A 57,671-nucleotide genomic window follows, 5' to 3' on the forward strand; every position below is an offset into this window, starting at 1 on the left:
CCCTGCCAAACGTATTGAAAATGATTACGAACTGGAAGATGCCTTTAAGGTTGATATCATCACTGGATCTAACATGGCGGGTAAGAGTACTTTTCTGCGTACCATAGGGATCAATACTGTGCTGGCCCTTTGCGGTGCGCCTGTGTGTGCTAAGAACATGAAAGTATCAGTAATAACTATGATCAGCTACATGCGTATTAAAGATTCATTGAACGAGAGCACATCTACCTTTAAAGCCGAGCTCGACCGTTTGCAGATGTTGCTTGCCGCAGTGGAGAACGAACCAAAGATATTTTTCCTGATAGATGAAATGCTGCGCGGTACCAATTCAGTTGATAAATATCTTGGTTCAAAAGCGGTAATAGAGCAGCTTATTCGCAAAAAAGCTGTGGGCATGGTGGCTACCCATGATCTGCAGATTGCCCAGCTGGAAACAAAATATCCGGATTACGTGCGCAACTTCTATTTTGATATACAGGTGGTTAACGGCGAAATGCTGTTTGACTATAAAATAAAGCACGGCGAATGTAAAACTTTTAACGCCTCGTTATTGCTTAAACAAATTGGTATTGATGTGGATGCTGTGTAGGGAGAAGAATCAAGAGCCAAGAATCAAGAATTAAGAAAACTTCACTTAATTAGTATATAACTCAATAAAAAAATGACCGGAAGATTTATCTACCGGCCCTTTTACTTTAGTCTTAATTCTTGGCTCTTGATTCTACTGCGCCTATCTTCCACCGGCTGGGGCACCACCGCCGCCCATGCCTTGGTCGCCTTGTTTAAGGTCATCATTGTTAACGCCTTTTTTAGGAGCGGTAAAGTTTAGTTTACCAAAGTTGTAGCTAAACGTTAAGCCATATGAGCGGAATGGTAACTGGAACTTGCTGGTTTGTACAAAGCCCGGGCTTCTTAAATCAGAGTTAAAGCTTTTGTATTCGGCAAACGGACTGATCACATTAACACCGATAGCCATTTTCTTTTGCATCAGTTGTTTTTTTACACCCACACCAAATATACTGAAAGTAGGGGTTGTTCCCTGGATAGTACGGCGCGATGAGTTACCAAACGCGAATGTTTCTGCCAGGAAGTTGCTTGGCAATGTTGCCGTAGCCCTCAGGAAACCTCCGTATTGGATACTGGTACCATTTTGACTTTGTGCCAGATGGAAAACTCCAGATGGATCTGGTTTGTAGGTATAGGCATTAATGTTACCAATAATGGTTAAAAACTTAAATGGATTAATGGTGCCAAAGAAACTGCCGCCCAATGAATTGTTGTTACCAATATTTTGGTAGGTGGTTAACGTACCGCCCTGCTCCGCGCCATCTACAATAACCGATATAGGTGAGGCTATACCTTCAATTAAGCCACTGGTGTGTTTATAATAAACCGATAAATTAAGTATCGATGTTTTGATGAATGAATTTAAGCCCAGTTCAACGGTTTGCGATACTTCCGGGTTTAAAGTTGGGTTACCAATTGTTTGGCCCTGTATGTTGTTTTGATTAACAAACGGGTTTAAGTATTGGATGCTTGGCCTGCTTATACGTTTGGTATAGGATAACTTTAATGTATTTGTAGCCGATAGCTTTTTTTGGATGGTTAAGCTTGGTACATAGGTATTATAGTTCTGATCGAACGGTGCAAGATCCTGCGCGGCATTAAATGGCTCGCCGTGGATGTCGGTATTTTCAAGGCGGAAACCTGCAAGTATGGAATAATCTTTAGGCAGGGTAATGGTGAATACAGAGTATCCTGCAAAAACATTTTGGTTGTAATTGTAAGTGTTTGACCTTATTGGGTCTACCACGAACGCGCCTGCTGTGTAAGTGAAATAATCAGATGCACTGTTTATTCTTCTTAATATGGTTTTACCACCGGCTTCCAGTTTAAATGTTTTGTTTATTGGCAAAATATAATCGGCCTGAAAAGTGTATTCATTGCTTCTGGCATCTATGTTATTTTGCAGGTTAGGGAATGCAGCGGTGTAGATATTGGTATAATCTGTAATACCCGAGTTGTGGCTCCATTGGGTCGACAAATCAAGCTCTTCACCTTCCTTTTTAAACTTGTGTGTATAATCAAGGTTCCAGTCAAACCCGTCAATTTTATTACGGTTTGTAGTAGTGTTTGAATATGGGGTGGCAGAAACCGTATTTGATTCGCCGTTGGTATTAAACTGTATCTGGTTAAATTTAAAGGTTGTGTTAATGCTGTTGTAACCGTTAAACTCGTAACCTGCACCTACCGAACCAACAACCGCATGCCTTTTTAAACGGCTTGTACCTTTTGAATCGGTAACAGAGTGGATACTATCTGAATTGATCTCCTGGTGAAACTCGGTTAGCGAGGTTTGCGGCCATGAAGCGTTACCACCAATGTTGGTAGTTAAATTAAACCTGTTTTTGTTGTAGTTAAGGTTAAGGTTACCGTTATTTTGTCTGGTACCAACACCACCGCTTATACCGCCGCTAAGGCCCGATACATTTTTTTGCTTAGTGATAATATTGATGATACCGGCAGAACCTTCCGCATCATATTTAGCCGATGGCGAAGTAATTACCTCGATGGTCTTGATCTGATCTGCAGGGATGGCTTTCAACACGTCAGAGAGATTGGCCGATGTGGCACCTGAAGGCTTACCGTTAATAAGCACACGCACATTTTGATCGCCGCGTACAGATACGTTACCGTTGATATCAACAGATACCAATGGCACTTTTGATAGCAGGTCGGTAGCATTACCACCGGCGGCTGTTAAATCCTTTTCGGCATTATAAACTATTTTATCAATTCTGTTTTCAATTAGCGGCGTTGCACCAACAACATTAACTTCTGCCAGGGCATGAGCGCCTGGGGCAAGCAATACAGTACCCATTTTATTATCGGGTTTTGATGCCGAAGTAACAATAGGGTCAATCGTTTTTGATGGGTAACCGATAAATGAGATCACTATTTTGTATGATCCCGGTTTAATGCCATCAATTTTAAAATTTCCTTTATCGTCTGTTACAACGCCGTTAATTGGCGATTTTCCGCCGCTGCGGTATAAACCAACAGTGGTGTAGTCCATTGGCTTCTTTGTAACAGAATCTATGACTGTGCCTGATATTCGGCCGGTAATAGATGGTCCGCTCGCGGTGCCGCCGAATTGGGCATGTGCCGAAACCGCGAAGCAGATAAGTGCTATAAATGTGTAAAAACGTTTCATTTTTGAGTATTTTCGTAATTGGAGGCGAAAGTACTTCAAATGTTACAGCCTAAATGCCGTTTTTTTTGTCAAAACATCAACTGTAATGTATATGTTACACTATGCTGACGGAAAGGAAAGTTAAAAGTCAAAATTAAAAAGTCAAAAAGGGGCTTGGGGATGTTAATAGTCTAAAACCTTGTCATTGAGGAACGAAGCAATCCCATAGGATGGTTAGCGTCTGCAAAAGATGGGTGTGACGAGATTGCCACGCTATCGCTACCCATGACAAGTTATGTGTAAAGGGCCTGTCACCCTGAGCTTGTCGAAGGGTCGCGCGTAGAGGCCTTTGCCCGCTATGCTTCGACAGGCTCAGCATGACAGCCCTTTTCTTATAATTCCCCTTGTCATTCCAACCCTCAGAGGCCACGGATTTTGAAACTCGTAATGACAAAAAGGATTAAATACCGAAGTAAAGAAATTTTGAATTTCGAATTTTTACTTTTGAATTATTCCCCCACCATCATTCCTTCAAACTTTTCCCAAAAGCCATCGTGCGGAACGGGGGCTATGATTTCAACGGGTTCGTTTTTAACGGGGTGGATGAATGTAAGCCGGCGTGCGTGCAGGCAAATGCTTTTACGCAGGCTACCTCTTGGATAGCCATATTTGTTATCGCCAACAATGGGGGTGCCCAGGGTTGATAGCTGTACCCTGATCTGGTGCGGGCGACCGGTGATCGGGTCGACCTCAATTAAATAATAACCGTTTAGCTCGCCAACAAGTTTATAGTTTAATTCCGACCGGGAACTGCCCACTACTTCTTTATCGTGCGCCTTGGTTACGTTTTTCTGCGGATTTTTTACCAACCAGTGTACCAGGTTGCCGGCTTCGGGCTGGGGGCGTTTGCGCACAACGGCGTAATAGGTTTTGTGCATTTCGCGGCCTTTAAACATTTTGTTTATCCGCTCCAATGCTTTGCTTGTTTTGGCAAACAGGATCACACCGCTCACGGGTCTGTCTAACCGGTGCACTACGCCTAAAAATGCGCCGTTTGGTTTGTTGTATTTTTGAGCAATGTATTTTTTTACCTTATCGTCCAGTGATTCATCGCCGGTATCATCAACCTGTACAATATCGCCGGCGCGCTTATTTATAGCAATAAGGTGGTTATCCTCATAAAGAACATCCTTATCGGTAATATCAAAACTGGTATAATTAAATTCGGGACGAGCCATTTTTATTTCGGAATTGGGAATTGAGATTTCGGATTTGTTTATTTAAAAATCTGGATAATCATCATCAAATTAATCATCTGAAATCTGCACATCTATAATCTGCACATCTATCTAATACTGTTCCTGCTCATTGGGAAAGCTTTTTGATTTTACATCACCGATGTAATTTTTTATAGCTCCATTCATTTGCTCAAATAAATTGGAGTATTGGCGTAAAAAACGGGGCTTAAACCCGTCGTTAATACCCAACATATCATGGATAACCAAAACCTGTCCGTCGCAATGCCTGCCGGCACCTATACCTATAGTAGGTATCTGCACGCTTTCGCTTACTTCTTTAGCCAGTTTGGCAGGTATTTTTTCAAGTACGATGCCAAAGCAGCCCAATTCCTGCAGTTTAAGGGCATCTTCACGCAATTTCTGTGCTTCTGCTTCCTGCTTGGCGCGTACAGTGTAAGTGCCAAATTTATAAATAGATTGCGGAGTTAAACCCAGATGGCCCATAACCGGTATACCTGCCGTAAGTATGCGGCTAACAGATTCGGCAATTTCTATACCGCCTTCCATTTTTACAGCATGGGCACCTGCTTCCTTCATGATACGGATAGCCGAATTTAATGCCTCTTTAGAATTGCCCTGGTATGAACCGAAAGGCAGATCGACCACTACAAGCGCGCGCTTTGCTGCACGAACAACCGACGATGCGTGATAGATCATTTGATCCAGCGTTATAGGCAACGTGGTTTCGTGCCCGGCCATTACGTTCGAGGCTGAATCGCCAACTAAAATAATGTCCATCCCGGCGTTATCCACAATAGCGGCCATAGAGTAATCATAGGCGGTAAGCATGGCTATTTTTTCGCCACGGTTTTTCATTTCCTGGAGGATATGCGTGGTGATCCTTTTAACTTCTTTATTTACAGACATAGTTATGTGTGTTTCAGACACTGCAAAGGTTATTATTAATTTCGGATTTGGAAATTTCGATTTCGGATTTATTTATTGATTTGAGATTTCGGAATTGGAATTTCGGATTTGGAAAGGAGATCAGGAATTAAAAGGGCTTTTTAAGTATAATTTTGGTCGAACAATGGAAGTCTAAATCTCCAATAAAAACCCAAATCCGAATTCCAAATTCCGAATTTCGAAATAATTTAAAATCTCAATTCTGAAATTCAAAATATAATCATACTTTTGCACCGTGAATAAAGGGGTATCAAACTTCCACCTTCCGGTGTTTTTTCACGGAGCTTCAAGCCAGAAAATCCGAACTAATAATCCTTTCAAATTTTTTGCAAAATGAATCATTTCACTAAATTACCTGCTGTACTACTCTTGGCCGACGGAACCGTTTTTTACGGTAAAGCTGCCGGAAAAATAGGTACTACCACCGGCGAGATCTGCTTTAACACAGGGATGACCGGCTACCAGGAAATTTTTACAGACCCATCATACTTTGGGCAAATAATGGTAGCAACCAACGCACACATTGGTAATTACGGCATTGCCGATATCGAAGTAGAATCGGGTAATATACAGATAGCCGGTTTGGTTTGTAAAAACTACAACATAGCCTACAGCCGCAAACAGGCCGATGAATCTATACAGGATTATTTCCAATCGCAAAATATTGTAGGTATCTCTGATGTAGATACCCGCCAAATTGTTCGCCATATTCGTGATAAGGGTGCAATGAACGCCATCATATCGTCAGAAATATTGGATATTGAAGAGCTGAAAGCAAAACTTGCCGAAGTGCCTTCAATGGATGGTTTGGAACTTTCATCGCAGGTATCAACCACCGAAACTTATACTTTTGGTAAAGAAGATGCCGCCTACCGAGTGGCCGTGCTTGACCTTGGTGTTAAGAAAAACATTCTGCGCAACTTTGAAGATCGCGACGTTTACGCTAAAGTATTCCCCGCAAAAACTTCTTATGCCGAAATGGAAAAGGATTTTGCGCCAAATGGTTACTTTATATCAAACGGCCCCGGCGATCCATCGGCTATGCCTTATGCTATTGATACGGTAAAGGAAATTTTAGCTGCCGATAAACCAATGTTCGGAATCTGTTTAGGTCACCAGTTGCTGGCTTTGGCTAATGATATCCCAACGAAAAAAATGTTTAACGGTCACCGCGGATTAAACCACCCGGTAAAAAATATTATTATTAACCATTGCGAGGTTACTTCACAAAACCACGGTTTTGGTGTAGTACCAGAGGCGGTGCGCGCATCAGATAAAGTGGAGATTACCCACGTAAACCTTAACGATCAATCAATAGAAGGCATCCGCGTAAAGGATAAAAAAGCATTCTCGGTACAATACCACCCGGAATCATCTCCTGGTCCGCATGATTCACGTTATTTGTTCGACGATTTTATAAAATTGATGCAATAGCGTTAGATGTGCAGATGATAGATTTCAGATGTGCAGATTTAAGAGAAGCCTTTTAAGTTTAAAACTTAAAAGGCTTTTTTGTGCGCTAATCATATATTTACAGATAATATCATACTACATATGGCTATCAATTTTTTATTGCAGGGAACCGTTCACTGGAGTTACGACTATGAAATGGCCGAGGTATCGCAAACCGATAAGATCATAAACGGGATGATATCAATGGGCCCGGTGCTGCATCATCATAAAGGCAACATTGCGTTAAGCGAGGCCGAACTGATAATTGAAGGGTTTACCGATGATGAAGAAGACCTTACCATCCCGCTATCTGCCATGAAGCAAATCTATCTTGGTTTTGACGATGTATTTCCAAAAATAGCGGTAAAAAGCCTGGGCATACTTTGGCAGCCGTTGCGCATAGAATATTATATCTTGGCCTTACAAACGCAATGTATTTATTTAATTATCGATTTTAACGGAATTTACACGCACGATAAGGATTGGTTTAATACCCTAACTCAATTGCTTGCATAATACCGTATTAGTTATAGTGCCATTATCCAATTGGCGCAATCTTGCGCATCAACAATGTTCCAGCTATGGAACCCTTTTCCCTGGGTAGTGATATATGCCGAACGTGTGTTGCCCAGGCTTTTTAAGGTAACAATCATCTTCTCAAGGTCGTAAGCGTTGAGGTTAAAGAACTGTAGTTCGGCACAATAGGTTTTCCTAACGTATTCCAGATCGGGCTCGCTGTATAGTCTTACAGGTACATCTTTCAAAAACCGGACATTGCCACCGTCTGGTGCCTGGGCTGAATATGTCGACCTCCGCAAATAAGCATCTGGACTGGATTCGGGCGAGCCGCCCATTGCTTCATCCAGTGATGCCTTGCCAGATTTTCCTTCGCGCGCAATCAAAGGACAATTGTACTCCATTTCTTTTTGTGCTGATGCGTATACCCGGGCCATATCGGCAGGTGGATCGATAGCTAAAACAGCTTTCAACTTTACCGGCTGCTTTTGGCTATTCAGGTATTCGGTGTAGCAAAGTGCCATAGCACCACCAACAGACAGGCCGCCGATAACCACATCTTTGTATGTAAGGTCATACTGCGCTGTTTTTATTTTAAGTAATTCGTTAAGCTCGCTTATACATTCGTCATCGGCAAACATGCGGGGCGCAATTTCAAGCGTTATGGTGATATATCCACTTGCCGTTATAAGCTTTGGCAATGCCGTTTTGCCGAAAATACTTTTAGGTTTTTCACCGGCTGAAGGCAGTAAAATAAGTAAACCCTTTACCGGGATGGTAGGTTTGGTTTCAAAATAATCATAGGTTTTGCCGGCAAACGTAAGCTTTAGCTTATTAATTTCCTGAGCGAAGGAACTGCAATGGGTCAATAAAAAGCATATCGTAGCGGCGCATATTTTTATTACTAATCCCTTCATAGTTTTAAGATGTAATCAAAAGTATTGTTTAAGTATGGTATACAGTAAAAGGAACTGCTAAATCTTTTCTTATTTTTATTTGGATTTATTATAAATAAGCTATTTCTTTGCTCTTGTTATAAATGTAACGTCACCTGCAATGAAAAAAACAAGTTCTTTCAACGGTTTTTATGTTAACTGTATCCGACCAACCGAAACAGCTGTATTTAGAATAATTGCAGATCAGCAAAACAAATCTATCTGAAAATATAAAGTCCTGCTCTGCGGCAAATGCTTCATGGCTTTGCTACAGGGCAGGCACCAATTCAAAATCCGTAAAAACTATGTGTAGCGCAAAAGTATTAAGCCAGGCAGGTACATCGGTAATAAGCCGTTGTTCGGAGTGCCGTTGTATCTTCATCTGGAATAATAACCTGGTGCTCAGCTTCTCGCCCGAGCAGTTTACGCAGTTTAAGGATTTTACCCAGGAACTTGATATTGTGGGCCAAAGTTTCCCGTTTCCGGATGGACAGGACCGTATAGTATTGCGCACCCCGGTTAACGATGTACAATTTGCCTTTACCACCGAAGAGTGGGAAGATTTTCAAGCCGCTATGGACGAAGCCGTTTATATGCAGCAGGTGTATGCGTTAATGGAAGGGGAGTGATTGTAGATGTGCAAATATGCAGATTTCAGATGTGCAGATTAAATCGCTTTGATTAACCGTATCATTCATGTTTCGAAATTATCAGATCAATTCATTTAATACCTAAAATCAACGGTTGTAAACTTCACCGGAAGTAGGCCGTATTCGTCGACATTTTCCTGCTGTTTACCGGAAGTTTGGCTGGCTTCGCCTAATAACTATAGCTAAAATTTCAATCTGTTTGCACATTTGACTCAACAAATCACAAACACTATGAAAACTTTACTCGCCATACAATTAATTCACTTAGCTGTTAAAGCTGCCGAACACCTCGGGGCATTGCTCCATTCAATTGGTCACCTGGTAAAATAGTTTTACCAAATCAATATGCGTTATCGCTTGTTAATTAGTACATCAATATTTAACATTATGAAAAAGGGAGATAACGTAACCTGGAAATGGGGCAAATATGAGGCCGAAGGCAAAATTGTTAACAAGCACGAGGAGCCCGTTTCTAAAACCATAAAAGGCGCTAAAGTAAAACGTGATGCCAGCAAAACCGAACCTGCCTATGAAATACAACAAAAGGACGGCGGCAAAGTGTTGAAATCTGAAAGCGAAATAAAAAAAGCCTCATCCTAATTCCCTCTCCTTTGGTGAGGGCCGGGTGAGGCCTAAAATAATTCATGGTTATTTCATTATTCTGATGCATTTTTACGCTATGGCAAAACAACCTATTATCACTGTTAAAAACCTGGTAAAAAATTATGGCGATTTTGCAGCCGTAAAAGGCATTAGTTTTGAAGTTTATGAGGGTGAGATCTTCGGTTTGCTTGGTCCCAACGGTGCCGGTAAAACCACCACCCTCGAAGTTATTGAAACCCTTCGCGAGAAAACCTCGGGGGAGATCACCGTTGATGGTTTTAATATCGAAACCGATAAAAACAGCATCAAGCAACGCATCGGCGTGCAGTTGCAGGCGGCCGGCTACTATCCCAATCTTAATTTATCGGAACTGATAGACCTGTTCTCTGGTTTATATGGCATTGATAAAACACCTATGGAGATGCTGGAAAAGGTTGCACTTACCGATAAGGCCAAGGCAAAATATAAAGATCTTTCGGGCGGCCAAAAACAACGATTTTCTATAGCTACTACACTCATCAATAACCCACGTATCATTTTTTTAGATGAGCCAACGACAGGACTCGACCCGCAGGCTCGCCGCAATCTTTGGGACCTGATCCGCGAGATCCGCGACCAGGGCACCACCGTTGTAATTACCACGCACTATATGGATGAAGCCGAAGTACTATGCGACCGCGTTGCTTTTGTAGACGGCGGCCATATCATAGGCATTGATACCCCCGATCATTTTATAGATCAGCTGGTAGCATCCGGTTTCGAGCGCAAGAAAGAAGTTAAGCTGGCCAACCTCGAAGATGTTTTTATAAACCTCACCGGTAAAGAATGGCGGGAAGGATAGCCAGTTTGCAGTTTTGAGTTTGCAGCCAGCAGTCGAAAAAGATAAATAAATGACGCTGCAGGCAAATGACCCAATGACCGATGACACGAAGCAAAAATGACCAATGAACTAATGAACAATTGAACTAATGAACCCAAAACCATATAGCAATACTAAAGCAACCCTGGCCATTGCCAAAGCAAGTTTCCGGTCGATATTACGCAGTCCGTCGGCGGTGGTATTTACGCTGGCGTTCCCGCTTATATTTATTGTTGTGTTTGCCAATATTGGCGGCGGCGGTGTTAAGGTAGATGTAGGTGTTGCCAAAACTTGCGATACAATTGGTCCGGTTTACCAGGCGCTTAAGCATGTAAACGTGGTTAACTTTATAAGAGATCAGTCTGAAGAGGACATGAAAAACAACCTGTCCAAAGGAACCATAGACGCTATTATTGACATAAAAAAGAACGCCGCCCGACCAGCCTATACCGTTAATGTTCAATACACCAAGGCATCGGGCGAAAAGGGGAATATCCTGCGATCTGTACTCAGCAATATTTATTATAATATAAACAATGGCGCGCAGGTTAATTCGCCGCCACAGGCCGAGATCAGGGAAACCACCGTATCTGGCCGTGAATATAAATACATCGATTTTATTTTGCCGGGGCAGCTGGGCTTCTCCATATTAAGCAGCGGGGTTTTTGGTACCGCGTTTGTGTTCCTTAGCTTGCGTTTAACCTTGGTTATCAAACGTTTTTTTGCAACGCCCGTAAAACGCTCCAGCATTGTTTTAGGCGAAGCCATAGCCCGCATAGCTTTCTCCTTATTAGGTGCGCTGTTTATTATATTGGTTGGGCATTACCTGTTTGGGTTTACGCTGGTTCACGGTGTAGTTACAGTGCTAAATATGCTGGTGCTCTCGGCCATGGGGCTGATAATTTTTATGGGGTTTGGTTTCATCATATCTGGCATCGCCAAAAATGAAAGCACCGTGCCGCCGCTATCCAACATTATTACCATGCCGCAATTTTTATTGTCGGGTACGTTTTTTTCGGTATCGGCATTTCCAAAATGGCTGCAGTATATCAGTAATGCGCTGCCGCTTACACATCTTAATAATGCTATGCGCAAGGTTGCCTTTGAAGGTGCCGGGTTGGGCGATGTTACTCACCAGTTACTGATATTGCTTATATGGTTTGTGATTGTTTACGCCGTGGCGGTTAAAACCTTTAAGTGGGAATAATGGCTAAAGAAGAATCAAGAAGTAAGAATCAAGAAATAAATATCAAGCTTTAATATTGAGTATGATTTTCTTAGCGTGTAAAAATATTTTTGCTATTTTAATGCTATCTTTTTTTAGCTATAATAACTTTCAGAATAAAGGGATAGATAGTTTTTCAAAGACCGCTTTTACAAAATTGGTATTAACGAAGAGTGCAGACACAATTGATTTAAAATTTGATTCGTTTTTCAACAAGTTTGAATCCGATCGAAGCTTCCAATTGTCCAGAATTCAATTTCCTTTGAAAGTGATATCTATCACAGAGGACGGACGGCATATCAAATTCATGAAAAAAAGTGAATGGACGTACACCAATTTTGTCAAAATAAAAAACATCGAGTTAAATAAATCTAGCAGAACCAAAAGCGAAATGGACGTAAAGTTATCTATAACAGATACCGGTGTTCAGGTAGTATATCATTTTCAAATTAAGAACGGTAAATGGTGGCTTTGTGGGATAACTGATATGTCTGATTAAGCGCTATATTATTAGCTTCAAATACGCCCATATTAACATCCTGTAAATTCAATTGCCCCAATTGTGTATTTAACATGCTGATTGTTTGAGCTAATGTAAAATTTGAGCCTTATTCCTTGCTTTCTTTGTAAGCTTCTCTGCTTCGTTCTTTAAAAATTCGTATTTTTATGGCATATTATCAAATGCTGATAATTGCCACAGTAAAATATAAATAACAGACTTATGAATGTGATTCATAATAAGGATATAGGAACAAAGCAAAAAGCGCTTGCCATTAATCTCGACCCTGTAATTTATGGTTCATTTGCCGAAATTGGCGCAGGGCAGGAGGTAGCTGCTAATTTCTTTAAAGCCGGTGCTTCATCTGGTACCATTGCCAAAACCATGTCGGCCTATGACATGATCTTTTCCGACGCTATTTACGGGGTACAGGAAACCAAACGCTATGTAAGCGAATCGCGGTTGATAGCTATGCTAAACCACGAATATGGTTTGCTGATAGAGCGCCTTGCTAAATTACGCGGCGATAAAACCAAATTCTTCGCATTTTCTGATACATTTTCGGCCCTTAATTACCACAAAACAAATGATGGGCACGGCTGGATGGGGGTACGTTTTCAGTTAACACCCAATGGCGCTTATAATGATATAGTACTGCATGTTAAACTGCTTGATAATGATAACATCTTGCAGCAGCAGGCGGCAGGTATTTTGGGGGTAAACCTTATATATGCGTGTTTCAATTATCATGAAATTCCCCCGGTATTTTTGCTTTCGCTGATGGATAACCTGTCGCGGGATCGGATCCAGATTGATATGATCCGTTTTGAAGGGCCCGATTTTAGCAAGATAGATAACCGGCTGATGAGTTTGCACCTGGTTAAATACGGTTTTTCTGATGCGGCGGTGTTTAGTCCGGGTGGGCAAAATTTGCAGCCATCAGAGGTATTGTATAAAAAACATATTGTTGTGGTACGCGGTCGGTTCCGCCCGGTTATTAACGTGCACATGGATATGCTGAACACCGGCGTTAAGCAGTTTTTGCAGGAACCCGATGTTGACAAAAAGAATGTAGTGGTAGTTACCGAGCTTACGCTGCAATCGTTAAAAGAGCGTGATGCCGGCGAAACCGCGGAAATTGATGAAAAAGATTTCCTGGATAGGGTAGATATTCTTTGCTCGCTTGGGCAAACGGTACTGATATCTAATTTTCACGAGTATTATAAACTGGTGGCCTATCTTTCAAAGATCACCAAGCTAAAAATGGGCGTGGTTTTGGGCTATCCCAATTTAGAGTATATATTTTCGGAAGAACATTACCAGGATTTGCCAGGGGGGATTTTAGAGTCGTTCGCTACCTTGTTCAGCCGCAAGGTAAAGCTGTTTATTTACCCAACCTTACGGGATGGGGTAATCTGGAATTGCTTGAAGTTTTTCCCGCCGCCGCACCTTATCGATCTGTTCCGTTACCTGATAGCCAATAATAAGATAGAGGACATCAGGCACTATAATGAAAATAACCTGCATGTAGAAACCGATAATGTACTTACGCTGATAAAGCAAGGCGCTGAAGGCTGGGAAGAATTTGTACCACCAGAAGTTGCTGCCATAATAAAAGACAGGTATTTATTTGGCTATCCACACCCGGTTGACCCAGCTATGGAGACAGCCGCAGGGAATTTCCCGGGAGCATTGTCAGATATTTAGTAACCAAAAACTACCTCAAAATAGCTCTTTAATTTCATGTTAAATAAATGCAAATTTGCGAATTATTTAACATGAAATTAACGTGACTAAATTTTACTCATTTTTATTGGTGCTGATGATCACCTCATCGTTAGCAAATGCACAAAACTCAAAGGTTGGTACCTGGGGAATAGCTACCGTTGTTTTACCTGGTGACAGCGCCCACAAATGGGGTGGTTATACCGAATTGCAAACACGTACAAACGGTGCTTTCAGTCAGTTTCAGTATTACGAGGTAAAGGCAGGGGCAAGCTATGATCTGGATAAAAACTTCACCGCCCTTGTTGGTACAGGCCGGTATACCACCTATGATTATACCGATCTTGATAAAGGCCCAACCACTACCGAAACCCGTTTGTGGGAGCAAATTACCAGTAACCAATTCCTTGATCGTTTAAAGCTTGAACATCGTTACCGTGTTGAGCAGCGTTGGGTAAACGGTTTGTACCGTAACCGTTTCCGCTATCGTTTAAACGTGTTTGTTCCGTTGAATAATAAAAAGATAGTGGCTAAAACATGGTTCATTTCGGTATTTGATGAGATATTCTTGAATAATAAAGTGCCAAATTTTGAGCGTAACCGTGTGTCGGCGGCGCTGGGTTACCAGTTCGATAAATCGTGGATAGTGCAGGCGGGCTGGCTTAACCAATACAATTATGCGCCTGGCGTAACTGCCGATAAAGATAATATTATGCTGATGTTAATGTACCGCATCCATCGTAAAAACGCTGTGCAGCGTGAGCATGTGCCTACGACAACGGATTAGGTTATATTTAATATCGAACATCGAATGCCCGATATCGAATATTGAAGTAAAAAAAAGTTTAGGCTTATCAAATAATTTGCGTTAGGGATAGGAGCGGATACCGGCCATAAGCGTAAGGCCTGCAGGCGTATGAGTGGATAGCCCGGCCGTAGGCAACGCCCAAGTGGAGTATAAGATGATTAATAATTCAACACTTATAATCAAAAGGAGTTTCTAAGAAACTGTTAAAATTTGGTATTAGAAAAGTTTTATAGGTTTACTGAAACTCATCCGCAAGTTATTGCTGTAAGGGTTAGGTAATTCGGTAATAGAATTAGGTAATCGTATGACGAGATTGCTTCGTACCTCGCAATGACACAGTTTTTATCTATTTTTAAACAGCTTTCAATAATCATAAATTGGTAGTTTCATATATCATTGCCTATCTAATTATCTTCTCTACAACTCTCTTTCACATTAATTTCCATTTCATTAACGATAATTTTATCATCATCCCTATTAATTTCCCATCAATTCAAACTTTCATCAACTTAACACTACAAAACACCATAGTTGTTGCATCAATTCAAACGCCCATCAACTCAACACTATAAAACACCTGTAATTGCTACATAAGTGATTCATCTCCACCCTACGTTTTGTCACCGTACCATTGAATTTCTATCTAAGAGTTGAATTCCCCATCTAACCCATCGAATCCTCCATCTTAACTGTCTTTACTCCATCAATTACCTATCAATTTTGTAAATAAATCACCATCTGCATATTAATTTAATGTTAAATGAGGCCGCTGTTTGATAATAATCATTACAAATTCAAAATTTCGATTGGGATTTCTTGATTTTGCTGTTAACTTAGCGCGGTTTACAAATTACATATATCTGACAATAAAAAAATGAGCTTAATAATTGACGTACACGCCCGCCAGATTTTAGATTCGCGCGGTAACCCTACTATCGAAGTAGAAGTATTAACTGAAAATGGCGCTTTTGGTCGCGCTGCAGTACCTTCTGGTGCATCTACCGGTGCGCACGAGGCTGTTGAACTTCGCGATGATGATAAATCAAAATATATGGGTAAAGGCGTGTTAAAGGCCGTTGCCAACGTAAATGACCTAATTGCTCCTGAGTTAAAAGGTGTTGATGTTTTTGAACAAAACGCTATCGATGCCATAATGATTGCACTTGACGGTACCGAAAACAAAGGTAAACTTGGTGCTAACGCCATTCTTGGTGTTTCTTTGGCAGTAGCTAAAGCAGCAGCCCAGGAAAGCCGCCAGCCTTTATACCGCTACATTGGTGGTGTAAATGCAAATACTTTACCTATCCCAATGATGAACATCATTAACGGTGGTTCACACTCAGACGCTCCTATCGCTTTCCAGGAATTTATGATCATGCCAGTTGGCGCGCCATCATTTTCTGAAGCATTGCGTTGGGGTACCGAAGTATTCCATAACCTGAAAAAAATTCTGCATGACAGGGGCTTATCTACCGCTGTAGGTGATGAAGGTGGTTTTGCACCAACTTTTGACAGCACCGAAGATGCTGTTGAAACTGTTTTAAAAGCTATTGAAAAAGCAGGTTACAAACCAGGCGAAGATATTTTCCTTGCGTTTGACTGTGCCGCATCTGAGTTTTACAAAGATGGCAAATATGATTACACCAAATTTGAAGGCGAAAAAGGTGCTATCCGCACCAGTGCCGAGCAGGTAGAATACCTTGCCGAATTAGCATCTAAATACCCTGTTATATCAATTGAAGATGGTATGCACGAAGATGACTGGGCTGGCTGGAAATTGCTGACCGAGAAATTGGGTGCTAAAGTACAACTGGTAGGTGATGATTTGTTTGTTACCAACACAACCCGTTTACAAAAAGGTATAAACGAAGATATTGCTAACTCTATTTTGGTTAAAGTAAACCAGATTGGTTCATTAACTGAAACCATTAACGCAGTATCATTAGCACAAACAAATGGTTACACATCTGTAATGAGTCACCGTAGCGGCGAAACTGAGGATGCAACCATTGCCGATTTAGCTGTAGCATTAAATTGCGGACAGATCAAAACAGGTTCGGCTTCACGTTCAGACAGGATTGCTAAATACAACCAATTATTACGTATTGAAGAAGAATTAGGTGCTAACGCTAAATTCATCGGTAAGAATTTCAAATTCTACAAAAAATAATAAAACCATAGCAAAGGGCCATCTGCGTAAAAACAGGTGGCCTTTTTTTTGATTTCGGAATTCGGATGTTCGATTTCGGATTTTTTGAATTTGGAATTTTACATTTAGAACTTAAAATTTAACTTAGGATTTAGAGTTTAGAACTTTAGAATTTAGAACTTTAGAGTTTAAAGTTTAGGATTTAGAATTTAAAGTTTTAGAATTTCATACTTAACTTGCTAAACCAATAATAAAATTTTAATGAACAGGAAAAGGATTTTGAGCGGTTTGGGCTTGTTGCTCATTTTAATTTTGGCTATTGCGGCAGACCAGGTTTCTAAAATATACGTGCGCCAGCACATTAACGCCTATGATAACATAGTCGTGATAAAAAATTTCATCACCCTTACCAAGGTTGAAAACACCGGCGCCTTCCTAAGCCTCGGCGATTCGATGCCCAACCCGTGGCGGTTTATCATACTTGCCCTTTTACCATCCCTCGCCCTTTTATGGGGACTATTGTACGTGCTGTTAAAGCCTAATTTAACCAAACTTAACCAGGTAGGTATTATATTGATCCTTGCCGGCGGCTTCGGTAATCTGTACGACAGGCTACGGTACGGCAGCGTAACCGATTTTATGCACATGGATTTCAAGATCTTCGAAACCGGTGTATTTAACGTAGCCGATGTGTTTATCATGATAGGCGTGGGCATACTGCTGCTAAACTCCTACATCCGCGAGCGCGACCGCAAAGCCCAGGAAAATGCTGAAAGCGAAGAAAGCGTTACTGCGGAATCGTAAGCCTCACCTAATCCTCTCCAAAGGAGAGGACTTTGAATTGCATATATAAAATCTGCACATCACTGTATATCTGCACATTCGCAGCTTATTTGTAGCTAAAATATTGTTAACAATAAAAAGCGTATCTTTGCACAAATTCAGGTTCCTCCTATAAAAGTTAACTGGCGCCGGGATTATATGTACCCGCACATCTGCACATCTGAAATTTGCATATCTGCACATTTAAAGAATCATGTCATTCGAAAATTTAAAATTAATTGAGCCTCTCCTCAAGGCCTTAAAAACAGAGGGATATACTACACCTACCCCAATACAGGCACAAGCTATACCTATTATATTACAACAACGGGATTTATTAGGTTGCGCCCAAACAGGTACAGGTAAAACCGCAGCCTTCGCGCTGCCTATTTTACAGTTATTATATAACGACAGGATGGCTCATAAAGAGCAAAAAACCATCAAAGCGTTAATACTAACCCCAACCCGCGAACTGGCCATACAAATTGCCGAAAGCTTTACCAATTATGGTAAGCATACCGGTTTAAGAAACCTGGTTATTTTTGGCGGTGTATCACAAAACCCGCAAGTTGACGCTTTAAGGCGCGGCGTTGATATTTTGATAGCTACTCCCGGTCGTTTGCTGGATTTGATGAACCAGCGTCATGTTCACCTGGATCATATTAAAATGCTGGTGTTAGATGAAGCCGACCGTATGCTGGATATGGGCTTTGTAAACGACGTTAAAAAGATAATAGCTAAAGTTCCTAAAAACAGGCAAACGCTGTTCTTTTCGGCTACCATGCCAAATGAGATCCAGTCGCTGGCCGATACCATATTAACCAAACCTGAAAAGATTGAGGTTACCCCGGTATCATCAACTGCCGATACTATACAGCAATCATTGTTTTATGTAGAGAAGAACGATAAAAAAGCATTGCTGATCCATATATTAAAGGATAAGAACATTAAAACCGCGCTGGTATTTACCCGTACAAAACATGGTGCCGATAAGGTGGTTAAAGACCTGGTTAAAGTTGGCATAACTGCCGAAGCCATCCACGGTAATAAGTCACAAAACGCGCGTCAGCGGGCATTAACAAACTTTAAGAACCGCACAACACGCGTGCTTATAGCTACAGATATTGCTGCCCGTGGTATTGATATTGATGAGCTTACACACGTTATTAACTACGAGATACCTAATATTCCCGAAACTTACGTACACCGTATTGGCCGTACAGGCCGTGCCGGGGCAAATGGTATAGCACTTACTTTTTGCGATGAGGAAGAGATCTTGTTTTTAAGGGATATTCATAAACTTATTGCAAAGGAAATTCCTGTTGAAGAAGGGCACCCTTACCCAATGAACCCTGTAGCAATGACTGCAACGTTATTGGCCGGCCAATCAAAAAAAGGATCGGGCAGCTTTAAACGCGACAGCGGCAGAGGCGGCAGTGGTCGCAAACCATCCGGTAACGGCGGTGGCAAACCAGGCGGCAATCGTACGGGTGGTAGTGGTAACCGGTCTGGAAGTACAGGTGGCAGCAGCGGCATGAGTGGCGCAAGCAGGTCATCTGGCAGAAGGTAATCAGATACAATAAATATTAAACAGGGTACGATTTATTGTACCCTGTTTTGTTTAATGAGTTTTTCTACTTTCAAGTAAATTTCCGTGTTAATAAGTTAATAAGCATATTTGCTGCTGTCAAAAAAAATAAATAGCTTTAAATGAAATTAACAGCGCCTATATCAATGAAACGCCTTATCGATCTTGTTAAGAACAAGTTTTTTTTGGTTACGATGGCTTTTTTAGTGTGGATGATTTTTTTTGACAAGAACGATCTGTTCTCACAATATGAATATCGTCAACAGGTAAAAAAACTGGAGCAGGAACGTGATTTTTATAAAGTAGAAACCGACCAGGTTAACAAAGAGCTAAGCGAACTTACCTCAAATCCCCAGCAATTAGAAAAATTTGCCCGCGAAAAATACCTCATGAAAAAAGATAACGAAGATGTTTATCTAATAGTACGGGAAAAAAAGGATAAATAGGGAGAAGAATTAAGAAGTTAGCATCAAGAAATAAGATATTTTGAAAGCGATGAGTTTAGCTCATCGCTTTTTTTGTGGGTGCTGTTTCGCTTTGAAAGAAATGATTCAGTTTAAAAAAAGTGTCATTTCGATGCGAGGTATGAGTGAGAAATCTTCGGCGATATGCAATTTAGGCGCGGTATTCCGCAGGAAATTTCTCCTTGCCCTCACGTACAATCAATTCCCGCGCTGGCTCGTCGAAGTGACATTCCTATTTAATATAATTCATTGGGAGGAGTTTCTCCAAATCACTGCAATCAAGCCGAAGTTTTTTGTATCCCAACCCTTATCTCCTGTTTTCTACCTAAAACCTTATCCCTCAACTTCAATGATGGTTTTTCAATAGCATATCGCAGTACCAAAGCGCCGGCTACGGTACTCGCCAGGCAACAAAGCATCATCAGGTTACTATTTACGTTTATCCCCACTTTACCAAGCAAGGTTTGGGTAACGTGTATCATTAGCTTGTGAATAAGATAGATGCCGTACGATAACGTAGCTATTTGCGATGTAATCCATGATTTTATGCTAAAAAATACATTTCCTGGGCACACTATTGCCGCTACAATAAATCCATAGCCAATAGCAATTAAGGGATAACCGAAAATGCAGGTGCTAAAGGTTTGTTGTGGGGTGCAAACAAAATACGCCCCAATTAAAATGGATATACCTACCAGCATCAGTACGTTGCTGTATTTGTTGATGCTATTTTTAATATGTGGATAAAAGGTATACAAACCCGCAATACCAACCCCAACAAGCAAGCCATCCAGGCGGTTATAAGTAGGGTAGTAAATAACCTTATTAAATAACGCGCCAAAGTTGTCTGAAGGCAAATTGGGTTCGATGAAGTAGTGCCAGTTGACGTATCGAATTAAAAAACCTCCCATAAATAAGGCTGCTAACAAGTAAACTGCTTTTTTGCCTACACTCAAATAGTTAAGCAGTAAAATGGTTAAGGGCAATATCAAATAAAACTGCTCCTCCACACAAAGGGACCATGAGTGGGTGAACGTTCCTGTTTGTCGCAAATCTAAATGAAGGTTCAAAGTAAAAGTGAGGTATTGCCATAAAGGCGCCATGCCGTCCCGCTCGCGTAAAAATGGAAACGTCACATACAACGCTATCATAACCAAATAAGGTGGAATAATGCGGAAGAAACGTTTTACAAAAAACTCTCGCATGGAAATTTTATGCCCTTTGGCAATGGTGCTAAACAACTGCCCGGCGATGAGGAATCCGCTTAAAACAAAAAACAGGTCGACACCCGTCCACCCGAAACTGCCAATTTTATTCACCCAATCCGGGTGGCCAAACATTACTTGATAATGAAACAGCAAAACATAAATAATTGCAAAAGCCCGCAGATGATCTAAACCTAAAAGCTTGTGTTTGTCAGAAATATTTAAGGTGGGAGATAGCATCAAAAGTTCAGGAGTTTGTTGTGTAATTTAGGTAAAAAGGGGTTGCTAATTACAAGAACCGTACGTTACAGCTAAATTTTTACAATTAGGGTTGAGGCATTAAAAAAGCCCGGCTTTTTTGTTTTTATCTTTACTCCTTGCTCTTTTGTCCTTTCCTCCATCAACCCTAAATCTCCCCCTCACGCTTCCTCAAAAACCATTCGGCTGATAGCAGGGCAAGTATCAGCACAAACAGCCATTTTATATCAATGATATCGCTGTAGTGTTTGTCCTCGTATACCACTGTTTTAATATTGTCGTTTTTGCGGATGAGGTTGGCAAGCTGGCCTATTTGGGATGGGGGCAGCATCTGGCCGCCGCTTTGTTTGGCTATAGTTTGCAGAAGTTGATGGTTGGCTGCACTTTGGCGAGTTTCCAGGTTAAGTGGTTTTACGGTTAGCTGTCCGGCGGCTTTAAACTGCTGGGTGCCGTTTTTAGTTGTGGCGGCATAATTATATTCGCCAACGGGCAAGGTGCCTGCATCCAACTGGTAGCTTTGCCCCGTACGACTAAACAGGAAGCTATAACTTTTTCCAGCGTTGCTTTTCAAATCTATCTTAACATCCGGCGTATTTATCAGTTCCAGTGCGTCGTTGTAAAGCTCGGCGTTAATGATTACGTTTTCCCCCTCGTCAAAAACATTACGGGCCGGGTAAACCCTAAACCGCTGGCGGTTGGCATTAGCGGTTAGGTATTGTACAGTTTGACTCAGTAGCTCGTCTGTGGCGTTGCGGTTGCCGTAGTTCTGGTACTCGGCAAGCTGCCAGCGCCATAGCCCCTCGCCAGTTAAAACAGCTATGCGCCTGCCCGCATCGTCGCCGAAGGCTAGCAATGGGTAGGTGGTGGCTACTGCGCCAATTTTTTGGCGTAATAAAATAGCCGAGTTTACCGATGTAGCATAACTGCCAAACGGCGCCAGCAAAGGCGGCAGCACACTTATTTTTTTGCGCGATGAATCGGACAAGGTAAATGCCGAAAAGCCGTTTTCGGGCAGGGCAAAAACTTCCTGCGTTTCATCGCTGCCCGCGCTTATTTTAACTACGTTTTGCGCGGCATTAAAAACCTGTACATTGCTTTGCGCGCCAACAATGTACCAAACCGGCGTTTTACTTTGGCTGATGAAGGTTTTTACCGGAGTAGCATCGCCGGCCGAGATCTGGTAGAGGATAATCAGGCTATAATCGGCCAGTTTAATGCCGTTTATATCGGTCAGTAGACTGGTTTTTACTTCAAAGTTTTTATTGGTTTCAATGGCTTGTTTGATCACCGTAATATCCGGGTGGGCGCTTTGGTATAGTACCAGCACTTTTTGGCGCGCATCCAGCACATCTACATAAATGGTTTCGGTATTGTTTTGGGTTGACAGCTCGTTTTTAACCGGTGCTATGCTGATGTTGTATTTCCTTAATCCTTTTTTATCGGCAGTAAGTTTTATGGGGACAAGCTTTTTAAAATCGGCTGATGTTACGGCAATGTTTTGGCTGTACACCTGTTTGCCATCTTCTGTAACTGAAAGGTGAATGGTTTCGCCCTGGCTTTGATAGGCGGCAACCAAAACCTCCACCTCAAAATCGTTACCAAGAAAGGCGGTTTTGTTGTAGTTTACATTGCCTATCAGCAAATCGCGTTTGGCAACGGTATCCCCCAGGGCAATGGTATAAATACTTGTCTTGATGTTTTGGGCTTCGTATTGTGGGTCGTTACCCTGGTTGTACAGACCGTCGGTTGCCAGGATCAGCGCGCCGATGTTTTGGTTGACAAACCTGTTGTTTAGCTGGCGCAGAGCATTGGCAATATCAGTTTGTTTACCATCGAATTTGCCGGATAGTCCATTGCTTAATTCCTTGCCGAAATTAAATTCCTGCACATCATATTTGTCGCCAAGTTGTTGTTTGAGATTGGCGAGGTCGCTTATTAGCTTTTCGGAATTAAAGCCTGCGGGTTTAAAAGTGTTTATAGATGAGGAGTTATCCTGCGCAATTAATACAAGCGGTTTCTGCGGATCGTATTTAACCGTTTTTACCAGGGGCGATACCAGTAGTATGGCTATAAAAAACACCACAATAGCGCGGATAGCTGCCAGCGCCAGCCTGAAGTTTTTGCCCAGGTTAACCGGTTGCCGGTAAAGCAGCCAGGCGTAAGCGACACCCAGTACCAAACAGGCAGGCACCCACCATCCCGAAACCGAACCCCATGTAAGTGAAAACATTATTAGTATACGCCGTATGTTTTAGCGCTGACTGCAAAATGCGAAAATATTGTGAAATGAAGGGAATAAGTTTTACGGCATTTGCATAACGAAGATGCGTTGCAAACGCGGTGATGTTTTAAGCAGTCGTTACAAACGAGCGCAATTGACTTATCTTGTTTCGAGTATTGTGCCGATTTTAATTCCCTGAGCTAAAAAGTAACGTCGTAATAGGTCGAACTTTTGCTTGCAATAAGCGGTTTTCCTGATTTTTTCTGAACTAAATTCTATTTTTTGACACTGGAAACAAAATTCAATGTATTCACTTACATGGCCTTTTTTGTCAATAAATAGTATGGCGTTCCTGGGGTTATAACATTTGCCGCCCGGGTCAGCTATTGCTAAACCACCCTTCATAGGCGTGTAGCCAATGTTGTATAATATATCAGTTAAGGAATCAATGCCATTATTTGATAAGGTTTTTATCTCTCTAACCTTAGTCTTATCTATAATATGATATTTTACCGGCAGGTAATTAAAATTGGCCTTTGGGTCATTGAAAGAGATTATCTTAATACTATTGGTTGTATTGAAAGGAAAGAAAGTACGCCTTTGTTTAGCTGTAAATAAATCTTGATGTAGGCATTGGTCAAACTTTTGTAGCTGCAATGCTTCCTGATAGGTGGGTGGTTTTTGCAGCGAATGTTTTTTTTGCCCAAAGACAATGCAAGGAATTAAAAGAAGCAGAAAGGCAAGTTTATTCACGTTTAAGGTTATTGGGATTGTTATAAATGTAGTGATTCTAAAAAATCAATCCAATTTAATACAAAATGCCCTTAAACCAAACAAGGCAAGTTTTTAGCTTGCCTTGTTAAAAAAGTTGTCATGCTAACCGTACTGAAGCATCTATTGTACGGTAAGCAAATTTTGCGATTAGATTCTTCGTACCTCAGAATGACAAAAGGAGCTTTTTTGAATTTTTACTTTTGAATTTTGTCTTAAACCTAAAGCATTCCGCCATCAACAGGGATAACCTGCCCGGTGATGTATGCGGCCATATCTGATGCCAGGAAAACACAGGCATTGGCCACATCTTCGGTAGCGCCGGCGCGTTTAAGCGGGATAGCTGCTGCCCATCCTTCAACCACTTTAGGGTCGAGCACATCGGTCATTTCGGTTTTGATAAAGCCTGGGGCAACAACGTTGGTACGGATGTTACGTGAACCAAGCTCTTTTGCTATTGATTTAGAGAAACCGATGATACCTGCCTTTGAAGCCGCATAGTTAGCCTGACCGGCATTACCCTGCACGCCAACAACCGAACTCATATTAATGAACACACCATTGCGGTTTTTCATCATGATCTTAGAGGCGGCTTTGGTAAGGTTGAAGATTGATTTAAGGTTTACTTCCAAAACATCGTCCCATGCTTCTTCAGTCATGCGCATCAGCAAACCATCTTTAGTGATGCCGGCGTTGTTAACTACAATATGTAAAGTACCAAAATCGGCAACAATGTCGTTTACCAGTTTTTCGGCCTCATCAAATTTAGATGCATCGGAGCGGTAGCCTTTAACCTGGGTGCCAAAACTTTGCAACTCCTGCTCTAAGGCTTCGCCTTTTTCAACAGATGATAAATAGGTAAATGCCACGTTGGCGCCGTGTTCGGCAAACTTTTCGGCTATTTTACGACCTATACCTTTTGATGCACCGGTAATAAGCGCTGTTTTTCCTTCTAATAATTTCATAATTTGAGTATATGATTTCGGGCGGTGAAGTTAGGGAATTAGTCCGAAAGTCCGAAAAGTCGGGAAAGTCCGGAAGTTGAAAAATGTTCATAGATGATGGCTCATAGATCATGGTATTAAATATTTGCAATAGGGATGGAAACGGATACCGGCCCGTGGCTAATGCCTGCGCAGTATTAGTGTACAGCCCGGGCCGAAGGCATTGCCCTTGTATAGATCAAGGATTTTAGGAACAAGATGAAAGAAAAAACTAACCCTGCAGCGTTATTTATTATACATTATTTCATTAGGCAATAAATTCCATCTCCCAATACCTTTTCATAAGCTAAAAACACCGATGTGCCGCAACGCCTCAATTACTTAACAATTCCTTTATAAATTAATTAACCAATTAACTAAATATCACTACCTTTGCGGCTCAAAAAAACACAGTAAATGAGCCAGTCTGTTCAAATAAAAAACGCTTTAATTTCTGTTTATTACAAAGATAATTTAGAGCCCATTATTCACGAGTTAAACCGCCTTGGTGTTAACATATATTCAACCGGTGGTACCGAAACTTTTATCCGCAATTTAGGCGTTAATGTAATTCCTGTGGAGGACCTTACATCATATCCTTCTATTTTAGGCGGACGTGTTAAAACCCTGCACCCTAAGGTGTTCGGCGGTATTTTAGCCCGCAGAAGTTATGACGGCGACCAAAAGCAGCTGGCTGAATACGACATTCCGGAGATTGACCTGGTAATTGTAGATCTGTACCCTTTTGAAGAAACTGTACAATCTGGCGCCGGTGCCGAAGATGTGATCGAGAAGATAGATATCGGTGGTATTTCCCTGATCCGCGCGGGAGCCAAAAATTTTAAAGATGTAGTTATCGTTGCGTCAAAAAATGACTACGGTGTGCTGGAAGATATTCTGAAAACACAGGATGGTGTTACCACAATTGACCAACGTAAGTCTTTTGCGCATAAGGCATTCAACATTACATCAAACTACGATACCCACATTTTCCAGTATTTTAATACAGAAGAGCCGCTGCCGGTATTTAAACAAAGTATCCAAACCAGCCAAACCTTGCGTTACGGCGAAAACCCGCATCAAAAAGGTACTTTTTATGGTAACCTTGATGCCATGTTCAATAAATTGAACGGTAAAGAGCTTTCCTACAATAACCTGGTTGATGTTGACGCTGCCGTTGCCCTTATTGATGAGTTTACCAATGAGCCTACCATTGCTATTTTAAAACACACCAATGCCTGCGGTATAGCATCACGCTCTTTCATTAAAGAGGCCTGGATAGATGCTTTGGCTTGCGACCCGGTTTCGGCCTTTGGTGGTGTAATTATTGCCAATGACGAGATTGACGCTGCTACTGCTACCGAGATAGACAAGATATTTTATGAAGTGCTGATTGCACCAGCTTATACAGACGAGGCGGTACAGATATTACAGGCTAAAAAGAACCGTATCATATTGGTTCGCCAGCCGGTAGAGCTGCCTGTTAAGCAGTTCAAAACTTTATTGAACGGTGTTATTGAGCAGGATAAAGATGCCGTTATTGAAGGTCCAACTCAAATGACCCCGGTTACCAACCGCAAACCAACCGAGCAGGAATTGAAAGACCTTCATTTTGCCAATAAAGTAGTTAAGCACACCAAATCAAATACTATCGTGTTCGCTAAAAACAACAGTTTGATATCAAGTGGTGTTGGTCAAACTTCAAGGGTCGATTCATTGAAGCAGGCTGTTATTAAAGCCAATAGCTTTGGGTTTGATTTGAAAGGTGCTGTTATGGCGTCTGACGCGTTTTTCCCGTTTGCTGATTGTGTTGAACTGGCTGCCGAAGCAGGTATTACAGCCGTGTTACAACCAGGCGGATCAATAAACGACAAGCTATCTATAGCCATGTGCGATGAAAAAAACATCGCTATGGTTACTACAGGCGTGCGTCACTTTAAGCATTAATTTGGGTGAAAAAAGTGAATGGTTGATTGAGTTGATTAGGTGAGTGGTTGAGAAAGGTGCAGAAAGTATTTAACTTAATCAACATAATCAACCCAATCCAACTAAATCAACTTCCCGAACAATAAATATTAATTTTTAACGCTTTTAATTGCAACTATGTAATTTTATTAAGCGTATTTTTATAAACTTTGCAGATTATTTCAAGGAAACATTAGATGGGTTTATTTAACTTTTTTACACAAGAAATTGCTATCGATTTGGGTACTGCCAATACCCTTATTATACATAATGATAAAGTGGTTGTCGATGAACCGTCTATCGTGGCGTTCGACAGGACTACCAATAAAGTTATCGCCATAGGCAGGCAGGCCATGCAAATGGAGGGTAAAACACACGATAACATCCGTACCGTTCGTCCGCTTAAAGATGGTGTAATTGCCGACTTTAACGCTGCCGAGCACATGATACGCGGTATGATAAAAATGATAAATCAGGGTAAAGGATGGTTCTTTCCGTCGTTACGTATGGTTATCTGTATCCCATCGGGTATTACCGAGGTAGAGAAACGTGCCGTACGTGATTCGGCCGAGATTGCCGGTGCCAAAGAGGTTTACCTTATTCATGAGCCAATGGCTGCTGCGGTAGGTATTGGTATTGATGTGGAAGAGCCTATGGGTAACATGATCATTGATATTGGCGGTGGTACTACCGAAATTGCGGTTATCGCGTTATCGGGTATCGTTTGCGATCAGTCTATCCGCGTAGCGGGAGATAACTTCGACTCGGATATTGTTCAGTATATCCGCCGTCAGCACAACATTATGATAGGTGATCGTACTGCCGAGAAAATTAAAATTGAAGTAGGCGCGGCATTGCCAGAGCTTGCAGATCCACCGGCTGATTTTGCCGTACAAGGTCGCGACTTGATGACAGGTGTGCCAAAGCAGATTATGGTATCATACACTGAGATTGCGCATTGTTTGGATAAATCTATCTCTAAAATAGAAGAAGCGATATTAAAAGCGTTGGAAATTACCCCGCCAGAGCTTTCGGCAGATATTTACCAGACTGGTATTTACTTAACCGGTGGCGGCGCCCTTTTGCGCGGACTGGATAAACGTGTGGCAGCCAAAACAAAGCTACCCGTTCACGTAGCCGAAGATCCACTACGTGCCGTAGTACGCGGAACCGGAACCGCCCTTAAAAATATAGGTAATTTTAAATTTTTAATGCAATAGCCTATAATTACTGAATTATTGAGTTATTGAATTAGTGATTTTAGGATCTTTTTAATTCAATAACTCGGTAATTCAATAATTCAATAATTATAAAACGATGCGTAACCTCTTGATTTTTATCACTAAGTATAACGCGTTTTTTCTGTTTCTTATTTTTGAGCTGAGCGCCCTGCTTATCTACATAAAATATAACTCTTTTCAAAAAGCTACTTTTATTAATTCGCAAAACAAGGTTACCGGCGGTTTATTTGCGCAAGTAAGCGAGTTTAAAGGATACCTGTCATTAAAAGATGTGAACGATAGCCTGGCGCTTGAAAACGCCAAGCTTAGGGGGCAGCTTAAATCTGCATTTTATGTAGATACGGTAGAAAAGCATAAAGTGGTTGATACCGTTTATAAACAACAGTACACCTACATAGTGGCCAAGGTTATCAATAACTCCTTTAACAAACGCAGTAACTATATCACCATAAACAGGGGCAGCCGCGATGGTATTGCCAAGGATATGGGCGTAATAAACAGCAACGGCGTAGTGGGGCAGGTTATTAACGTTACTGATCATTTGGCTATCATACAATCGGTATTACATAAAAACACACGCTTTAGTGCTATGCTGGCCAATGATAAGCAGATAGGCTCATTCATTTGGGGTGTAGATCTCGATCCGCATAAAGGTTTACTGATAGATATGCAGAACAATGCGCAGCCAAAACTTAACGAACAAGTGGTAACATCGGGCTATTCGCTTTTCCCTACGGGCATACCATTTGGTAAAATTACCAATCTGCATGCCAAGGGCGGCGGTTTGCTGCTTAATGTGGAGGTAGCGCTTGCAGTTGATTTTACCAAACTTCAATACGTTTACGTAGTAAATAACAAATTTGCACTTGAACAGGCGGGACTGGAGGCCGTGCAGGATAAAAATGAGTAGAACCATATTAGTTAATACCATCCGCTTTTTGGTTTTGGTTTTTATGCAGGTTTTTCTGCTCAAAAACATCACCTTTTATAACCTGGCTACGCCATACTTTTATATTCTGTTTATCCTGCTGTTGCCTTTCGAGGTGCCAAACGTATTGTTGTTTGCACTGTCGTTTATTTTAGGCCTCACTGTTGATGCTTTTTACGATACCCCGGGTTTGCATGCCGCTGCTTGCGTTTTACTGGCATTGGTGCGTGTGCTGTTCATCAGTATAACGGTGCAAAAAGATGGCTTTGATAACGAGCCCGAACCAACCCTGAGTATTATGGGTTTCAGGTGGTTTTTAACCTATGCCGTTATACTTACCTTCTTTCATCATTTTTTCCTGCTCAATTTAGAGGTTTTTAGTATCGACGAAATACAATACACACTAAGCCGTGTTGTTTTGAGTTCATTATTTACAGTATTTTTGATGCTGATTTCAGGCCTGCTATTTTTCAAAAGGAAAGAACGTAAATGAACAAATTTTTTGAGCGGCGCTACGTTGTAACCGGCATATTCATTGTTATAATTATTACCCTGCTTGCCCGGCTGTTTTACATACAAATTGTAGACGATCGCTACACGCTGTATGCCAACAGCAACGTAAGGCGCACGCAGATAGTTTATCCGGCCCGGGGCCCTATACTTGACCGTAAGGGGCGTGTATTGGTGCAAAACGAGCCGATATATGATGTAAACGTTAACCCTAAAGAGGTAAGGGCATTTGATACCGTTGCCTTTTGCAAAATGCTGGGTATAGATAAAGCGGGTTTTGATAAACGCCTTGCCAAAGCCATTAAATATTCGCCCAATAAAGAGTCGCCTTTTGAAAAGCAGCTGCCGGTAGAGATGTATGCAGCTTTACAGGAAAAATTATTTGAATTTCCGGGCTTTTATGTGCAGCCCCGTACGGTACGTGCTTACCCCGATTCAGTTGCGGCGCAGTTCCTGGGTTTTATTGGCGAGGCCACCCCACGTGATATTAAACGCTCAAACGGTTATTACCGCCTGGGTGATTACATTGGCGTAACCGGGGTAGAGAAATCCTACGAAGAAGTTTTAAGAGGACAACGCGGCGTAAAGGTGCAAATGGTTGATTCGCGCGGTATACCTAAAGGCTCATATGCCAACGGCGCGCTGGATACGGTTGCAAGATCGGGCGAGCGCCTTACTTCATCACTTGATATCGAAATACAAAAGCTCGGCGAAAAATTGATGAAAGACAAGCTGGGTAGCATTGTGGCTATTGAGCCCTCTACCGGCGAGATACTTTGCTATGTGAGCAGTCCCACCTATGATCCTAACCTAATGGTAGGGCGCGAGCGTGGTAACAACTCGGCCAAAATGTATAACGATCCCTACAAGCCATTTTTTACCAGACCTATTCAGGCCTATTATCCGCCGGGATCGTCATTTAAACCATTGAGTGCTTTGGTTGCTCTGCAGGAGGGTTTGATAACTCCGCAAACTACCTATAACTGTCCGGGCTATTACATGGCTGGTAACGTTAAAGTAAAATGTACACACGTACACGGTGTGGTAAATTTAAGTAACGCTATTGCCGGTTCATGTAATGGGTTCTTTGACATGGTTTTTGAAAAACTAATGAATGCGAGAGGCCCCAGGAACACCACACCCTCATTTGTTGACTGGCGTAATAAGGTAAATAAATTTGGCCTGGGCGCAAAGCTTGGGGTTGATATTCCAAACGAAGGTCGCGGTAATGTTCCTACCGCCTTGCACTATGATAATATATATCATCCCGGCAGGTGGCGCTCAAGCACCATTATATCATTAGCTATTGGGCAGGGCGAACTGGAAGCTACTCCTATGCAGCTGGCCAATATTGAGTGTACGATTGCGAACCATGGGTTCTTTTATAAACCGCATTTAATAAAAGGCATTGGCGATAAGGACATAATAAAAGACGAGTACACGCAAAAAAATTATGTAGGTATCGATCCGCAATATTTTGAGCCTGTTATTGATGGGATGCAAAATGTGGTTGAAGGTAATAACGGCTATGCTACCGCCCGGCGTTCGAGGATACCGGGTATAATAATGTGCGGTAAAACGGGTACGGCGCAAAATCCGCATGGTAAAAATCACTCGCTGTTTGTAGCCTACGCGCCAAGGGAAAACCCAAAGATAGCTATTGCTGTAGTGGTTGAAAACTCGGGCGATGGTGGTAACTATGCCGCGCCGATAGCTAGTTTTATTGTAGAAAAGTATCTGAAGGGGATGATCACCAAACGAGAATCGGGTATTACGGTTGACGAGTTTGCCAACATGAACCTGCTGCCCGATCTTGCTCTTTACCAGCACGATTTGCAAAGGGAGCGCAGAAGGGATAGCATCCGGGCCGTAAAAGCCGACTCCATTAAAAAATTTAAGGCCGATTCAATGAAAAAGGCCACTCAGCTTAAATCAGCAAAAAATAATAAACCAGGTAGCTGGGGTAATCTTTTTGCAGGAAGGGGTAAAGGTAAGTAGCATGAATAACAACCATAGCCAGCGCAGTTTCTTTTTTAATGTTGATTGGGTAACGGTGTTCCTGTATCTTATATTTTGTACCATAGGCTGGTTTAATATTCATGCCGCCGTGTTTGATGAAAAGCATCCCAGCTTTATTGATAGCAACACCCATTACGGCAAGCAGTTTATATACATAATTGCAGGAGTTGTAGTAGGTATGATTATTTTGCTATTGGAAAGCCGTTTTATTGCTACCCTGGCACCAGTGTTTTATGTAGTAACTACCTTACTGTTAATTGTAGTTTTAGTAATAGGTAAAAACGTAGGCGGAAACCAGGCCTGGATAAATATAGGGGGAGGATTCAGGCTCCAACCTTCGGAATTTGCCAAGTTTTCTACCTGTTTATTGCTGGCCCGGTATTTAAGTTCGGTTAATATCAAAGTAACCGAAGTTAAATCATTTTTTATAGCCGCTGCTATCATATTGTTTCCGATGATTTTGATAAAGCTGCAGCCAGACGATGGTTCAACGCTGGTATTTTGTTCACTTATATTTGTCTTGTACAGAGAAGGTTTATCCCCATACTTTTTGGTAACCATTGGTACAATGATAACGTTGTTCATCACATCGCAAATTTATAATGAGTACTATATTATGATTATAATAGTCATAATTGGTGCTATTATAGCATATGCAAATAAGCGCAACCGACAAGCTATATTTAAAACAATTGCGGTAGTTGCAGTTTGTGTTGGATTTGTTTTTATAGCCAAACCACTTTATAATCATGGTTTAAAACAACACCAAAGGGCACGTATTGATGTGGTGTTGGGTATTACAACAGATTCACATGGCGTAGGTTATAATCAAAATCAATCAAAAATAGCAATTGGTTCCGGGAGGCTGTGGGGCAAAGGATATTTAAAAGGTACACAAACCAAATACGCGTTTGTACCAGAGCAAAGCACTGATTTTATTTTTTGTACCATAGGCGAAGAATGGGGTTTTGCAGGATCGGTAGTAGTGCTGGGTTTATACCTGTTTTTATTGCTGCGAATTATATTTATTGCCGAAAGACAACGTGCACCTTTTTCACGCATATATGCGTACGGGGTGGCCTCCGTTCTCTTTTTCCATGTGGTAATAAATATTGCTATGGCAATAGGAGTAATGCCTGTTATAGGCATCCCGCTGCCATTCATCAGCTACGGCGGCTCGTCATTACTGAGTTTTACCATCCTGCTGTTCGTGCTCATCAAGCTCGATTCGAACCGGATGGGGATAGTTTAGGTGCGGGGATCGTGGTGCGAGGAGGCGGGGAGCGGAAAGTGAAGTATTGATTGAGATTTTTAAAACAAAACTTTGTAATTGAAATTTCCTTAAAAATCTCAAATCTCAAATCTCAAATCTCAAATCTCAAATCTCAAATCTCAAATCTCAAATCTCAAATCTCAAATCTCAAATCTCAAATCTCAAATCTCAAACCGGGTATCTTCTTCTGAGCAGGGTGAAGAATTTTTGGCTGGTTGCTGGTTTAGACTCCCAGTTGTTTTTTACAATGTAGTTGGTCTTTAAAAAGCGCTCGGCTTCTTCAAAGGTGTTAAAGCGATTTACTATTTCAATGGCCTCGCTGTAGGCAAGGCTGTAGCCATTAAACAGGTCTTTTATATACAGCAGCTTATCGTTAAGGTTAATGGCCGATTTAAGATCGGTAATAGGCAATGCAACAGGTTGCCCGCTTACTGCATTCTCCTTTTCGGACCGCTGTGCTGACATTTTTTGATTCAGCGTAAGTACTTTGCCGTCGTTGTTATCGGCAGGTTTGGTAACTACCGGGGTAAATAGCTCTGATGGAACAACCGGTTTTTCGGGTTCGGCTGTAAGTTCAATAACCTGCTGTGGTTCTTCTGCCTGTGCAAGTTCAATTAAGGGCTCAATTCCTACCGCTTTCTGTTCATCTGTAGTGGCTTCGTCCAAAACAAGTTCCTGTTGAATCATCTCGGGTTCTTCACGTTCAAATGAATAGCTGTCGCCGGTGCTTTCCTCTTCAAGATCAATCTGGGCAACGGGCTGCTCAATTACAGGCTCGGGGGTTGGTACTTCTGGTTTAGCAGGGGTCTCAAAATTATAAACCACCGGTTCGGGATCTTTAGCAATTTCAAGCCGGGCTTCAGGAATGGGGGTTTGTTGTACAACAGGCTCAAAAAAACGCTGTTCGTGCAATACTTCAGATTTGTAAACAGGGGGAGCAACTACCGGCTTAGGCTGTTCAACAACAGGTTCTGGCTCGGCGGGCGGCAGTTGTAATTGTACCTGCGGAGTATTGCGCTCATGCAGGCGGCGCAGTATTTCGGCATGGTCTTTTAAAAAGTGGGCGTTGGCAACAAAAAGTTCAAGTTCAAGTTCGTTTAGGTCGCTGCTTTCGGCTTTCAGGTAGTCATATTGATCATTAAGCTCTTTTAAAATACCACCAATCTTTTTAAATACATCCATTTGCTTCATGGCTTCAATGTTAGGAAAATGCTTACCAAAAATAGGATAAAATTCTGATATTTGCCCTCTTGTTAAGGTAAACGTTGCAGTTTGGGTATATAATAAGCAATAAGCATTTTTTGTTTTCGCCCTGCATCCACTTAATAAAAATTTACGAGGAGCCCCATAAAATCAAGGGTTTTGAATAAGTATTTGGAGTTTAAAATTTACAGCCTGAGTTTTAGAATTTACCTTTTAGAATTTAGAATTTTTGCTTGAGTTTTTAAAATTTCTGTTTAGGATTTAGTGTTTGGAATTTAGTATTTAAAAGTTGATGGTTTATAACGAGGATGTTTTCAGGCGTAAAAGTGAGTTTGGCGGGAGTATTGAACTTATCTGCGGATCGATGTTTTCCGGTAAAACCGAAGAGCTTATCCGCAGGCTTAACCGGGCCCGCATTGCTAAATTAAAGGTAGAGATCTTTAGTCCGAAAGCTGATACCCGTTTTGCCGAAGACGCGCTGATATCACACAATGCCAAATCAATCCCCTCAACCGCAGTAGATAGCGCCTCAGCTATATTACTGCTTAGTAACGATGCCCACGTTATAGGTATTGATGAGGCGCAGTTTTTTGACGATGAGCTGCCCGAAGTTTGCAACATGTTGGCCAATAAAGGCATCCGTGTAATTGTTGCCGGGCTGGATATGGATTTTAAAGGTCGTCCTTTTGGGCCGATGCCCGCTATAATGGCCATCGCCGAATCGGTTACCAAACTGCATGCTGTATGCGTTGTTTGTGGCAACCCCGCGCTGTACTCTTACAGGTTGGTGCCCGATAATGCCCGCATCCTTTTAGGCGAAAAGGAGAGCTACGAACCCCGCTGCCGCATCTGCTATAACAGCTAATTGCATTTTATTGTAATATTTTAGCATAAATACCTCATTGTAAAAACAAAAGGGGGGCTTTGGTATGTTTATACCCCGAACGATAGTGTTGCGAAAGTTAATTATAATTAAATTTTATAATTTTTAATTAAAACTTTTGGCTATATTCGTTCCTAACCTTACAGCTCCTATGGCCAAAAAAATTTTAGTTATCGAAGACGATAAAGACATCAGGGATACCATTGTTTATGTACTGGAAGAAGAACACTATGAGGTGATAGCCTCAGAAGATGCCAAGATCCTGAAACGCATCAGCGATTTTAACCCCGATCTGATATTGCTCGATAACTGGCTTACCGACTGGAAAAGTGATGCCAATGGCCAGCAATTGAGCAAAGGCCTTAAAAGCAACCCTGCAACCAGCCATATTCCTGTAGTAATTATATCGGCCGTTAGCAATATCAAAGAAATTGCCGAAGCCGGTGATGCCGACGGCTACATCCGCAAACCCTTCGACCTTACCGAACTGATTGATATTGTTAAAAAATTTGCCGGGGTGAGTGTTGTTTAACTGAGTGGTGGGTAAAATTATTTTCCTGTTTTGATCTAAAGTAATCACGGAGTTTACTCACCCGACCATCGTTGCGCTTGGTCATCCTCTACGGCTTTGCCGTAAAGAGAGGAGGCTGTATTCGATATTGTGTTTTGGTAACTAAGAAGGAAGTGCTGCCGGGGTGAGTCGAACCAGGAAGCAGAATTAGCTTCCCTCCATCAAAATCTACACTTTGCATCCACCCCAATTCTCATCGTACGATATTTATTTTACTGCTCCTGTACGTAAATAAAAAAAATCAAGTTACTTTTACGCAACCAATTTTATAAACGCAAATATATGATAATCAGAAATGTTTACTTTTTACTGATCGGTATGTTACTGGTTGGCGCTACCGCATGCAAAAAAACATCTCCTTCTACGGGCAATTCCGGGAACGTTCCCGGAGATAGTGTGGTAGCCGGGGGAAAGGACCTGCCATCGGGAGCAAAGGATGGAGTTACCTACATCAATTCGGGTAAATCGGTGATTCTGAATTTGTACGCGCCTTCTAAAACATCGGTAAGTGTTATCGGTGATTTTAACGGCTGGACAGCTACCGACAAGTATGCCATGAACCACACCCCTGATGGTAAGCGCTGGTGGATCCAGATAGATAACCTCGACCCTAATACCGAATATGCGTATCAGTACTATATCGATAACTCGCTTAAAGTGGCCGACCCATACACCGAAAAGGTGCTTGATCCTGATAATGATAAATATATCGGTACCGATACGTACCCTGATTTAAAGGCCTATCCAACAGGTAAAACAACCGGCAACGTGAGTGTGCTGCAGGCCAATCAGCCCGCTTATACCTGGAAAGTGCCAACCTTTACACGTCCCGACAAAAAGAACCTGGTGATATACGAGCTGCTTGTGCGCGATTTTGTAGATAAGCACAACTATCAAACGCTAAAGGATACGATAAAATACTTTGCCAACCTGGGGGTTACAGCCATTGAGCTGATGCCTATTAACGAGTTTGAAGGCAACCTTTCATGGGGATACAATCCTTCATTTTATTTTGCGCCGGATAAATATTACGGCACCAAGAACGCGTTAAAAGCCTTTATTGACGAATGCCATGCAAACGGCATAGCGGTTATACAGGATATGGTGCTTAATCATTCGTTTGGTCAATCGCCAATGGTGCAGATGTATTTTAATAGTGCGGCTGGTAGACCGGCAGCAAATAGTCCCTGGTTTAATGTAGACCCAACGCACCCCTATAACGTGGGCTACCAATTTAATCACGAAAAAGCCGAAACCAAGTACTTTGTGAAAAATGTGCTTAAATTTTGGATGCAGGAGTATAAGATAGATGGTTTCCGGTTTGATTTATCTAAAGGATTTACACAAACCAATTATGGCACGGGCAGCGATGATGCCACGGTAAGCGCCTGGGGTAAATACGATGCAGGCCGTATAGCCATTTGGAAGGATTATAACAATTACATCAAAAGCATCGATAACAATAACTTTTATGTGATACTGGAACACTTTGCCGAAAACAAGGAAGAAAAAGAACTATCAGACGAGGGCATGATGCTTTGGAATAACCTCAACTACAATGCCAACGAGGCTACAATGGGCTGGGTTGGCACTTCAAACTTCCAGGGTATATTTTATGATCAGCATACGTTTACGCAGCCAAACGGACTGGTAGGCTATTTTGAAAGCCATGATGAGGAACGCCTGATGTACAAGAACTTTGCATTCGGTAACGCAAGCGGTAGTTACTCTATTAAAGGCAACCTGCAAACAGGTTTAAAGCGCGAAGAAATGGCGGCAGCTTTCTTACTGTCGGTTCCCGGACCTAAAATGATATGGCAGTTTGGCGAGCTGGGTTACGACCAAACTATCGACTTAAATGGTCGTACAGGCAACAAACCTATCAAATGGGATTATAATACCGATGTAGACCGCAGGCATTTATACAGCGTTTATGCAAAAATGATAAAACTTCGTAAAAAGAACGCTGTATTTGCCACTACCAACTACGTGTATAATTTGGCGGGCGGTGTTAAAACTATACAATTGAAGGATGCCAGCGCCAATGTAGAGGTAATTGGCAACTTTGACGTAGTAAACCAAACAGAGGATATAAACTTTACATCAACAGGTACCTGGTACGATAATATTACCGGTACCAGCATAAATGTTACCAAAGTGCCTTTTACCATGACCCTTGCCCCAGGCGAATATCATGTGTACAGCAGTACCATGTTAACACCATAATAATTAGCTAAAACGCTTACAGTAAAGGCTCCCGGCATGTACGGGAGCCTTTTTTTGTATACCAGTTTTATAGTGGATTAACATAATAAAAACTTAATTGCCTTATTTATAGTTGATTGTTAATTATTTAACCGTACATTCGCATAATTAAATAAAAATATAATGCAAGGAACAGTAAAATTTTTCAATGAAAGCAAAGGTTTCGGATTTATTACACCTACAAATGGTGGTGCCGAAGTTTTTGTACACGCCTCAGGCCTTATCGACACTATCCGTGAAAATGATAGCGTTACCTACGATGTAGAACAAGGTAAAAAGGGGTTGAATGCGGTAAATGTAAAAGTAGGTTAATTCTATTATAACAATACAATCGTACAAGCATCTGTCCAAAAGGCAGATGCTTTTTTTGTGGAGGAAACTTTATTGTAACACCACAACCTTGTCATCCTGAGCGTAGAGAAGGATCTATTATTAGGCTGTGCATATCGGTTATGTATGTCGCAGAATAGATGCTTCACTCCGTTCAGCATGACAATCTTTGAAGACTCCCTATCAGAAGCTCCTAAAACAAAAAACGCGGATAGCTAAAGCCATCCGCGTTTTTTATATGATCTTAAAATCGCTTAGTTTAAATACGATTGTAACAGGTTTGATTTTGAGTTGTGGCGTAAACGCATTAACGCTTTGTCTTTGAGTTGACGTACACGCTCACGTGTCAGGTTAAATTTCTCGCCTATTTCTTCTAAAGAATGAGCGGCATAACCACCTAACCCAAAGAATAAGATAATAACCTCACGGTCGCGTTCGGCAAGGATACCTAATGAACGTTTAATTTCCTGCGATAAAGAATCGATCATCAGATCGGTATCTGTAGCCGCATCGGTGCTTTGCAGTACATCAAGCAAAGTGTTTTCTTCGCCCTGGATAAAAGGTGCATCCATAGAGATCTGCCTGCCGGCGTTGCTCAATGAATCGGATATTTTTTCAACAGATATTTCCAGGTCATCTGCCAGTTCTTCTGGTGTTGGCTGTCTTTCGTACTGTTGTTCTAATTTTGATGCTGCTTTATGAATTTTGCTTAATGAACCAATTTGGTTTAATGGCAAGCGTACAATACGTGATTGCTCGGCAACGGCCGATAATATAGACTGGCGAATCCACCATACTGCGTATGAAATGAATTTAAAGCCTTTTGTTTCGTCAAAACGTTTTGCGGCTTTAATTAAGCCTAAGTTACCTTCATTAATTAAATCGCCTAAAGTAAGGCCTTGGTTTTGGTATTGTTTTGCTACTGATACCACAAAACGAAGGTTGGTTTTAGTTAACCTTTCTAATGCGGCCTGGTCGCCCTCACGTATCTTTTGAGCCAGGATCACTTCTTCCTGCGCGGTTATTAAATCCACTTTACCTATTTCATGCAGATACTTCTCAAGCGATTGAGATTCACGATTGGTAATTGATTGGGATATTTTGAGTTGTCTCATTTTTTTGAACGGATTTTTTTGAGCTAATAAACTTCCGATAAGATTTGGCACGGATGGTTTAACATGCAGTATAAAAAATATGATAAATTAAACTTTGCTTCTTTAAGTTTTCTTACACCCGGCATATGTATTAAACGAGGGTTGGCAAATGATATTATTGCAGTAAGAAGCGTGGTGTTTATAAATATTAAAATATAGCAGTTACCAACTAAATGTTTAATCAATATATGATCTCTTAAATGGATGCACAAAGATACGCAAACAATTGCTATTATTATGTCAAATATAGAGCTATTTACACTTTAATATTCAAGCTGGCTGCGGCCCCTGTTTCTTACTCTTTTGTAGTGATAACTTCTGGGTTTTGCTCGTCTTTTTTACCATGATTTTTGTTCCATTTTATTTTGATTTTGCCCGTTTCTACATCTGTAGCTAATATATGCAATACAATGCCGCGCATCCGCTTTTTATCGCGTTCAGTTTGGTCAACTATGGCAGTATCGCCTTTGGGGTTACGCAATGGTATATCCAAAGCAATGTTTGTACCCCTTGATAGTGAATAAACCCCTACCACATCCATATTTAAAACGCTGGTGTTTATTTTCATGGGGGCTATTTTTATTTTATCTCCGTCGATATCAAACTTACCATCAAGGTTAGAGAACTTAATGTTTTTAAGATCGCGAAACGGGAATGCAAATTTACCCACACTTTGAATGGGTGAGAAATTAACCAATGCGCCGTTTTTAAGGTTAATGGTAGCAAGCCCTTTTAACGATTGCGGTACCAGGTTTCCCTCTTTATTTATCCCCCCGGTAATATGGGCCTGGGCCGATAAAAAGCCCTTTAAATTTTCTGATGTAAAATCCTTTAACCCAAAGTTATTAAACGAATAAAAGAAGTTACTGGTATTTACATTATCAATTTTAGTGTTCAGGGTAAAAGTATTGCGGCTGCCATTTTGCACAACTGTACCATTCATTTTTAATGATCCGCCGGCATGTTTCAGGCTTACATTTTTTACCTGTATGGCGTTATCGCCCAACAGCAAATCGGCGGTGGCATCTGTAGCCAGGAATTTTTTATAGTAAACCTTGTCAACCCGCAGGTGCATTTCGGCCTTGCCTTTTTCAAAGGCTGTATTAAGTTGGCTAGTAAGGTTACCGCTGCTTTTACCTTTTGATGGCGTTTCGTCGGCTCTGCTGTTCAAAAAGCCCAGGAACTCGGCCAAATGTATCTGCGGACTATGGATCTGCCAGGTGAGCAGGATTTTTTCTGGCGCGTTGTAATACAGGTTCAGGAAGTTGTTGACACGGCCTTCCATATATACAATGCTGTTGCCGTTTTGCATGCGTATATTGTTCAGCAGCAGATCGTTGCCCGTGAATTTTAATGATATAGAGTTGTTTTTAAAATAGAGGTTGCGGGGCACATAACTTATATCGGCATTGTTAATGTTTATGGCACCGGCAAGCAGCGGCTTGCTGATCTTGTAATTTACCAGATCGGCTTTGTAGGCCAGCTTTAAATCGGCAGTGCCTTTGGTAAATTTAAGGCTCTGCGGGCCAATTAACGGGTTAAGTTTGACAATATTAAAGCGTGATTTAAAAATACCTGTAGCTACAGGTGTATTTAAATTATTAATGAAAGCGGTATCAACAGTAAATGGAATTTCCTTATATGTGCCGTTAAAATGATACAGTTTTATAACCGAGTTTTCGTCGCCAAGGCCTTTGCCGTTTACATAATTGTTGGAAAATACGCCGTTAAAACTAACATTATCTATTTTGCCGCCGGGAGTGGTAAGGGTATTGTCTTTTACCTTACAAGTTACAAATAACGATGGATCTCCCCCCCCGCCAAAGCTGCCCGCAATATCGGCAGTAACAGCAATAGGCTCGTCGATATTAAACATACTGAGGGTTTTGGTGATGTTAGGCGCCAGCAGGCTTGCGGCGCTTTTCCAAAGAATTTTATCGTCGGCAACATTAAGCACAAAGGCCACGTCTTTTTTCGACAGGTCGAACTTACCGCCTATAGTAAACGGATCATCGCCAATATTCAGTGTATTGGGGGCCACAGTTATCACTTTTGCCTGTTCGTTATAAGTAATATCAAAAGGGCCTTCCAGCAGGCGGTCCTTTAAAAAACTGCCTCTTTTAGTATTAAAGGAAAAACTGTTAACCATGGTTTTCAGCTTCATATTCAGTTTCCAGCCCGATGATGGGTAGTCCATATCGCCCTTAATTTCCTTTACATCGAATTTAAAAAGCTTAAAGGCCCGGCGATCGTCAATTGTAAAATTAACGTTGCTAAGGTTAAAGCGGTTTATTTCTGTTGATGAACTGCTTGCATCTGTAGGCTTTTTTTCGGGTTTGGGATTGCTTTTAAAAACAGCGGTATTGCTGTAGCCGCTGGTATCGGTAAACAAATCAATACTGGCATTGCTGATAGCTATTTTATTGATCTGCACGGTACCTTTAAGTAAGGCCATAGCGTTTACAGATACATCAAAATTCTTGGCATCAAGTAATGTATGGTGATGTACAGGCCATTGTTTATCCTTTATCACCACGTTACGTAAACTAACAGATACCCCCGGGAAGCCCCCAAAAAACGTAGGATCAAGCGAGCCTATGGTAAGGGTACCGTTTAGGTTTTTATTAAGCGCCGTGGTTATCATTCCCAACACCTTTTGCTTGTTTGAAATAATGTATAACGATATAGCTATAAAGGCGATTATAATGATACCCACCAATATGCCGGTTATTTTTAATATAGTTTTTATCCACTTAGGCATGTGTACAGATTTAATAACATAAAAAGGTTTAATAACAGTAATTGTTTGAATAATAGTTTGATAAACCCCTTAGTTGTAAAGTGATACAAAACTGTTACGTTAATTAATTATTAGGTTAATAATAATAAGCTGCTGGTTAATTTTATTATAAGTAAAACTTATATAAAACAGCAGGATAGTCCTTTTGATATTCTTCCCCAAAGCGCCTTTTTATACTTAATACCTGCGTATTTCCCGTATACCAGCCAGCTTTTTCTGCGTAGTTATACGCTTCACTATCACGTATATGTACGCGGTAATAAGCGTACAAGCACTTGCTGTTTAGTACCCTGTAATGCCCAATTTTACTTCCGCAGATCGGGGATAGTCGTCGCCTTAAATTACCCTTTTAACGGGAATTGTTTGGAAGATGTTTAAACCGGGCTTCATAAACCTATACTTAAAACACAATACTCATGATTTATCAGGCTGTAAGCTTTTTAGCCGAACAACTTAACCACTATCTGAAAACAACAGATGGCAACAGTACGCTGGCTTCAAACTTTACCCAGCTCAGAAATGTGGCCCATCTTACAGATGATGAGATAAAAAACCTCAATAACATACTGGTTACCCTGGTAAATGTATCTGAGGAATTTACCATGAAAAACAATCCTAATTATGTGCGCCAGGGCGATAATATCAACTACCAAAATGCGCCCATGTATTTGAATCTGTATGTATTGTTTTCGTCATGTATCAACACATCATATGAAAAATCGCTCATCTACCTGTCGCAGATAGTGGAGTTTTTCCAGGGGAAAAACACATTTACCAAACAAAACAGTCCTACTACTAAAACCGGCATGGGCGATTTTCGCCTGCACCTGGATATCTATTCGCCAACGTTTGAGCAGGCTAACTACCTGTGGAGCACGCTGGGCGGCAAACAATTTCCATATGTATTATACCGTGTTCGGCTGGTTGAAATTCAGCGTGAAAACGTTACCGAAACCCGCGGAATTATTAAACAAGTAGAGTTAAGAGAAAAATTGAGTTAGGGATAAGTGCGGGTGATCAATATTAAAATAAACCCGAATGAAACTGTTACTGAGTTACGAAACCTTATTTGAGCTTAACATTAAGCACCATTACCATTTAGATGATGGCGACAAGCTTTTTGATACGCTTAATGCCACAGATCAGCTGGCTTTACAAAACCGCTACAACACCGGCGATTTTTTGAGCATCAGCCCAACTTTGGCAACCCGTGCCCTAATGGCGGGCTGCAATGTGGTTTGCAAGGTAACATCAACCGGAGTTATCACCGGTATTCAATATCTATCAAACGCGGGCGTATTACAGCCGCTTATAAATCCTGCCGATACAAAAGTTTTTAGTTTCGCGATTACAATTACCGATGGTCTTTTTTCAAATTACAGCACACTTCCTTTACAAGCTCCGGCAGGCATGGTATACTATTTTACCAATGACCCTTCATTTTCTGCACGTGTTTTTCCGTATTTAACCGCCACAGTGGCCACCTATCAACCGGGTGTTGATTATTACCCCGGCGATATGCTGGTTGATAACCAGGCAACGCCCGCTAAGCTTTTCATCGCGCAGCAAAAAAATAACCTTAACCCTGGCCTGGGCGCAACGCCCGCCGGTAACTGGATAACTGATACGCTGGTAGCCGGCAAACCACTGGCTTACGCAAGCACCGCCGATATGGTACGCCGCAGCGGCCGCGTATTTACTTATGAAGTTACCGTACCCGGTAAAACACCAAACCTTATCATTACCGACAGGCAAGGGAACACCATACCTGTAATAACCGTACTGGAAACCGGCGATCTTAATACCATAAAGGCCGATATAAGCGCACAGCCAGAAGGATTATACCATGCGCAGATCAGCACCGCCGATGCCAGTTATACAGATAGTTTTCCGTTTTATTTTACGCATGACGCAGCGGCATGGGCATTTGTTGATGTATGCGTAAAAACCGGCAAAGCTGCCCATGATCTTTTTAAGGCTGATGGCAGCTTAAAATCGCCGGTGTTTAGTTTGCGGTTCAAAAACAGGGCAACTTACTGGCGGTATGTGGGCAAATCATTTGGTGCGGCATCGGTAAGTGACAACGCGTTGCCGCTTACCCGGCAGGGTTTTATAGCCGTAAAGGTTAAGGACAAGAACAATAACCTAACTACCGATGAATTACCCAACGCATCGGCAGCGATGATAAAACCAGAAATGAACCAGATTTTTTCGGACATATTTATTTAGCAAGCAAAAAAAAAGCAATATGGCAACATACAAAACTCCAGGTGTTTATGTGGAAGAGATTCCGCTGCTACCTCCATCGGTGGCCGAAGTTGAAACGGCTATCCCGGCCTTTATAGGCTACACTCAAAAAATTTCCTATAATGGAGTAAATCTGCAAAATAATCCGGTGAGGATTAAATCGCTTAAAGAGTATGAGCAGATCTTTGGTTTTGCAGAAAATACAGTTTTTAACACCACAACTACCGTCGGCGCCATCAGGATCAATAAAACAGGCACCACATTTACGCTCAATAACCAGTTAGATGATCCTTACCCGGCCCTTAAATTCAGGATGTATTATTGCCTGCAATTGTATTTTGCTAATGGTGGTGGTCCGTGCTATATATCGTCTGCCGGGCAAACTGGTGCTGCCGTGGCAGTTACCCAGGGCGAACTGCTGGCCGCACTGGCTGCCGTTCAAAAGGAGGACGAGCCAACCATACTGTTATTTACCGATGCCGTAACACTTACCGATGTAGCCCAGTATTATGGCTTATTTACTACCGCCTTAATTCAAGCCGCGTTTTTACAGGATAGGGTAGTAATCATAGATCCATATGTGGCCGTTGCCGATAAAGGTAAAAAAGCCTTTGCCGATTTGGCGTTAGCCTTCCGTAACGGTGTAGGTTTAAACAACCTGAGCTACGGAGCGGCCTATTACCCTTGGTTGCAAACCACCATAGATTATTATCTGGACGAAAGCCAGCAAAAGGTAGTGGCCGGCACAGGTACAACTGTTGCCGATATCCCGGCCAATGCGGTGCTGCGTAACGATGCCGCCACTGGCTTATCAATTTATCACCTTAACAGCGATTTGTATAATACCATTAAGCAACAGCTTAGTCAGTATGCGGTTATTTTGCCGCCGGCTGCTGCAATGGCCGGGGTTTATGCCCAGGTTGATGTTACCCGTGGCGTTTGGAAAGCACCGGCCAATGTAAGCCTTAACCTGGTAGCCGCGCCAATGGTTAAAATAGATGATGGCGATCAGGACGATATGAACGTTACCAGCACAGGTAAATCTGTAAACGCTATCCGTGCGTTTTCTGGCAAGGGGATATTGGTTTGGGGGGCACGTACGCTGGCCGGTAATGATAACGAGTGGCGTTACATATCGGTAAGGCGCTTCTTTAACATGGTCGAAGAATCTGTTAAAAACTCAACCGAGCCTTTTGTATTTGAACCTAACGACGGGAACACATGGTCGAAAATAAGGGGGATGATAGCTAACTTTTTAACGCTGCAATGGCGTGCCGGTGCCCTGCAGGGCGCTAAACCCGAGGATGCCTTTTTTGTACACGTTGGACTTGGCGAAACCATGACCGCGCTGGATATCCTCGAAGGCAGGGTTATAGTAGAGGTTGGTATGGCGGTAGTACGTCCGGCCGAGTTCATTATACTGCGTTTCAGTCATAAAATGGTTCAATCTTAAAAATTTAAAGTCATGGCCTATAAAACACCCGGAGTTTATGTGCAGGAGATCGCACTGTTCCCGCCATCAGTAGCCGAAGTGGCAACCGCTATACCTGCCTTTATAGGCTATACAGCATTTGCCCTAACGCCCGATGGTAAATCATTGGCGCAAACGCCAACACGTATCCAATCGCTGCTGGAGTTTGAAACCCTGTATGGCGGCAATTACGTACAGCAAAGTTTTACAGTAACGGTAAAGTCGGTTACTAATGCGCTCTTAAGTATCCAGCCCGATAAATTCTTTTACCTGTACACCGCACTCAGGCAGTATTTTGATAACGGCGGCGGCCCCTGCTATATAGTGTCTGTGGGTTCCTTTGCCGATGTTATTACCTACCAGCCCATTGCCGATGGCATAGATAATTTATCGGCTTATGATGAGCCAACGCTTATAGTATTCCCGGATGCGGTTGGTCTGCTTGATGCTACTAACAAGCCCGATGTTATTAAATTCAGCCAGCTGCAAAACAAATCGCTGGCACTTTGCGCAAGTATGCAGGATAGGTTTTCGATATTCGATCTTATCCAGGGCGATCAAAAGCAGGATGTAAGCCTTAAACCTATCGATAACTTTCGTAATTCAACCGGTTTAAACAGCCTCAACTATGGTGCGGCCTATTACCCCTGGATCATAACCAGCTACCCCATCAGTGTCGATTTCAGACAACTTGCTTTCCAAACTGATGCTAATCCGGCGGTTGCTATTACTAATTACGATGCGTTTTCAAGCAACCCGGTTGAAAAAGCTTTTGTTACCGATCTGCAAAATAAAATAGCCGATACCAATTCCGTACTGGCCAAAGTATTTACCACCCAGGCTGATAAGGATTTGCTGCGCATTGCAGGCATCGATGCCATAAAGGCAAAATTAAACGTACTGGTAAATGCCTTGGGCAATAACGTAACGCCCGACACCCAGCTTACCAATTACCTGAGCCTGCTGGCCTTGGTTGTGGTATCGTTTAAAAAAGTAAAAGATGCACTGGCAGCAACGTCGCCGCTTAATGTAGATGTTGACCGTATAGCGCTGGATACCAAGCTTACCGATGCTATTGTAAAGCTGATATCCATAGAAAAAAATCCAAAAGTACAAGCTAACAATCCCGGCCGTACCCCAAAAACAACCTACACCGTACTTGATGGTACCAGTTGGCTGCAAACACTTACGTACGATACCGTTGTAGCCAAGGCCGATAATTACTCGCACAATGCTGTAGGTTCGCTGGCTATAGTGCAATCGCTGCAGGATGTTGTTAACACCATTCTGTCATCGTTCGGGGCATTGCTTAGCGGGGCCTTGTTTTATGAAAACCAGGCCGAGCAGGCGCTGTTTGCAGGTAATGCTTTTTTCAATGGAGTTAATGCCGGCATTATTCAAAAAATGCGCACCATACCACCATCGGGCTCAATTGCAGGGGTATATGCCGCTGTTGATAACAGTCGCGGCGTTTGGAAAGCACCAGCAAATGTTAGTCTGAATAATGTTATTGGCCCTGCCGTTAAAATCGACAGCAGCGACCAGGACGATATGAACGTTACCTCAACCGGAAAATCAATAAACGCCATACGTGCGTTTGCCGGTCGCGGTACGCTGGTTTGGGGTGCCCGCACACTGGCCGGTAATGATAACGAATGGCGTTACGTACCCGTACGCCGCTTTTTCATCATGGTTGAAGAATCGGTTAAAAAGGCAACCTATCCCTTCGTTTTCGAAACCAACGATGCCAATACATGGTCGAAACTGCGGGCTATGGTACAAAACTTTTTAACGCTGCAATGGCGGGCCAGTGCCTTACAGGGTGCCAAACCTGAGGACGCGTTTTTTGTAAACGTTGGTCTTGGTGAAACCATGACTGCCCTTGATGTGCTGGAAGGCCGCCTTATTGTAGAAATAGGCATGGCTGCTGTGCGCCCGGCAGAGTTTATCATTCTGCGTTTCTCACACAAAATGCTGGAAAATTAGAATTTAAGCCGAAGGCTGAAAGCAAAAAGCTTAAGGCTTCACAAACAAATGAATTAAAAACGATCTATAACAAAATCAACATGTTCAATGCTTTTTGCTTTAGGCTTTCTGCTTTCAGCTTTTAGGCTTTGGACTTAAAAACAAAACAAATGGCAAATTACCCTCTACCCAAATTCCATTTCCAGGTTGACTGGGGTGGCACACGTATCGGTTTTACCGAAGTAACCGGTTTACAGATCGAAACAGAAGTGATCGAATACCGTGAAGGCAGCAGCAAGGAGTACAACAAGGTGAAAATGCCCGGCATGCGCAAGTATGGCAACATCACCCTTAAACGCGGAACCTTTGCCAGCGATAATGATTTTTTTAACTGGATGAACACCGTAAAACTAAGCACTATTGAAAGGCGCGATTTAACCATCAACCTGCTTAACGAGGAGCACCAGCCGGTAGTAACCTGGTCTGTAAAAAACGCTTTTCCGGTAAAAATCCAATCGGCCGATCTGAAGTCCGACGCTAACGAGGCCGCAATTGAAACGCTGGAAGTTGCACACGAAGGTTTAACCATTAAAAACGGCTGATAATTATGCCATTCGACGCTAAATCGGGTTATCCCCCTCTGGGGTTCCACTTCAGTGTAACGTTCACCGGCATTGGCGACGAGCAGATCGACAGCCGCTTCCAGAATGTATCGGGCCTGTCCATGGAGATGGAAACCGAGGCAAGAAAGGAGGGTGGCGAAAACCGGTTTGAACATGCCCTGCCCGTACGTGCCAAATTTCCGGCCCTGGTGCTAAAGCGCGGATTGATCACTAAATCAAAACTGCTGGTTGACTGGTGTAACAACGTGTTCAATAATTTTATTATCGAACCCAAAGACCTCACCGTGAGCCTGCTTAATGAAGATCATGAACCGCTTTTAACCTGGAACGTGGTACAGGCCTGGCCAAAAAAATGGAGCCTGAGCGATTTAAACGCCGAACAAAACAGCATAGCTATTGAAAGTTTTGAACTGCAATACCAATACTACACCATTAAAACTTAACAATTATGCCGGTTGAGATAAGGGAACTAAACATTCGTGTAAGCGTGAACCAAAGTCCCGCCGAGCAGGATTCAAGAGGCGGTGGTGGTGGTGGCGGTCAGCAGGGCGGCGGCGGAGCCGATAAAGACCAGATCATTGCCGAATGTGTGGAGCAGATCATGGAAATAATGAAAAATAAAAACGAACGCTGATGCCTCATAATGTATCCAAGATGAAAATTGTTGCCTGGAGCGACCCGGAAAGCCGGGAAGAAGAAGGCAACATGACGGTACAGGTAAACCCCGAAACCTACAGCCAGAAGATCGAGATAAAATACTCGGATAAGCAGGCGCAGGGTACATCGGGCAAACTGCCCAAGTTTTCAAAAATTGAGCCGCAGAAGATGGATTTTGAGCTCATGTTTGACAGGACAGGGGTTATCAATGGCGCCACCGCCGGCGAGCTTGGGGTTGATGAGGATATAGACAAACTGCAGAAACTAATAGTTGAGTACCAGGGCGATAAACACCGCCCGCGCTTTGTAAGCATTTACTGGGGCACCCTGCAGTTTGATGGTGCGCTGGAATCAATGGATATCAGCTACAAACTGTTCAGCAGTCAGGGTGCGCCGCTGAGGGCTATAGTTAAAACCACCTTTATTGGCTCCGTAGGCGATAAAAAGCGGGTAGCCAAGGAAAACGCCCAATCGCCAGATCTTACCAAGATAAGGGTGGTTATGGAGGGTGATACCCTACCGCTGCTCTGTTACAAAATATATGGCGATGCCAAGTATTACATAGAAGTAGCGCAGGTAAACAACCTAAACGATTTTCGCTATTTAAGAACAGGTTCAACGATCAAATTTCCACCATTAAATAAATAATAACATGCCCGATAGCCGTACCATACCAACCACCAGGCCCAGTACTGTTGTTACCCCGCTCATAAAAATTGAGGGTACCGAAATACCGCGCACCATGCAGGTGGAGGCTATTGTAATTGACAAAGGCGTAAACCGTATTGCCGCCGCCAAATTGGTAATTATTGATGGCGATAGTTCGGCACAGCAGTTTGGCGCCAGCAACGGTGATCTGTTTATTCCCGGTAAAAACATTGAGATATTGTGCGGTTACGCTGCCGATACGTACACCCTATTTAAGGGCGTAATTATAAAGCACAGTTTAAAACTGCGCAGCGGCGGCGCGCAACTGGTTGTTGAATGCCGCGACAAGGCCATTGCCCTTACACTTGCCCGCCACAGCAAATACTTTGGCGATGGCGTGAAGGACAGTGATGCCATAAATACCCTGGTTTCAACCTACAGCGGCCTAACTGCCGATATTGTCGACATGGCCATTACCACAAATGACCTGGTGCAGTATGAAGCTACCGACTGGGATTTTATTACCGGCCGCGCCGAACTGAATGGGATGCTGGTTTATACCGATGATGGCACCCTAACCATTAAAGCGCCGGATATTAGTCAGGATGCGGTGGTAGAGTTAGCATTTGGCGCTACAATTTTAGAGTTGGATGCCGAAATAGATACCCGTATCCAGTTTCCATCCGTCACCGGGCGCACCTGGAACCCCTCGTCGCAGGAAATTGAAACCGTGGATGCTAACCCGCCATCGGGCGAATTGAACGGCAATCTGAGCAGTGATGATCTGGCCAATGTTTTCGCGGTGAATGACCTGCACCTGAATCACGGCGGCAAACTCTCGCAGCCCGAGTTACAGGCCTGGGCCACATCGCTTAAATTAAAGCAAGTGCTTTCAAAAGTACGGGGCAGGGTAAAAATAAAAGGTATCCATACCATTAAACCGGGGATGCTTATCAAGTTAGCTAACCTTAGCGACCGCTTTAACGGCAATGCCTTTGTAAGCCATATACAACATTACGTAGCTGCCGGCGATTGGCAGCTGGAAATACAGTTTGGACTTGATCCAAACTGGTTTACCGAAAAATTTGAAACCAGTATAAAACCGGCATCGGCCATGATACAGGCCGTGCCCGGCTTGCAGATAGGCGTAGTTACCCAACTGGAAAACGACCCCGACGGCGAGTGCCGCGTGCTGGTGCGCCTGCCCGTGATCAGTGCCGACGATCAGGGGATATGGGCCCGGGTATCAACCCTGGATGCCGGTAAGGAACGTGGCAGTTTCTTTTTACCCGAAGTTGGCGACGAAGTAGTAGTTGGGTTTTTAAACAGCGACCCGCGCAAGCCAATAGTACTGGGGATGCTTAATAGCAGCGCCAAAACCGCGCCCTTGACAGCTGCCGATGCCAACAACCAAAAGGGTTTTGTAACCCGCAGCAAACTCAAATTAATTTTTGATGATGATAAAAAATCGGTAACGGTAGAAACGCCTGCCGGTAAAAAGATAACCCTGGATGAGGATGCCGGGGTGATAAGTCTGGAAGACGAAAACAACAACTCCATAAAAATGGATAGCGACGGTATTACTATTGAAACCCAGGGCAAGCTAATGCTAAAGGCCCAGCAGGATTTCAGCGCCGAAGGCATGAACGTAAGTCTGAAGGCAAACAGCGCGTTTTCAGCAGAAGGATCGGCAAGTGCCGACATTAAATCGAATGGAGCATCAAGCCTTAAAGGCTCGATAGTACAGATAAATTAATGTGTTTAACGATTAAAGAATGATAAAAATTTAAAGCCGGGGATAGTGCGATTCCCCTCTTGAGAGGGGGGAGGGGGTGTTCATGAGCAATCCGAAGAACACACCCCTGCCACAACACAAGTCAGCGCGCCCCCTCTCGAGAGGGGAATTAAAAAATATAACGATGAAAAGAACAGAGTTTAAAGCCGGGATAGTGCGATTCCCCTCTCGAGAGGGGTGGAGGGGTGTGTTCGTCAGCACGGCGGCAAACACACCCCTGCCACTATACATCCCGGCGCACCCCCTCTCAAGAGGGGAATTGTTATAAACTCTATACAAATAATAAACTAATAAAAAAATGGGAGCAGCAGCACGTATAGGCGATATGCACACCTGTCCAATGTCAACCGGGCCGGTGCCACATGTGGGCGGGCCTGTGATAGGGCCGGGGGTACCAACGGTACTCATTGGCGGTATGCCGGCAGTATGTGTGGGTGATATGTGTACCTGCGTTGGTCCGCCGGATTCTATTGTAATGGGATCGGCAACGGTGCTTATCGGCGGTAAACCCGCAGCCCGCATGGGCGATAGCACCGCTCACGGCGGCACCATAATCTTAGGCTGCCCAACGGTAATAATAGGAGGATAAAACATGGAAGCAAACATTCCCTTTATAGGTCGCGGCTGGAGTTTTCCACCGCATTTTGATAAGGCATCGGGTACGGTAGAAATGCTTACCGACGAGGTGGATATTGAAAGCAGCCTGCATATCCTTTTCACCACCCGCCTTGGCGAGCGTATTATGCTCCCAAATTATGGCTGCGATTTGCAGAACGTGGTTTTTGAGGCGGTAAATCTCACTCTTAAAACCTACATCCGCGATTTAATAGAAACCGCCATCCTCTACTTTGAACCCCGTATAACACTAAACAGTACCGAGGTTGATAGTAGTGATGATAACGAAGGCGTGTTGCTTATAAAGCTAAACTACACGGTGCGCACAACCAATTCAAGGTACAATTATGTGTTCCCGTTTTATAAAAATGAAGCTACCAGTATAATGACAAGTAAATAATGGCCTGCAACGATAAAAATCCACTCCAACGCGATGGCTCAAGCCAGTCGCAACGCTTTTTAAAGGCGCTTGATCCTGCTTATGCCCCGGTAGAAGAACTGGGTATGAAGGAGTGGCTAACGTTTGCTGCCGCCTATGCCGATAAGATCAACTACTTTAATCTGAAAGACAGCGACCATCCGCAGGGCGACTGGAAACCGTTTTTTATGGAGAACAGCAAAGCCATAGATGATTTTATACAACAGGCGCAGCTAAAAATAAACAATGCCGCGCTACCCCAACCCGATACCGATATCACCGGTAATATTGAACCGCACCTGGCATTGTTCCTAAGTTTTATACTGTTGCTGCAGCATTCAAAAGATGCACTTAATTTATTCACCGGTCGCCACCTTGATTTTTATTTTAAGGAAGTATTGCAGTTATGCAACCGCCCCGAAGTACCCGATAAGGTACACGTAATATTTGAGCTGGCGCGTAATCTTAGCGGCTACAACCTCCCGGCAGGAACAAAGCTTGATGCCGGAAAAGATAAGGGTATCAAACCCAAACCGCTTGCTTATACAACCATAAATGAGCTGGCGGTAAACAACGCGGCAATTGCGGCCATGAAAAGCTGGTACCAATCTGCCGCCGATAAAAAGGTGTCCTATGCCGATGTTAGTTTTTCTGCCGATGGTTTGGGTACGCCCTTCAAGGAAGATAACCCAAAATGGAATGCCTTTGGTAACGCCAACTGGCCGGTAGCTTCGATGGGTTTCGCGTTTGCATCAAAAGTATTGCTAATGGCCGAGGGCGACCGCACCATTACGCTCACGCTTAGCTTCAATTCATCGCCGGGTATAACTAATATGGCTTTATTGCAGCAGCAGTTTAAGGTGTTTTTAACATCAGATAAAGACTGGCTGCAGGCCGATTTTCCGACAAGCAACGCTTTTGTGCTTACCACTGCCGGCGGTATAAGCCAGTTGGTGATCACTATAAATGTATCGGCTAAGGCAAAAGCCATTGTGCCGTATGATAAGACTATTCATAAAGAAAATTATAATACCGGCTACCCTGTAATGCGCCTGTTGATGAATATGCAGGGCGATAATTATGCCGTGTATCAGGCGCTTTCAAAAGCCAATTTGGCCAAAGTGCAAATAGATGTGGCTGTTAAGGGCATGAAGAATTTGGCAGTTGAAAATGACAACGGCAAGCTCGATCCCTCAAAACCATTTCTTGCTTTTGGTCCGCAGCCCAGAAAAGGGTCGAACCTGTATATTGGCAGCGCTGAGATCTTTCAAAAAGACTGGACAGAAATTATCCCAAACATTCAATGGAAAAACCAGCCGGTTGATTTCAAAAGTTATTACACCTGTTACCGTAAGGGTTTTGTAAAGCCAACATTTACCAGCGCCGCATATCTCATAAATGCTTCAGACGAGGCAACCGACAGCGCCTATGGTGGCAGGATCATTAGCAGCGCTGATAGTTTTACGGCTGCCGCCACCTACATCCGTAACGGCGAGTGGTACCCGGCCGATGCAGCCGCACATGCAGTTGGTTTGTTTGGCAATACGTTTAAACTAAACCCCGACGGCGCAAGCCAACCCGCTGCCGAAAGCCCTGCTGGTACGTCAAAATTTGCAGATAAGCATACCTATTTTAACAGCCATAGTGGCGGCGCAGGCGCAGGCAAGGCTCAGGAAGAAAAAGCATTTATTGAGGAAAGCATAGGCCATGCAGGTACAGGCAAAAGAAAAATTGGCTTTAGCGGTTTTGATAATGTCGGCGATGATGTTCAAACCAAAACGGACAGCTTTTCGGCAGGGGTAAAGGATAACTACGTACGGTTAACGCTGCAGCAGGATTTTTTGCATAGCGTGTACCCGCAACTGTATGCCGTGGCCATGTCAAGCACTGTTAAAACCGTACTTATACCACAAGCACCTTACACGCCCGAGGTTGCCGCGCTCACGGTGGATTATAAAGCATCGGCAAAAAACGATATTAACAACCTGTTCACCATTACCGATACAGCCGCGGTGTTAAATGATTATGTGAACCGCAACGTTCAGTTTTTTCATGAAACCCCGTTTGGACAAGCCGAGCAGCACGCATTTTTAAAAGCACAATATGCCGGTTTGGTTGATACCAATTTGGTGCTGATACCAAAAGCACCCGATCTGTCGGGCTTTTATATTGGGCTTTCCGATATGGTAACGGGCTCGGTAGCCAGTATACTTTTCCAGGTGGCCGAGGGCAGCGAGGATGCCACCGCGCCATCCTTTACAGATGTTATTAAACCGGTATGGTACTTCCTGTCGGGCAATGAGTGGATAGCGCTGGATAAGAACAATATCATAAGCGATGATACCAATAACTTCCTGCGTTCGGGCATTATCAAATTCCTTATTCCGGATGGGGCGGTTACCGATAATACCTTCCTTAACCAGGGATTGACCTGGTTAGGTGTAGAACTACCGCCTTCTGTAAGTATCAATTCGGTTTGTAAGTTCATCAATGTACATATCCAGGCAGAACTGGCGCAGTTTGCCGATAACGATAATGAACTGTCGCACCTGCAAAACGGCTTACCGCCAGCTACCATCAGTAAACTGGTTGACAGGCTGCCGCAAATAAAATCGGTTGCGCAGCCCTACAGCTCATTCGGCGGCAGTTTACCCGAGGATGATGCCGCATTTACGCTGCGGGTAAGCGAGCGCCTGCGCCACAAGCACCGGGCAATTACCATTTGGGATTATGAGCACCTGGTGATGACGCAGTTCCCCCAGATCTTCAGGGTGAAATGCCTTAACCATACCAATGATGATAGCGAGGTAGCCCCCGGCAGCGTGCGCGTGGTGGTTATTCCTGATATCCGCAACCAAAACAGCTTCGACCCATTTACGCCGCGTGTAAGCAAAAATATATTGAGCGAGGTTACCAAATACCTGTCGGCATTGAATACTATGCACGTCGATCTGCTCACCATTAATCCCGACTATGAGGAGGTGATACTGGATTTTAAGGTGAAATTTTATTTCGGCTTTGATGAAAACGCCTACGCGCTGCAACTCAATACCGATCTGATAACTTACCTGTCGCCCTGGGCATTTAATAAGAATGCTGCCATTGATTTTGGCGGCACCCTGTATAAAAGCGTGCTGATACGGTTTATTGAAGAACTACCCTATGTTGATTATATAGCCGATTTCAGAATGTATTTCACTAGTACCGGAACCGCCGATATGGACATTTTGGAAGCCGGAAATTCAAAGGCCATCCTGGTATCGGCCAAGCAACACCTTATTGATATACACCATATACCTGTTTGCCCATGATAGACCAATTAACAATATCGAAAGAAATTGATACCAGCCTTGGTCCTGAGTACAATACCCTGCGCGATGAAGGTATGCAGCACATTCGCGATTTGGCCGGTGCCGTGTGGACAGACCATAACGAGCACGACCCTGGTATTACCACGCTGGAAATGCTGTGTTATGCCCTTACTGATCTTAATTACCGGGTTACACTTCCAGTTCAGAATATCCTCGCAGTAGAGAAAAATAATACCGATAGTATGCACCAGCAATTTCTGTCGGCAATAAAAATACTGCCCAATTATCCCGTTACGCCCGACGATTATCGCCAGCTTTTTGTGCGGATAGATGGTGTACGTAATGCTTGGATCACCAAAGCCGCACATAGTATTGTGGCCAATTACAAACAGCCCGATGGCAAGCCGCTGCTACATTACAAAACTCCCGGCGAGGTAATTACCGTAGGCGAAGAAATGGAATTTGCCCTCAACGGTCTAAACAATATCCTCATAGATTTTGAGGAGTTCCCGGAGCTGAACGGCGATGCCACGCTGATAAAAGCAAAGCAGGATGATATCATTAAGCAAATAAAGTCGGTTTATTATTACTTCCGCGAGTTGTGCGAAGATCTTGACCAGGTAAGCGCCGTTGAAACGCAGGAAATAGTGGTTTGTGCCGAAATTGAACTGCTGCCCGATGCCGATCCTGAACAGGTGTGGGCACAAATTATGTTCAATATTGAACAATACCTTACACCCGATGTAAGCTTTTATCTCCTCAAAGAACTGTTAGCTAAAGGTATGCAGCCTGATGAGATTTTTGAAGGGCCGGTGCTTGATTTTGATGCCCTGCAAGGCATCGATGCTAAATTTGCCAAGCAGGGGTTCATTATCCCGGCAGAGTTGGCCGACTCCCAGCTGCGTACCGAGGTAAGGCTGTCTGACTTGTACCGCATCATTATGGAAATTGATGGCGTTAAACTGGTAAAAAAAATAGCCTTTGGTTTCTGCGGCTGCAGCGAATCGCAGGCCGATGCTGCTAAAAAAATATACAGTTCCAATAAATGGCTGCTTTGCGTGCAGGCTGGTCATAAACCCGTGTTGTGCGAAACCAACTCGTCCTTTACCTTTTATAAGGATGTGATACCGATGGAGCTTAAACAGAACGAGGCCCAGGCCGATCTGGATAACCTGCGTACCCAATGGCGCAACAATGTGGAGGCCAAAAAAATTGAAGACCTGCCCATCCCCGAAGGGAATTACCGCGACATAGCCCATTACGAAACGCTGCAAAATCAATTCCCCGAAAACTATGGTATTTCGCCGGCAGGCTTGCCCGATACTGCTACTACCGAACAGCGTTCGCTGGCCTTACAATTAAAGGCTTACCTATTGTTTTATGACCAAACCCTGGCTAATTATTTTGCCCAACTGGCCAATGCCCGCGTATTGTTAACCGCCGACGACAGCATCCGCAAAACCTATTTTGGCAATGTTGTAAATGGCGTGCGCGATGCGGATAAACTGATGGATAGCGCCGCCCAATGGCAGCAAACTGTAGATGCCGTAATAACCGAAACAGGGCAGGACAATTATGCCGAACGGAAAAATAAATTTCTTGATCATTTGCTGTCGCGCTTTGCCGAGCAGTTTAATGATTACGTTTTT

General features: G+C 42.8%; 48 protein-coding genes (2 of these 48 only partly in view). 37 read left to right on the forward strand and 11 right to left on the reverse strand.

The window, feature by feature from the left end; translation table 11 throughout:
* A protein-coding gene (locus tag BLS59_RS05350; protein WP_091145743.1) for a MutS-related protein crosses the window boundary here: on the forward strand, window positions 1-589 show its 3' end. Its footprint begins 1,220 nt before the window's first position; 589 of the gene's 1,809 nt are visible here — the last part of the coding sequence; the start codon falls outside the window, past its left edge; the stop codon is at window positions 587-589.
* A gap of 141 nt (window positions 590-730) precedes the next feature.
* Here the strand turns inward: BLS59_RS05350 and BLS59_RS05355 are convergent, their stop codons facing one another.
* From BLS59_RS05355 to panB, 3 genes are all read right to left on the reverse strand, one after another.
* Complete coding sequence (locus BLS59_RS05355; RefSeq protein ID WP_091145746.1) at window positions 731-3,214, reverse strand: TonB-dependent receptor; 2,484 nt, start codon at window positions 3,212-3,214, stop codon at window positions 731-733.
* A gap of 488 nt (window positions 3,215-3,702) precedes the next feature.
* Window positions 3,703-4,431: an RluA family pseudouridine synthase gene (locus BLS59_RS05360; protein ID WP_091145750.1), complete on the reverse strand. Its 729-nt coding sequence runs from the start codon at window positions 4,429-4,431 to the stop codon at window positions 3,703-3,705.
* Between the two features lie 111 nt (window positions 4,432-4,542).
* The gene (panB, locus tag BLS59_RS05365) at window positions 4,543-5,358 is read right to left on the reverse strand and encodes a 3-methyl-2-oxobutanoate hydroxymethyltransferase (protein WP_091145753.1); all 816 of its coding nucleotides are present in this window, start codon (window positions 5,356-5,358) and stop codon (window positions 4,543-4,545) included.
* A 372-nt stretch (window positions 5,359-5,730) separates the two neighbouring features.
* Here panB and carA point away from each other — a divergent pair, with 372 nt between their 5' ends.
* Both carA and BLS59_RS05375 read left to right on the forward strand, forming a co-directional pair.
* Entirely contained in the window at window positions 5,731-6,831 is a 1,101-nt protein-coding gene (gene carA, locus BLS59_RS05370; RefSeq protein ID WP_091145756.1) for a glutamine-hydrolyzing carbamoyl-phosphate synthase small subunit, read from the forward strand.
* A gap of 120 nt (window positions 6,832-6,951) precedes the next feature.
* On the forward strand, window positions 6,952-7,365 hold the full coding sequence (locus BLS59_RS05375) for a hypothetical protein (protein WP_091145760.1): 414 nt from the start codon (window positions 6,952-6,954) through the stop codon (window positions 7,363-7,365).
* 11 nt (window positions 7,366-7,376) lie between these two features.
* Here the strand turns inward: BLS59_RS05375 and BLS59_RS05380 are convergent, their stop codons facing one another.
* Window positions 7,377-8,282 (reverse strand): hypothetical protein, encoded by a 906-nt coding sequence (locus BLS59_RS05380; protein WP_091145763.1) that lies wholly within the window; start codon window positions 8,280-8,282, stop codon window positions 7,377-7,379.
* Window positions 8,283-8,605: 323 nt separating this feature from the next.
* Here BLS59_RS05380 and BLS59_RS05385 point away from each other — a divergent pair, with 323 nt between their 5' ends.
* From BLS59_RS05385 to BLS59_RS05435, 11 genes are all read left to right on the forward strand, one after another.
* Window positions 8,606-8,929, forward strand: a complete 324-nt coding sequence (locus BLS59_RS05385) for a DUF6686 family protein (protein WP_240315155.1) — start codon at window positions 8,606-8,608, stop codon at window positions 8,927-8,929.
* Between the two features lie 408 nt (window positions 8,930-9,337).
* Entirely contained in the window at window positions 9,338-9,550 is a 213-nt protein-coding gene (locus BLS59_RS05390) for a hypervirulence associated TUDOR domain-containing protein (protein WP_091145766.1), read from the forward strand.
* A gap of 79 nt (window positions 9,551-9,629) precedes the next feature.
* Window positions 9,630-10,394, forward strand: a complete 765-nt coding sequence (locus tag BLS59_RS05395; protein WP_091145769.1) for an ABC transporter ATP-binding protein — start codon at window positions 9,630-9,632, stop codon at window positions 10,392-10,394.
* A 127-nt stretch (window positions 10,395-10,521) separates the two neighbouring features.
* Complete coding sequence (locus BLS59_RS05400; protein WP_091145772.1) at window positions 10,522-11,619, forward strand: ABC transporter permease; 1,098 nt, start codon at window positions 10,522-10,524, stop codon at window positions 11,617-11,619.
* Between the two features lie 100 nt (window positions 11,620-11,719).
* On the forward strand, window positions 11,720-12,136 hold the full coding sequence (locus BLS59_RS32665) for a DUF4348 domain-containing protein (protein ID WP_394330837.1): 417 nt from the start codon (window positions 11,720-11,722) through the stop codon (window positions 12,134-12,136).
* A 222-nt stretch (window positions 12,137-12,358) separates the two neighbouring features.
* Window positions 12,359-13,843: a nicotinate-nucleotide adenylyltransferase gene (locus BLS59_RS05410; protein WP_091145779.1), complete on the forward strand. Its 1,485-nt coding sequence runs from the start codon at window positions 12,359-12,361 to the stop codon at window positions 13,841-13,843.
* An 82-nt stretch (window positions 13,844-13,925) separates the two neighbouring features.
* Complete coding sequence (locus BLS59_RS05415) at window positions 13,926-14,648, forward strand: DUF2490 domain-containing protein (RefSeq protein ID WP_205411190.1); 723 nt, start codon at window positions 13,926-13,928, stop codon at window positions 14,646-14,648.
* An 895-nt stretch (window positions 14,649-15,543) separates the two neighbouring features.
* Window positions 15,544-16,839: a phosphopyruvate hydratase gene (gene eno, locus BLS59_RS05420; RefSeq protein ID WP_091145786.1), complete on the forward strand. Its 1,296-nt coding sequence runs from the start codon at window positions 15,544-15,546 to the stop codon at window positions 16,837-16,839.
* Window positions 16,840-17,079: 240 nt separating this feature from the next.
* On the forward strand, window positions 17,080-17,622 hold the full coding sequence (gene lspA / locus BLS59_RS05425) for a signal peptidase II (protein ID WP_091145789.1): 543 nt from the start codon (window positions 17,080-17,082) through the stop codon (window positions 17,620-17,622).
* A gap of 232 nt (window positions 17,623-17,854) precedes the next feature.
* Window positions 17,855-19,210 (forward strand): DEAD/DEAH box helicase, encoded by a 1,356-nt coding sequence (locus BLS59_RS05430; protein ID WP_091145793.1) that lies wholly within the window; start codon window positions 17,855-17,857, stop codon window positions 19,208-19,210.
* Window positions 19,211-19,350: 140 nt separating this feature from the next.
* Window positions 19,351-19,674, forward strand: a complete 324-nt coding sequence (locus tag BLS59_RS05435; RefSeq protein WP_317039746.1) for an FtsB family cell division protein — start codon at window positions 19,351-19,353, stop codon at window positions 19,672-19,674.
* Window positions 19,675-19,970: 296 nt separating this feature from the next.
* Here BLS59_RS05435 and BLS59_RS05440 read toward each other — a convergent pair whose 3' ends face one another.
* The 4 genes from BLS59_RS05440 to fabG form a co-directional block, all read right to left on the reverse strand.
* Window positions 19,971-21,137, reverse strand: a complete 1,167-nt coding sequence (locus tag BLS59_RS05440) for an acyltransferase family protein (protein WP_091145796.1) — start codon at window positions 21,135-21,137, stop codon at window positions 19,971-19,973.
* A gap of 166 nt (window positions 21,138-21,303) precedes the next feature.
* Entirely contained in the window at window positions 21,304-23,385 is a 2,082-nt protein-coding gene (locus tag BLS59_RS05445) for a vWA domain-containing protein (protein ID WP_091145800.1), read from the reverse strand.
* 150 nt (window positions 23,386-23,535) lie between these two features.
* Entirely contained in the window at window positions 23,536-24,129 is a 594-nt protein-coding gene (locus BLS59_RS05450) for a hypothetical protein (protein WP_091145804.1), read from the reverse strand.
* Window positions 24,130-24,368: 239 nt separating this feature from the next.
* Entirely contained in the window at window positions 24,369-25,112 is a 744-nt protein-coding gene (fabG, locus tag BLS59_RS05455; RefSeq protein ID WP_091145807.1) for a 3-oxoacyl-[acyl-carrier-protein] reductase, read from the reverse strand.
* A gap of 435 nt (window positions 25,113-25,547) precedes the next feature.
* On the opposite strand from fabG, the gene purH reads away from it, so the two are divergent.
* The 6 genes from purH to rodA all read left to right on the forward strand — a co-directional run bounded on the left by purH (window position 25,548) and on the right by rodA (window position 33,045).
* Entirely contained in the window at window positions 25,548-27,077 is a 1,530-nt protein-coding gene (gene purH, locus BLS59_RS05460; protein WP_091145809.1) for a bifunctional phosphoribosylaminoimidazolecarboxamide formyltransferase/IMP cyclohydrolase, read from the forward strand.
* 215 nt (window positions 27,078-27,292) lie between these two features.
* Window positions 27,293-28,315, forward strand: a complete 1,023-nt coding sequence (locus BLS59_RS05465; protein ID WP_090651245.1) for a rod shape-determining protein — start codon at window positions 27,293-27,295, stop codon at window positions 28,313-28,315.
* A gap of 97 nt (window positions 28,316-28,412) precedes the next feature.
* Entirely contained in the window at window positions 28,413-29,246 is an 834-nt protein-coding gene (mreC, locus tag BLS59_RS05470) for a rod shape-determining protein MreC (RefSeq protein WP_091145813.1), read from the forward strand.
* Complete coding sequence (locus BLS59_RS05475) at window positions 29,239-29,757, forward strand: rod shape-determining protein MreD (RefSeq protein WP_091145817.1); 519 nt, start codon at window positions 29,239-29,241, stop codon at window positions 29,755-29,757. Before mreC ends, BLS59_RS05475 begins: the two co-directional genes overlap by 8 nt.
* On the forward strand, window positions 29,754-31,772 hold the full coding sequence (mrdA, locus tag BLS59_RS05480; protein WP_091145820.1) for a penicillin-binding protein 2: 2,019 nt from the start codon (window positions 29,754-29,756) through the stop codon (window positions 31,770-31,772). Before BLS59_RS05475 ends, mrdA begins: the two co-directional genes overlap by 4 nt.
* Before the next feature lies 1 nt (window position 31,773).
* The gene (gene rodA, locus BLS59_RS05485; RefSeq protein WP_091145824.1) at window positions 31,774-33,045 is read left to right on the forward strand and encodes a rod shape-determining protein RodA; all 1,272 of its coding nucleotides are present in this window, start codon (window positions 31,774-31,776) and stop codon (window positions 33,043-33,045) included.
* 189 nt (window positions 33,046-33,234) lie between these two features.
* Here rodA and BLS59_RS05490 read toward each other — a convergent pair whose 3' ends face one another.
* Window positions 33,235-34,257, reverse strand: coding sequence for a hypothetical protein (locus BLS59_RS05490; protein WP_091145827.1), 1,023 nt, complete (start codon window positions 34,255-34,257; stop codon window positions 33,235-33,237).
* 304 nt (window positions 34,258-34,561) lie between these two features.
* Here BLS59_RS05490 and BLS59_RS05495 point away from each other — a divergent pair, with 304 nt between their 5' ends.
* The 4 genes from BLS59_RS05495 to BLS59_RS05510 all read left to right on the forward strand — a co-directional run bounded on the left by BLS59_RS05495 (window position 34,562) and on the right by BLS59_RS05510 (window position 38,300).
* Window positions 34,562-35,134 carry a thymidine kinase gene (locus BLS59_RS05495; RefSeq protein ID WP_091145831.1) on the forward strand — a complete coding sequence of 191 codons (573 nt, stop codon included), beginning with the start codon at window positions 34,562-34,564 and terminating at the stop codon, window positions 35,132-35,134.
* Window positions 35,135-35,303: 169 nt separating this feature from the next.
* Window positions 35,304-35,684: a response regulator gene (locus BLS59_RS05500; RefSeq protein WP_091145835.1), complete on the forward strand. Its 381-nt coding sequence runs from the start codon at window positions 35,304-35,306 to the stop codon at window positions 35,682-35,684.
* 321 nt (window positions 35,685-36,005) lie between these two features.
* A complete protein-coding gene (locus tag BLS59_RS05505) occupies window positions 36,006-37,949 on the forward strand; it encodes an alpha-amylase family glycosyl hydrolase (protein ID WP_091145840.1) in 1,944 nt (647 codons plus the stop codon).
* A gap of 159 nt (window positions 37,950-38,108) precedes the next feature.
* Complete coding sequence (locus tag BLS59_RS05510; RefSeq protein WP_091145844.1) at window positions 38,109-38,300, forward strand: cold-shock protein; 192 nt, start codon at window positions 38,109-38,111, stop codon at window positions 38,298-38,300.
* A 272-nt stretch (window positions 38,301-38,572) separates the two neighbouring features.
* On the opposite strand, the gene BLS59_RS05515 is transcribed toward BLS59_RS05510, so the two are convergent.
* Together BLS59_RS05515 and BLS59_RS05520 are read right to left on the reverse strand one after the other, a co-directional pair.
* Window positions 38,573-39,433, reverse strand: a complete 861-nt coding sequence (locus BLS59_RS05515; protein WP_091145848.1) for a sigma-70 family RNA polymerase sigma factor — start codon at window positions 39,431-39,433, stop codon at window positions 38,573-38,575.
* Window positions 39,434-39,767: 334 nt separating this feature from the next.
* Window positions 39,768-42,233 carry an AsmA family protein gene (locus BLS59_RS05520; RefSeq protein ID WP_091145853.1) on the reverse strand — a complete coding sequence of 822 codons (2,466 nt, stop codon included), beginning with the start codon at window positions 42,231-42,233 and terminating at the stop codon, window positions 39,768-39,770.
* A 455-nt stretch (window positions 42,234-42,688) separates the two neighbouring features.
* Here BLS59_RS05520 and BLS59_RS05525 point away from each other — a divergent pair, with 455 nt between their 5' ends.
* The 13 genes from BLS59_RS05525 to BLS59_RS05585 all read left to right on the forward strand — a co-directional run.
* Window positions 42,689-43,273 (forward strand): Pvc16 family protein, encoded by a 585-nt coding sequence (locus BLS59_RS05525; protein WP_091145857.1) that lies wholly within the window; start codon window positions 42,689-42,691, stop codon window positions 43,271-43,273.
* A 37-nt stretch (window positions 43,274-43,310) separates the two neighbouring features.
* Window positions 43,311-44,501, forward strand: a complete 1,191-nt coding sequence (locus tag BLS59_RS05530; RefSeq protein WP_091145861.1) for a hypothetical protein — start codon at window positions 43,311-43,313, stop codon at window positions 44,499-44,501.
* A gap of 19 nt (window positions 44,502-44,520) precedes the next feature.
* Window positions 44,521-45,972 carry a phage tail sheath family protein gene (locus BLS59_RS05535; protein WP_091145864.1) on the forward strand — a complete coding sequence of 484 codons (1,452 nt, stop codon included), beginning with the start codon at window positions 44,521-44,523 and terminating at the stop codon, window positions 45,970-45,972.
* Between the two features lie 12 nt (window positions 45,973-45,984).
* On the forward strand, window positions 45,985-47,976 hold the full coding sequence (locus BLS59_RS05540; protein WP_091145867.1) for a phage tail sheath family protein: 1,992 nt from the start codon (window positions 45,985-45,987) through the stop codon (window positions 47,974-47,976).
* Between the two features lie 149 nt (window positions 47,977-48,125).
* On the forward strand, window positions 48,126-48,557 hold the full coding sequence (locus BLS59_RS05545) for a phage tail protein (RefSeq protein WP_091145872.1): 432 nt from the start codon (window positions 48,126-48,128) through the stop codon (window positions 48,555-48,557).
* 5 nt (window positions 48,558-48,562) lie between these two features.
* Window positions 48,563-49,021, forward strand: a complete 459-nt coding sequence (locus BLS59_RS05550) for a phage tail protein (RefSeq protein ID WP_091145875.1) — start codon at window positions 48,563-48,565, stop codon at window positions 49,019-49,021.
* Between the two features lie 5 nt (window positions 49,022-49,026).
* Entirely contained in the window at window positions 49,027-49,212 is a 186-nt protein-coding gene (locus tag BLS59_RS05555) for a DUF5908 family protein (RefSeq protein WP_091145877.1), read from the forward strand.
* A gap of 20 nt (window positions 49,213-49,232) precedes the next feature.
* On the forward strand, window positions 49,233-49,883 hold the full coding sequence (locus BLS59_RS05560) for a CIS tube protein (RefSeq protein WP_091145881.1): 651 nt from the start codon (window positions 49,233-49,235) through the stop codon (window positions 49,881-49,883).
* A gap of 4 nt (window positions 49,884-49,887) precedes the next feature.
* Window positions 49,888-51,639 (forward strand): type VI secretion system tip protein VgrG, encoded by a 1,752-nt coding sequence (vgrG, locus tag BLS59_RS05565; protein WP_091145884.1) that lies wholly within the window; start codon window positions 49,888-49,890, stop codon window positions 51,637-51,639.
* A gap of 337 nt (window positions 51,640-51,976) precedes the next feature.
* A complete protein-coding gene (locus BLS59_RS05570; protein WP_091145889.1) occupies window positions 51,977-52,267 on the forward strand; it encodes a PAAR domain-containing protein in 291 nt (96 codons plus the stop codon).
* Window positions 52,268-52,270: 3 nt separating this feature from the next.
* Window positions 52,271-52,693, forward strand: coding sequence for a GPW/gp25 family protein (locus BLS59_RS05575; RefSeq protein ID WP_091145892.1), 423 nt, complete (start codon window positions 52,271-52,273; stop codon window positions 52,691-52,693).
* Window positions 52,693-56,022, forward strand: coding sequence for a baseplate J/gp47 family protein (locus BLS59_RS05580; protein ID WP_091145896.1), 3,330 nt, complete (start codon window positions 52,693-52,695; stop codon window positions 56,020-56,022). Before BLS59_RS05575 ends, BLS59_RS05580 begins: the two co-directional genes overlap by 1 nt.
* Window positions 56,019-57,671, forward strand: partial view of a hypothetical protein gene (locus tag BLS59_RS05585; protein WP_091145899.1) — the 5' portion only. The gene runs 1,068 nt beyond the window's last position; the window shows 1,653 of its 2,721 coding nt (coding positions 1-1,653); its start codon is at window positions 56,019-56,021; its stop codon lies beyond the right edge, outside the window. The genes BLS59_RS05580 and BLS59_RS05585 overlap by 4 nt, the downstream gene beginning before the upstream one ends.

Source organism: Mucilaginibacter pineti (assembly GCF_900101875.1).
GTDB lineage: Bacteria > Bacteroidota > Bacteroidia > Sphingobacteriales > Sphingobacteriaceae > Mucilaginibacter > Mucilaginibacter pineti.

What these genes read in the sequence shown, in the direction of transcription:
- BLS59_RS05355 (WP_091145746.1), bottom strand. Translation starts at nt 3,214, where the DNA reads ATGAAACGTTTTTACACATTTATAGCACTTATCTGCTTCGCGGTTTCG.
- BLS59_RS05360 (WP_091145750.1), bottom strand. Translation starts at nt 4,431, where the DNA reads ATGGCTCGTCCCGAATTTAATTATACCAGTTTTGATATTACCGATAAG.
- panB (WP_091145753.1), bottom strand. Translation starts at nt 5,358, where the DNA reads ATGTCTGTAAATAAAGAAGTTAAAAGGATCACCACGCATATCCTCCAG.
- carA (WP_091145756.1), top strand. Translation starts at nt 5,731, where the DNA reads ATGAATCATTTCACTAAATTACCTGCTGTACTACTCTTGGCCGACGGA.
- BLS59_RS05375 (WP_091145760.1), top strand. Translation starts at nt 6,952, where the DNA reads ATGGCTATCAATTTTTTATTGCAGGGAACCGTTCACTGGAGTTACGAC.
- BLS59_RS05380 (WP_091145763.1), bottom strand. Translation starts at nt 8,282, where the DNA reads ATGAAGGGATTAGTAATAAAAATATGCGCCGCTACGATATGCTTTTTA.
- BLS59_RS05385 (WP_240315155.1), top strand. Translation starts at nt 8,606, where the DNA reads ATGTGTAGCGCAAAAGTATTAAGCCAGGCAGGTACATCGGTAATAAGC.
- BLS59_RS05390 (WP_091145766.1), top strand. Translation starts at nt 9,338, where the DNA reads ATGAAAAAGGGAGATAACGTAACCTGGAAATGGGGCAAATATGAGGCC.
- BLS59_RS05395 (WP_091145769.1), top strand. Translation starts at nt 9,630, where the DNA reads ATGGCAAAACAACCTATTATCACTGTTAAAAACCTGGTAAAAAATTAT.
- BLS59_RS05400 (WP_091145772.1), top strand. Translation starts at nt 10,522, where the DNA reads ATGAACCCAAAACCATATAGCAATACTAAAGCAACCCTGGCCATTGCC.
- BLS59_RS32665 (WP_394330837.1), top strand. Translation starts at nt 11,720, where the DNA reads ATGCTATCTTTTTTTAGCTATAATAACTTTCAGAATAAAGGGATAGAT.
- BLS59_RS05410 (WP_091145779.1), top strand. Translation starts at nt 12,359, where the DNA reads ATGAATGTGATTCATAATAAGGATATAGGAACAAAGCAAAAAGCGCTT.
- eno (WP_091145786.1), top strand. Translation starts at nt 15,544, where the DNA reads ATGAGCTTAATAATTGACGTACACGCCCGCCAGATTTTAGATTCGCGC.
- lspA (WP_091145789.1), top strand. Translation starts at nt 17,080, where the DNA reads ATGAACAGGAAAAGGATTTTGAGCGGTTTGGGCTTGTTGCTCATTTTA.
- BLS59_RS05430 (WP_091145793.1), top strand. Translation starts at nt 17,855, where the DNA reads ATGTCATTCGAAAATTTAAAATTAATTGAGCCTCTCCTCAAGGCCTTA.
- BLS59_RS05435 (WP_317039746.1), top strand. Translation starts at nt 19,351, where the DNA reads ATGAAATTAACAGCGCCTATATCAATGAAACGCCTTATCGATCTTGTT.
- BLS59_RS05440 (WP_091145796.1), bottom strand. Translation starts at nt 21,137, where the DNA reads ATGCTATCTCCCACCTTAAATATTTCTGACAAACACAAGCTTTTAGGT.
- BLS59_RS05445 (WP_091145800.1), bottom strand. Translation starts at nt 23,385, where the DNA reads ATGTTTTCACTTACATGGGGTTCGGTTTCGGGATGGTGGGTGCCTGCC.
- fabG (WP_091145807.1), bottom strand. Translation starts at nt 25,112, where the DNA reads ATGAAATTATTAGAAGGAAAAACAGCGCTTATTACCGGTGCATCAAAA.
- purH (WP_091145809.1), top strand. Translation starts at nt 25,548, where the DNA reads ATGAGCCAGTCTGTTCAAATAAAAAACGCTTTAATTTCTGTTTATTAC.
- BLS59_RS05465 (WP_090651245.1), top strand. Translation starts at nt 27,293, where the DNA reads ATGGGTTTATTTAACTTTTTTACACAAGAAATTGCTATCGATTTGGGT.
- mreC (WP_091145813.1), top strand. Translation starts at nt 28,413, where the DNA reads ATGCGTAACCTCTTGATTTTTATCACTAAGTATAACGCGTTTTTTCTG.
- BLS59_RS05475 (WP_091145817.1), top strand. Translation starts at nt 29,239, where the DNA reads ATGAGTAGAACCATATTAGTTAATACCATCCGCTTTTTGGTTTTGGTT.
- mrdA (WP_091145820.1), top strand. Translation starts at nt 29,754, where the DNA reads ATGAACAAATTTTTTGAGCGGCGCTACGTTGTAACCGGCATATTCATT.
- rodA (WP_091145824.1), top strand. Translation starts at nt 31,774, where the DNA reads ATGAATAACAACCATAGCCAGCGCAGTTTCTTTTTTAATGTTGATTGG.
- BLS59_RS05490 (WP_091145827.1), bottom strand. Translation starts at nt 34,257, where the DNA reads ATGAAGCAAATGGATGTATTTAAAAAGATTGGTGGTATTTTAAAAGAG.
- BLS59_RS05495 (WP_091145831.1), top strand. Translation starts at nt 34,562, where the DNA reads ATGGTTTATAACGAGGATGTTTTCAGGCGTAAAAGTGAGTTTGGCGGG.
- BLS59_RS05500 (WP_091145835.1), top strand. Translation starts at nt 35,304, where the DNA reads ATGGCCAAAAAAATTTTAGTTATCGAAGACGATAAAGACATCAGGGAT.
- BLS59_RS05505 (WP_091145840.1), top strand. Translation starts at nt 36,006, where the DNA reads ATGATAATCAGAAATGTTTACTTTTTACTGATCGGTATGTTACTGGTT.
- BLS59_RS05515 (WP_091145848.1), bottom strand. Translation starts at nt 39,433, where the DNA reads ATGAGACAACTCAAAATATCCCAATCAATTACCAATCGTGAATCTCAA.
- BLS59_RS05520 (WP_091145853.1), bottom strand. Translation starts at nt 42,233, where the DNA reads ATGCCTAAGTGGATAAAAACTATATTAAAAATAACCGGCATATTGGTG.
- BLS59_RS05525 (WP_091145857.1), top strand. Translation starts at nt 42,689, where the DNA reads ATGATTTATCAGGCTGTAAGCTTTTTAGCCGAACAACTTAACCACTAT.
- BLS59_RS05530 (WP_091145861.1), top strand. Translation starts at nt 43,311, where the DNA reads ATGAAACTGTTACTGAGTTACGAAACCTTATTTGAGCTTAACATTAAG.
- BLS59_RS05535 (WP_091145864.1), top strand. Translation starts at nt 44,521, where the DNA reads ATGGCAACATACAAAACTCCAGGTGTTTATGTGGAAGAGATTCCGCTG.
- BLS59_RS05540 (WP_091145867.1), top strand. Translation starts at nt 45,985, where the DNA reads ATGGCCTATAAAACACCCGGAGTTTATGTGCAGGAGATCGCACTGTTC.
- BLS59_RS05545 (WP_091145872.1), top strand. Translation starts at nt 48,126, where the DNA reads ATGGCAAATTACCCTCTACCCAAATTCCATTTCCAGGTTGACTGGGGT.
- BLS59_RS05550 (WP_091145875.1), top strand. Translation starts at nt 48,563, where the DNA reads ATGCCATTCGACGCTAAATCGGGTTATCCCCCTCTGGGGTTCCACTTC.
- BLS59_RS05555 (WP_091145877.1), top strand. Translation starts at nt 49,027, where the DNA reads ATGCCGGTTGAGATAAGGGAACTAAACATTCGTGTAAGCGTGAACCAA.
- BLS59_RS05560 (WP_091145881.1), top strand. Translation starts at nt 49,233, where the DNA reads ATGAAAATTGTTGCCTGGAGCGACCCGGAAAGCCGGGAAGAAGAAGGC.
- vgrG (WP_091145884.1), top strand. Translation starts at nt 49,888, where the DNA reads ATGCCCGATAGCCGTACCATACCAACCACCAGGCCCAGTACTGTTGTT.
- BLS59_RS05570 (WP_091145889.1), top strand. Translation starts at nt 51,977, where the DNA reads ATGGGAGCAGCAGCACGTATAGGCGATATGCACACCTGTCCAATGTCA.
- BLS59_RS05575 (WP_091145892.1), top strand. Translation starts at nt 52,271, where the DNA reads ATGGAAGCAAACATTCCCTTTATAGGTCGCGGCTGGAGTTTTCCACCG.
- BLS59_RS05580 (WP_091145896.1), top strand. Translation starts at nt 52,693, where the DNA reads ATGGCCTGCAACGATAAAAATCCACTCCAACGCGATGGCTCAAGCCAG.